General features: G+C 73.4%; 54 protein-coding genes and 3 rRNA genes (2 of these 57 only partly in view). 23 read left to right on the top strand and 34 right to left on the bottom strand.

Going from position 1 to position 56,863, the window contains the following annotated elements:
- From ACU610_RS20860 to ACU610_RS20835, 6 genes are all read right to left on the bottom strand, one after another.
- Positions 1-924: the 5' portion of a xylulokinase gene (locus ACU610_RS20860; protein WP_446769605.1), read on the bottom strand. The gene continues 753 nt to the left of window position 1, outside the view; 924 of the gene's 1,677 nt are visible here — the first part of the coding sequence; its start codon is at positions 922-924; its stop codon lies off the left edge, out of view.
- A 252-nt stretch (positions 925-1,176) separates the two neighbouring features.
- Positions 1,177-2,223: a LacI family DNA-binding transcriptional regulator gene (locus tag ACU610_RS20855; RefSeq protein WP_446769604.1), complete on the bottom strand. Its 1,047-nt coding sequence runs from the start codon at positions 2,221-2,223 to the stop codon at positions 1,177-1,179.
- Between the two features lie 99 nt (positions 2,224-2,322).
- A complete protein-coding gene (mmsB, locus tag ACU610_RS20850) occupies positions 2,323-3,588 on the bottom strand; it encodes a multiple monosaccharide ABC transporter permease (protein WP_446769603.1) in 1,266 nt (421 codons plus the stop codon).
- Positions 3,585-5,123 (bottom strand): multiple monosaccharide ABC transporter ATP-binding protein, encoded by a 1,539-nt coding sequence (gene mmsA / locus ACU610_RS20845; RefSeq protein WP_446769602.1) that lies wholly within the window; start codon positions 5,121-5,123, stop codon positions 3,585-3,587. Before mmsA ends, mmsB begins: the two co-directional genes overlap by 4 nt.
- A gap of 179 nt (positions 5,124-5,302) precedes the next feature.
- Positions 5,303-6,460: a multiple monosaccharide ABC transporter substrate-binding protein gene (gene chvE, locus ACU610_RS20840; RefSeq protein ID WP_446769601.1), complete on the bottom strand. Its 1,158-nt coding sequence runs from the start codon at positions 6,458-6,460 to the stop codon at positions 5,303-5,305.
- 323 nt (positions 6,461-6,783) lie between these two features.
- Positions 6,784-7,719, bottom strand: a complete 936-nt coding sequence (locus ACU610_RS20835) for a DUF5926 family protein (RefSeq protein WP_446769600.1) — start codon at positions 7,717-7,719, stop codon at positions 6,784-6,786.
- A 207-nt stretch (positions 7,720-7,926) separates the two neighbouring features.
- Between ACU610_RS20835 and ACU610_RS20830 the strand changes: the two genes are divergently transcribed.
- Positions 7,927-9,135 (top strand): cytochrome P450, encoded by a 1,209-nt coding sequence (locus ACU610_RS20830; protein WP_446769599.1) that lies wholly within the window; start codon positions 7,927-7,929, stop codon positions 9,133-9,135.
- A gap of 111 nt (positions 9,136-9,246) precedes the next feature.
- On the top strand, positions 9,247-10,893 hold the full coding sequence (locus ACU610_RS20825; RefSeq protein ID WP_446769598.1) for a long-chain fatty acid--CoA ligase: 1,647 nt from the start codon (positions 9,247-9,249) through the stop codon (positions 10,891-10,893).
- Between the two features lie 87 nt (positions 10,894-10,980).
- On the opposite strand, the gene ACU610_RS20820 is transcribed toward ACU610_RS20825, so the two are convergent.
- Positions 10,981-11,310 (bottom strand): rhodanese-like domain-containing protein, encoded by a 330-nt coding sequence (locus ACU610_RS20820; protein WP_446770738.1) that lies wholly within the window; start codon positions 11,308-11,310, stop codon positions 10,981-10,983.
- A 155-nt stretch (positions 11,311-11,465) separates the two neighbouring features.
- On the opposite strand from ACU610_RS20820, the gene ACU610_RS20815 reads away from it, so the two are divergent.
- Together ACU610_RS20815 and ACU610_RS20810 are read left to right on the top strand one after the other, a co-directional pair.
- Positions 11,466-11,975: a PH domain-containing protein gene (locus tag ACU610_RS20815; RefSeq protein WP_446769597.1), complete on the top strand. Its 510-nt coding sequence runs from the start codon at positions 11,466-11,468 to the stop codon at positions 11,973-11,975.
- Positions 11,976-12,028: 53 nt separating this feature from the next.
- Entirely contained in the window at positions 12,029-13,534 is a 1,506-nt protein-coding gene (locus ACU610_RS20810; protein WP_446769596.1) for a PH domain-containing protein, read from the top strand.
- A gap of 96 nt (positions 13,535-13,630) precedes the next feature.
- On the opposite strand, the gene ACU610_RS20805 is transcribed toward ACU610_RS20810, so the two are convergent.
- Complete coding sequence (locus ACU610_RS20805) at positions 13,631-14,320, bottom strand: response regulator (RefSeq protein WP_446769595.1); 690 nt, start codon at positions 14,318-14,320, stop codon at positions 13,631-13,633.
- Between the two features lie 59 nt (positions 14,321-14,379).
- Between ACU610_RS20805 and ACU610_RS20800 the strand changes: the two genes are divergently transcribed.
- The 3 genes from ACU610_RS20800 (at position 14,380) to ACU610_RS20790 (ending at position 16,585) form a co-directional block, all read left to right on the top strand.
- Positions 14,380-15,126 (top strand): sensor histidine kinase, encoded by a 747-nt coding sequence (locus ACU610_RS20800; protein ID WP_446769594.1) that lies wholly within the window; start codon positions 14,380-14,382, stop codon positions 15,124-15,126.
- Positions 15,127-15,395: 269 nt separating this feature from the next.
- Positions 15,396-16,256 (top strand): manganese catalase family protein, encoded by an 861-nt coding sequence (locus ACU610_RS20795; RefSeq protein WP_446769593.1) that lies wholly within the window; start codon positions 15,396-15,398, stop codon positions 16,254-16,256.
- Positions 16,257-16,354: 98 nt separating this feature from the next.
- Positions 16,355-16,585 (top strand): hypothetical protein, encoded by a 231-nt coding sequence (locus ACU610_RS20790; protein WP_446769592.1) that lies wholly within the window; start codon positions 16,355-16,357, stop codon positions 16,583-16,585.
- A gap of 289 nt (positions 16,586-16,874) precedes the next feature.
- On the opposite strand, the gene ACU610_RS20785 is transcribed toward ACU610_RS20790, so the two are convergent.
- A complete protein-coding gene (locus tag ACU610_RS20785; RefSeq protein ID WP_446769591.1) occupies positions 16,875-18,518 on the bottom strand; it encodes a solute symporter family protein in 1,644 nt (547 codons plus the stop codon).
- Positions 18,511-18,909, bottom strand: coding sequence for a DUF485 domain-containing protein (locus ACU610_RS20780; protein WP_446769590.1), 399 nt, complete (start codon positions 18,907-18,909; stop codon positions 18,511-18,513). The genes ACU610_RS20785 and ACU610_RS20780 overlap by 8 nt, the downstream gene beginning before the upstream one ends.
- 185 nt (positions 18,910-19,094) lie before the next feature.
- Between ACU610_RS20780 and ACU610_RS20775 the strand changes: the two genes are divergently transcribed.
- On the top strand, positions 19,095-20,420 hold the full coding sequence (locus tag ACU610_RS20775; protein ID WP_446769589.1) for a Rieske 2Fe-2S domain-containing protein: 1,326 nt from the start codon (positions 19,095-19,097) through the stop codon (positions 20,418-20,420).
- Positions 20,421-20,511: 91 nt separating this feature from the next.
- Here ACU610_RS20775 and ACU610_RS20770 read toward each other — a convergent pair whose 3' ends face one another.
- Entirely contained in the window at positions 20,512-20,667 is a 156-nt protein-coding gene (locus ACU610_RS20770) for a hypothetical protein (protein WP_446769588.1), read from the bottom strand.
- 108 nt (positions 20,668-20,775) lie between these two features.
- Between ACU610_RS20770 and ACU610_RS20765 the strand changes: the two genes are divergently transcribed.
- Positions 20,776-21,993 carry an MBL fold metallo-hydrolase gene (locus ACU610_RS20765; protein ID WP_446769587.1) on the top strand — a complete coding sequence of 406 codons (1,218 nt, stop codon included), beginning with the start codon at positions 20,776-20,778 and terminating at the stop codon, positions 21,991-21,993.
- Here ACU610_RS20765 and ACU610_RS20760 read toward each other — a convergent pair.
- Complete coding sequence (locus ACU610_RS20760; protein ID WP_446769586.1) at positions 21,990-22,640, bottom strand: HAD family hydrolase; 651 nt, start codon at positions 22,638-22,640, stop codon at positions 21,990-21,992. The genes ACU610_RS20765 and ACU610_RS20760 overlap by 4 nt on opposite strands.
- 94 nt (positions 22,641-22,734) lie before the next feature.
- Positions 22,735-23,589 (bottom strand): Fpg/Nei family DNA glycosylase, encoded by an 855-nt coding sequence (locus tag ACU610_RS20755; RefSeq protein WP_446769585.1) that lies wholly within the window; start codon positions 23,587-23,589, stop codon positions 22,735-22,737.
- Positions 23,590-23,668: 79 nt separating this feature from the next.
- Between ACU610_RS20755 and ACU610_RS20750 the strand changes: the two genes are divergently transcribed.
- Positions 23,669-23,845: a hypothetical protein gene (locus tag ACU610_RS20750; protein WP_446769584.1), complete on the top strand. Its 177-nt coding sequence runs from the start codon at positions 23,669-23,671 to the stop codon at positions 23,843-23,845.
- 18 nt (positions 23,846-23,863) lie between these two features.
- Here ACU610_RS20750 and ACU610_RS20745 read toward each other — a convergent pair whose 3' ends face one another.
- Positions 23,864-25,369: a malic enzyme-like NAD(P)-binding protein gene (locus ACU610_RS20745; protein WP_446769583.1), complete on the bottom strand. Its 1,506-nt coding sequence runs from the start codon at positions 25,367-25,369 to the stop codon at positions 23,864-23,866.
- Positions 25,370-25,475: 106 nt separating this feature from the next.
- On the opposite strand from ACU610_RS20745, the gene ACU610_RS20740 reads away from it, so the two are divergent.
- The gene (locus ACU610_RS20740; RefSeq protein WP_446769582.1) at positions 25,476-25,820 is read left to right on the top strand and encodes a PadR family transcriptional regulator; all 345 of its coding nucleotides are present in this window, start codon (positions 25,476-25,478) and stop codon (positions 25,818-25,820) included.
- A gap of 19 nt (positions 25,821-25,839) precedes the next feature.
- A complete protein-coding gene (locus ACU610_RS20735) occupies positions 25,840-26,079 on the top strand; it encodes a hypothetical protein (protein WP_446769581.1) in 240 nt (79 codons plus the stop codon).
- Positions 26,080-26,082: 3 nt separating this feature from the next.
- Here ACU610_RS20735 and ACU610_RS20730 read toward each other — a convergent pair whose 3' ends face one another.
- From ACU610_RS20730 to ACU610_RS20715, 4 genes are all read right to left on the bottom strand, one after another.
- Entirely contained in the window at positions 26,083-26,523 is a 441-nt protein-coding gene (locus ACU610_RS20730) for an SRPBCC domain-containing protein (protein WP_446769580.1), read from the bottom strand.
- Positions 26,520-27,338 carry a class I SAM-dependent methyltransferase gene (locus ACU610_RS20725; RefSeq protein ID WP_446769579.1) on the bottom strand — a complete coding sequence of 273 codons (819 nt, stop codon included), beginning with the start codon at positions 27,336-27,338 and terminating at the stop codon, positions 26,520-26,522. Before ACU610_RS20725 ends, ACU610_RS20730 begins: the two co-directional genes overlap by 4 nt.
- A gap of 199 nt (positions 27,339-27,537) precedes the next feature.
- Positions 27,538-28,323, bottom strand: a complete 786-nt coding sequence (locus tag ACU610_RS20720; RefSeq protein ID WP_446769578.1) for a hypothetical protein — start codon at positions 28,321-28,323, stop codon at positions 27,538-27,540.
- Positions 28,324-28,435: 112 nt separating this feature from the next.
- On the bottom strand, positions 28,436-28,933 hold the full coding sequence (locus ACU610_RS20715; RefSeq protein ID WP_446769577.1) for a DUF309 domain-containing protein: 498 nt from the start codon (positions 28,931-28,933) through the stop codon (positions 28,436-28,438).
- A 160-nt stretch (positions 28,934-29,093) separates the two neighbouring features.
- Between ACU610_RS20715 and egtA the strand changes: the two genes are divergently transcribed.
- The 7 genes from egtA to egtE all read left to right on the top strand — a co-directional run bounded on the left by egtA (position 29,094) and on the right by egtE (position 36,249).
- A complete protein-coding gene (gene egtA / locus ACU610_RS20710; RefSeq protein WP_446769576.1) occupies positions 29,094-30,347 on the top strand; it encodes an ergothioneine biosynthesis glutamate--cysteine ligase EgtA in 1,254 nt (417 codons plus the stop codon).
- Positions 30,344-31,660, top strand: coding sequence for an ergothioneine biosynthesis protein EgtB (gene egtB / locus ACU610_RS20705; RefSeq protein WP_446769575.1), 1,317 nt, complete (start codon positions 30,344-30,346; stop codon positions 31,658-31,660). The genes egtA and egtB overlap by 4 nt, the downstream gene beginning before the upstream one ends.
- On the top strand, positions 31,660-32,349 hold the full coding sequence (gene egtC / locus ACU610_RS20700) for an ergothioneine biosynthesis protein EgtC (protein WP_446769574.1): 690 nt from the start codon (positions 31,660-31,662) through the stop codon (positions 32,347-32,349). Before egtB ends, egtC begins: the two co-directional genes overlap by 1 nt.
- 33 nt (positions 32,350-32,382) lie before the next feature.
- On the top strand, positions 32,383-33,351 hold the full coding sequence (gene egtD / locus ACU610_RS20695) for an L-histidine N(alpha)-methyltransferase (protein ID WP_446769573.1): 969 nt from the start codon (positions 32,383-32,385) through the stop codon (positions 33,349-33,351).
- Positions 33,352-33,549: 198 nt separating this feature from the next.
- Positions 33,550-34,149: an RNA polymerase sigma factor gene (locus ACU610_RS20690; RefSeq protein ID WP_446769572.1), complete on the top strand. Its 600-nt coding sequence runs from the start codon at positions 33,550-33,552 to the stop codon at positions 34,147-34,149.
- Positions 34,130-34,888, top strand: coding sequence for an anti-sigma factor (locus ACU610_RS20685; RefSeq protein ID WP_446769571.1), 759 nt, complete (start codon positions 34,130-34,132; stop codon positions 34,886-34,888). The genes ACU610_RS20690 and ACU610_RS20685 overlap by 20 nt, the downstream gene beginning before the upstream one ends.
- Positions 34,889-35,109: 221 nt before the next feature.
- Positions 35,110-36,249 (top strand): ergothioneine biosynthesis PLP-dependent enzyme EgtE, encoded by a 1,140-nt coding sequence (gene egtE, locus ACU610_RS20680; protein WP_446769570.1) that lies wholly within the window; start codon positions 35,110-35,112, stop codon positions 36,247-36,249.
- Positions 36,250-36,301: 52 nt separating this feature from the next.
- Here egtE and ACU610_RS20675 read toward each other — a convergent pair whose 3' ends face one another.
- From ACU610_RS20675 to alc, 4 genes are read right to left on the bottom strand one after another with little or no spacing between them, the layout of a single operon-like run.
- Positions 36,302-37,675 (bottom strand): 8-oxoguanine deaminase, encoded by a 1,374-nt coding sequence (locus ACU610_RS20675; RefSeq protein ID WP_446769569.1) that lies wholly within the window; start codon positions 37,673-37,675, stop codon positions 36,302-36,304.
- A gap of 37 nt (positions 37,676-37,712) precedes the next feature.
- Positions 37,713-38,207, bottom strand: a complete 495-nt coding sequence (locus ACU610_RS20670) for a hypothetical protein (RefSeq protein WP_446769568.1) — start codon at positions 38,205-38,207, stop codon at positions 37,713-37,715.
- A 7-nt stretch (positions 38,208-38,214) separates the two neighbouring features.
- Entirely contained in the window at positions 38,215-38,508 is a 294-nt protein-coding gene (locus tag ACU610_RS20665) for a DUF4333 domain-containing protein (protein WP_446769567.1), read from the bottom strand.
- A 44-nt stretch (positions 38,509-38,552) separates the two neighbouring features.
- Entirely contained in the window at positions 38,553-39,674 is a 1,122-nt protein-coding gene (gene alc, locus ACU610_RS20660) for an allantoicase (protein ID WP_446769566.1), read from the bottom strand.
- Between the two features lie 95 nt (positions 39,675-39,769).
- On the opposite strand from alc, the gene ACU610_RS20655 reads away from it, so the two are divergent.
- A complete protein-coding gene (locus ACU610_RS20655) occupies positions 39,770-39,931 on the top strand; it encodes a hypothetical protein (protein ID WP_446769565.1) in 162 nt (53 codons plus the stop codon).
- Positions 39,932-39,985: 54 nt separating this feature from the next.
- Here the strand turns inward: ACU610_RS20655 and ACU610_RS20650 are convergent, their stop codons facing one another.
- The 7 genes from ACU610_RS20650 to ACU610_RS20620 all read right to left on the bottom strand — a co-directional run bounded on the left by ACU610_RS20650 (position 39,986) and on the right by ACU610_RS20620 (position 45,609).
- Complete coding sequence (locus tag ACU610_RS20650) at positions 39,986-40,693, bottom strand: urease accessory protein UreD (protein ID WP_446769564.1); 708 nt, start codon at positions 40,691-40,693, stop codon at positions 39,986-39,988.
- Between the two features lie 55 nt (positions 40,694-40,748).
- Positions 40,749-41,438, bottom strand: coding sequence for an urease accessory protein UreG (gene ureG / locus ACU610_RS20645; RefSeq protein WP_446769563.1), 690 nt, complete (start codon positions 41,436-41,438; stop codon positions 40,749-40,751).
- A gap of 18 nt (positions 41,439-41,456) precedes the next feature.
- Positions 41,457-42,083 (bottom strand): urease accessory protein UreF, encoded by a 627-nt coding sequence (locus ACU610_RS20640; RefSeq protein ID WP_446769562.1) that lies wholly within the window; start codon positions 42,081-42,083, stop codon positions 41,457-41,459.
- Positions 42,083-43,804: an urease subunit alpha gene (locus ACU610_RS20635; RefSeq protein ID WP_446769561.1), complete on the bottom strand. Its 1,722-nt coding sequence runs from the start codon at positions 43,802-43,804 to the stop codon at positions 42,083-42,085. Before ACU610_RS20635 ends, ACU610_RS20640 begins: the two co-directional genes overlap by 1 nt.
- Positions 43,804-44,106: an urease subunit beta gene (locus ACU610_RS20630; protein WP_446769560.1), complete on the bottom strand. Its 303-nt coding sequence runs from the start codon at positions 44,104-44,106 to the stop codon at positions 43,804-43,806. The genes ACU610_RS20635 and ACU610_RS20630 overlap by 1 nt, the downstream gene beginning before the upstream one ends.
- On the bottom strand, positions 44,103-44,405 hold the full coding sequence (locus ACU610_RS20625; protein ID WP_446769559.1) for an urease subunit gamma: 303 nt from the start codon (positions 44,403-44,405) through the stop codon (positions 44,103-44,105). Before ACU610_RS20625 ends, ACU610_RS20630 begins: the two co-directional genes overlap by 4 nt.
- A gap of 73 nt (positions 44,406-44,478) precedes the next feature.
- A complete protein-coding gene (locus tag ACU610_RS20620) occupies positions 44,479-45,609 on the bottom strand; it encodes an epoxide hydrolase family protein (RefSeq protein WP_446769558.1) in 1,131 nt (376 codons plus the stop codon).
- A gap of 112 nt (positions 45,610-45,721) precedes the next feature.
- Between ACU610_RS20620 and ACU610_RS20615 the strand changes: the two genes are divergently transcribed.
- The 3 genes from ACU610_RS20615 to ACU610_RS20605 are packed head-to-tail and all read left to right on the top strand — an operon-like array spanning position 45,722 to position 47,705.
- A complete protein-coding gene (locus ACU610_RS20615) occupies positions 45,722-46,084 on the top strand; it encodes a GntR family transcriptional regulator (protein WP_446769557.1) in 363 nt (120 codons plus the stop codon).
- Complete coding sequence (locus tag ACU610_RS20610; RefSeq protein WP_446769556.1) at positions 46,081-47,007, top strand: ABC transporter ATP-binding protein; 927 nt, start codon at positions 46,081-46,083, stop codon at positions 47,005-47,007. Before ACU610_RS20615 ends, ACU610_RS20610 begins: the two co-directional genes overlap by 4 nt.
- Positions 47,004-47,705 (top strand): hypothetical protein, encoded by a 702-nt coding sequence (locus ACU610_RS20605; protein WP_446769555.1) that lies wholly within the window; start codon positions 47,004-47,006, stop codon positions 47,703-47,705. The genes ACU610_RS20610 and ACU610_RS20605 overlap by 4 nt, the downstream gene beginning before the upstream one ends.
- 171 nt (positions 47,706-47,876) lie before the next feature.
- Here the strand turns inward: ACU610_RS20605 and rrf are convergent.
- The 5 genes from rrf to ACU610_RS20580 form a co-directional block, all read right to left on the bottom strand.
- A 5S ribosomal RNA gene (gene rrf / locus ACU610_RS20600) occupies positions 47,877-47,993 on the bottom strand.
- A gap of 111 nt (positions 47,994-48,104) precedes the next feature.
- Positions 48,105-51,239, bottom strand: a 23S ribosomal RNA gene (locus tag ACU610_RS20595).
- Positions 51,240-51,772: 533 nt separating this feature from the next.
- A 16S ribosomal RNA gene (locus ACU610_RS20590) occupies positions 51,773-53,297 on the bottom strand.
- The 16S, 23S and 5S rRNA genes sit together here, the layout of an rRNA operon.
- Positions 53,298-53,962: 665 nt before the next feature.
- On the bottom strand, positions 53,963-54,586 hold the full coding sequence (locus tag ACU610_RS20585; protein WP_446769554.1) for an alpha-ketoglutarate-dependent dioxygenase AlkB: 624 nt from the start codon (positions 54,584-54,586) through the stop codon (positions 53,963-53,965).
- Between the two features lie 275 nt (positions 54,587-54,861).
- A protein-coding gene (locus ACU610_RS20580) for a DEAD/DEAH box helicase (RefSeq protein ID WP_446769553.1) crosses the window boundary here: on the bottom strand, positions 54,862-56,863 show its 3' portion. It continues 218 nt past the right edge of the window; the window shows 2,002 of its 2,220 coding nt (coding positions 219-2,220); the start codon falls outside the window, past its right edge — the gene reads right to left on this strand; its stop codon occupies positions 54,862-54,864.

Here is a 56,863-nt window from a genome sequence, read left to right as displayed (position 1 = left end):
GCCGGCCGGCGTGGTCACGAGGTCGAGTTCGCGGTGCATCCGGGTGAGTTCGCGCTCGAGCACGACCATGGCGAAGATGCTCGTCCCGGCGGAGACGTTGCCGGTGCGCGGAGCGACCGAGTTGGTGGCGACCATCCCGGTGCCCGCATCACCCTCGGGTGGGCAGAGCGGGATGCCGGGACGCAGCCGCCCGGTCGGGTCGAGCAGCTTCGCGCCCGCCTCGGTGAGCTCGCCGGCCGACTGGCCGGCGGACGCGATCCTGGGCAGCAGGTCGGCGAGGGTCAGCTCGACCCCGGCCTCGGCGGCCAGCTGGTCGAACCGGTCGAGCATCGTGGCGGAGTAACCGCCGGTGCCGACGTCGATCGGGAACATGCCGCTGGCATCGCCGATGCCGAGGACCTTCTCGCCGGTGAGCTGCCAGTGCACGTAGCCGGCCAGGGTCGTCAGGTGATCGAGCCGACCGACGTGGTCCTCGCGATCCAGGATCGCCTGGTAGAGGTGCGCGACGCTCCACCGGTGCGGGATGTTGACGCCGAACTCCGCGCTGAGCCGCTCTGCCGATCGACCGGTGTTCGTGTTCCGCCAGGTGCGGAACGGCGTGAGCAGCTCACCGTCGACGCCGAACGCCAGGTAGCCGTGCATCATCGCCGACACGCCGAGCGCGCCGACTCCTGCCAGCTCGACCCCGTGGCGTTGCCGCACGTCGTCCGCCAGAGCCGCGAAACTCTGCTGCACCCCTGCCCAGACGGCCTCCAGCGAGTACGTCCACCGTCGCTGGACGAACTGGTTCTCCCAGTCGTGGCTGCCGACCGCGAGCGGAGCGTGGTCCGGGCCGACGAGCACCGCCTTGATCCGGGTCGAGCCCAGCTCGATCCCCAGGGCCGTGCGACCTCCGGTGATCGCTTCGCCGACGTCCGTCGTCATCTCTCGCGCCCCTCTCGCCACGGGGTGGTGGACCCGGTCCCCGGGGTCGCGGTGCGCGCAGCACCGCCGGTCGCCGTACCGCGCCTGTCGCGGACGACGACCGCCCGGCCCGGGGGCGTCCCGAGGTCGACCCCGACGACGTGGGTGTCGGCTGCTCCAGCGGTGTCCGGCATCGGTCCTCTCCTGCCCCGGCTGCGACGACGACCGGGCGGCGCGTCGCCGCGGGGATGTTAGCGCTAACAGGGACGGGCGTCACACCCGGGCGGGCGTCCTGCCGACCGGGACGGGGCCGGTGCTCGAGCGGATCAGCAGCACCGGCGGGACGGGTTCGAGGTGCAGCTCGCGGCCGGCCAGCCGGGCGAGTACGAGCTCCACCGCGCGGTGTCCGAGCTCGGCGAAGTCCTGCCGCACGGTGGTCAGCGGAGGGGTCAGGTAGGGCGCCTCCGGCAGGTCGTCGAACCCGACGACGCTGACGTCCCGCGGGGCCTCCAGCCCCTCCTCGTGCAGGGCCGCGAGCAGCCCCAGGGCCATCTGGTCGTTGGCCATGAACACCGCGGTGATCTCCTCGCCCGCGCGCCGGCGGGCAGCGAGCCCGCGACCGGCCTCGTAGCCCGAGGACGGCGTCCAGTCGCCGTGCAGGCACACCGGCGCGGGGGTGCCCGCGGCGGTCAGCTCGGCGCGCCAGCCCTCGACCCGGTCCCGGGCCTCCTTGGAGTCGGCGGGGCCGGTGACGTGGTGGACGGTGCGGTGGCCGAGGTCCAGCAGGTGGCGGGTGGCCAGCCGGGCACCGGCGACCTGGTCGACGCCGACCGCGGGCTCCTCGAGCGCCCCGCCGCTCTGCACCGTGACCAGCGGCAGCGGGGTGTGCACCTGGTGCAGCGCCTCCACGGCGTCGTCGTAGGTGGCCAACGCCAGGACGGCGTCGACCGACTGGGCCATGAAGCGGTCGAGGGCGTCGCGCATCGCCTCGGCGGTCGCCTCGTCGAGCACGGTGACGCTGAGCGAGTAGCCGGCCGCCCGCGCCGCCCGCTCCAGGCCGACGAGGGTCTGCGCCGGGCCGTACTGGTTGATGTTCACGGTGACGAACCCGATGGTCCGCGTGGAGCCGGTGACCAGTGCCCGGGCGGCGCTGTTGGGCCGGTAGCCCAGCTCGCGGATCGCCCGCTCGACCCGCTCACGGGTCTGCGGTGCGACGTTGCGGTGCCCGTTGATGACCCGGGACACCGTCTGGTGCGAGACGCCGGCGCGAGCCGCGACGTCCGACATGACCAGCGCTCGGCTCGCCCCCTCGGGCTCCACCGTCACTCCTCTCCGTCGAGGAGCCGGCCGGTTGACGGCCGCCTCGGTCGGGCCCTGCCGGGCGGCCCCGCGGAAGGTCCGCGGGGCCGCCCGAGGGCGTCAGCGGGACGCGCCGGCGCGCCGCTTGTTGTAGACGTCGAAGGCCACGGCCAGCAGCAGCACCAGGCCCTTGACCACCGACTGGATGGACTGGTCGACGCCCATGAGCTGCATGCCGTTGCTCATGACGGCCATGATCAGACCGCCCACCATGGCGCCGACCACGGTGCCGACACCACCGGTGACGGCGGCACCACCGATGAACGCCGCGGCGATCGCGTCGAGCTCGAACATGTTGCCCGCGCTGGGCTGGGCGCCGTTGGACCGCGACGAGAAGACGACACCGGCGACCGCGGCCAGGAAGCCCATGTTGACGAAGATCCAGAAGTTGACCGCCCGGACCTTCACACCCGACAGCGTGGCCGCCGCCAGGTTGCCGCCGATCGCGTACACCTGCCGGCCGAAGACGGTCCGGGTCGTGATGATGCCGTAGGTGATGATCAGCACGGCCAGGATGATCAGCACGATCGGCAGGCCGCGGGCGGTCGCCAGCTGCCAGGCGAAGGCCATGACCACCGCACCGACGAGCACGATCTTGGTGACGAACAGCGGGAACGACTCGACCGGCTGCTCGTAGCGGATGCGCGCGATCCGGCTGCGGTACTGGCTGACCGCGTACCCGGCGACCGCGATGGCGCCGATGAGGAGCGTGAACGCGTCGTAGCCCTGACCGCCGATCAGGCCGTTGAGGAAGCCGCTGGCGATCCGGCCGTACTCCTGCGGGAACGGCGACAGGGAGATGTTGTCGAGCACCTGCAGCGTCAGACCGCGGAACAGCAGCATGCCGGCGAGGGTCACGATGAACGCCGGGATGCCGACGTAGGCGACCCAGAAGCCCTGCCACGCACCGATCGCGAGGCCGACGGCCAGTGCGGCGAGCACGCCGACCCACCACGGCATGCCCTGCTGGATGACCAGGACGGCGGAGGTGGCCCCGGTGAGCGCCACCACCGACCCCACGGAGAGGTCGATGTGCCCGGCGATGATCACGATGACCATGCCGATGGCCAGGATCAGGATGTAGCTGTACTGCAGGACGATGTTGGTGACGTTGCCGGGTGACAGCGAGGTGCCCCCGGTGAGCACCGCGAACAGCGCGATGATGACCACGAACGCGACGTAGATGCCGCTCTGCCGCAGGTTGCTCGTCAGCAGGGCGCGGACGTTGCTGGTCCCGGTGTGGAGAGCCACGGCGGGCGCGACGTCCTTGGGTCCGGTGGCGGACTGGGCCTCCGGCTCGGACGAGGGGGGCACGGTCCTGGTCATGCCGCCAGCTCCTTCTCCTTGGTCATGAGCTCCATCAGGTTCTCCTGGGTCGCCTGGCCGACGGGCACCTCACCGGTGATCCGGCCCGCGGACAGGGTGTAGATGCGGTCGCAGATACCCAGCAGCTCGGGCAGCTCGGAGGAAATGACCAGCACCGCCTTACCGGCCGCGACCAGCCGGTTGATGATGGTGTAGATCTCGTACTTCGCACCCACGTCGATGCCGCGGGTGGGCTCGTCGAGGATGAGCACCTCGGGGTCGGTGTACAGCCACTTGGACAGCACGACCTTCTGCTGGTTTCCGCCCGAGAGCTTGCCGACGACCGAGGCGACGCTCGGGGCCCGGACGTTCATGCTCTTGCGGTAGCCCTCGGCGACCTTGATCTCCTCGTTGCCGTTGACGAAGCCCCTGCTGGCGAGCTTGTTCAGAGCGGCGGCCGAGACATTGCGCCGGATGTCCTCGATGAGGTTCAGGCCGTAGTGCTTCCGGTCCTCGGTGGCGTAGGCGATCCCGGCGTCGATCGCCTCGGCGACGTTCTTGGGCCGGACCTCCTTGCCGTGCACGAACATCCGGCCGGTGATGTTGCGGCCGTAGGCACGCCCGAAGACGCTCATCGCCAGCTCGGTGCGCCCGGCGCCCATGAGGCCGGCGATCCCGACGACCTCCCCGGCCCGGACGGTGAAGCTCGCCCCGTCGACGACCTTGCGCTCCTGGCTCGGGTGCCAGACGGTCCAGTCCTCGACCCGCAGCACCTCCTCGCCGGGGTGCGACTCACGCTCGGGGTAGTAGCTCTCCAGGTCGCGGCCGACCATCCCGCGGATGATCCGTTCCTGGGTGACCTCGCCGGCGTGCAGGCTGAGCGTCTCCACCGTCTTGCCGTCGCGGATGACCGTGACGTTGTCCGAGACCGCGGTGATCTCGCCGAGCTTGTGCGAGATCATGATGCAGGTGATCCCGCGCTCGCGGAGCCGGCGCATCAGGTCCAGCAGGTGCGCGGAGTCGTTGTCGTTGAGCGCGGCGGTCGGCTCGTCGAGGATCAGCAGCCGCACGTCCTTCGACAGCGCTTTGGCGATCTCCACCAGCTGCTGCTTGCCGACGCCGAGCTGGCCCACCGGGGTGACCGGGTTCTCGTGGAGCCCGACCTCGGCCAGCAGGCGGGCGGCAGCGGCGTTGGCCTTGTTCCAGTCGATGAGTCCGCCGCGGCCGCGCCGCTCGTTGCCCAGGAAGATGTTCTCCGCGATGGACAGGTAGGGCACCAGCGCGAGCTCCTGGTGGATGATCACGATGCCCACGTGCTCGCTGTCGCGGATGCCGGTGAAGCGGACCGGCTCTCCGTCGTAGACGATCTCGCCGTCGTAGCTCCCGGCCGGGTAGACACCGGAGAGCACCTTCATCAGGGTCGACTTGCCGGCGCCGTTCTCGCCGCAGATCGCGTGGATCTCGCCTCGGTTGACCGCGAGGTTGACGTCCTCCAGGGCCTTGACGCCGGGGAAGGTCTTGGTGATGCCGCGCATCTCCAGGATGTGGTCGTCCATGGGACCTCGTCGTCCTGTGTCGGCGCCTTCTCACTGGCAGAGGGCGCGCCGCGGATGGTGGGGAGAAGTGTGCGCCACCCCAGCGGGGCGGGCCAGGGCTGCGGGATGCCGGCCCCGGGTGGTGCCGGCCGGGCCCGACAGCGGTGCTGCCGGGCCCGGCCGGGCTCAGGGGTGGGCGGTCAGTCCGACTGGCCGCTGGCGACCTCGTCGGCCGTCCAGTAGCCGGAGTCGATCAGCACGGACTGGATGTCGTCCGCGAACACCGTCTCGACCGGGAGAAGGTAGGACGGGACGACCTTGACGCCGTTGTCGTAGGTCTCGGTGTCGTTGGCCTCCGGCTCGTTGCCCTGGGCGAAGGCGGAGGCGGCGGCGACGGCCTGCTCGGCCAGCAGGCGGGTGTCCTTGAAGATCGTGGAGCTCTGGACCCCGTCGTTGATCAGCTTGACCGAGGCGATCTCGGCGTCCTGACCGGTGACGACGGCCATCGGCTGCGGCTGGGCGTCCAGCGTCGGGCCGTAGCCGGCGTTCTGCAGCGCGGTGATGATGCCGCGGGAGAGGCCGTCGTACGGCGAGAGGACGCCGTCGACCCGGGAGCCGTCGTTGTAGGCGGAGGTCAGCAGGTCCTCCATGCGCCGCTGGGCGGTCTCCTGCTGCCAGCGCAGGATGGCGGCCTGCTCGATGTTGGTCTGGCCCGACTTGACGACCAGCGTGCCGTCGTCGATCAGCGGCTGCAGGACCGACATCGCGCCGTCCCAGAAGAAGAAGGCGTTGTTGTCGTCCAGCGAGCCGGCGAACAGCTCGACGTTGAACGGGCCGGTCGCGGTGCCCGGCGAGCCGTCCTCGTTCTGCAGGCCGAGACCCCGCAGCAGGGCGGTGCCCTGGGCGACCCCCACCTGGAAGTTGTCGAACGTGACGTAGAAGTCGACGTTCTCGCTGTCGCGGATGAGGCGGTCGTAGGAGACGACCGGGATGTTGTTGGCCGCCGCGTTCTCCAGCTGGCCGGAGAGGGCGGTGCCGTCGATCGCCGCGACGACGAGGATGTCGGCACCCTCGGTGATCATCTGGTCGATCTGCTGCGACTGCGTGGGGATGTCGTCGTTGGCGTACTGCAGGTCGACGGTGTAGCCCTCGCCCTCCAGCTGCTCCTTGACGTTGTTGCCGTCGGCGATCCAGCGCTCGGAGGTCTGGGTCGGCATCGAGACGCCGATGGTCAGGTCCTCCGCCTCGGCGCCTCCACCACCAGCGCCGCCGCTGCCGCCGGCGCCCTCGCCGCCACAGGCCGCCAGGGTCAGCGCCATGCCGGCGCCGAGGGCGGCGAAGCCGAGCCTCTTGCTCACGTGATCTCCTCCTCGAGACTGCTGCGCGCTCGACCCGGCGCAGGCCCGCCCGTGGCGAGCGGACAAGTGTGAGCGTTAACAACCCACTGCCGTCAACCCCTGAGCGCCATGTCGGCGTCACGGTCTCGTAACGAGGACATGGGAACCCGCCACATCGGGTGAGCTCCGTCGGCGATCGGTGAGGCTGCGGCTACGGGGCGTCGACACGCATGGCGCACGGCTCACCGGCCCCGCCGGTCCGCCGGCCCCGTCCAGCGGCTCGCCACGGCCCCGTCCCGGGTCCCACCCTGAGCTCGCGAAGGTGGGGAGGACGGGGCCCTTCCTCAGCGCAGGGTGATCTGGCGGGAGAGCAGACCGGCGCGGGCGCGGCGCTCGTCGGCGGTCAGCGGGCCGGTCGCGGCCAGCGCCTCCTCCAGGCGCGCCTGGAAGGCCGTGGCCGCGTCGGTCCAGTCGGCGGCCGGCGTGTCGGCGGGCAGGTCCCACACCGGCACGAGCAGCCCGTGCGCGCGGAAGGCGCCGGCGTACCGGGTGCCCTCTCCCAGCAGGATCTCGCCCGAGGCGCGCAGCCGGGCCAGCGCGTCGAGCAACGGCTCCTCCGGCTCGGGCCGCACCCACCGCAGGTGTGCCCGCTCGGCACCCGGCCGCACCCAGTAGGCGGCACCGAGGCCGGGGAGCAGCACGGTGGGCAGGATCGCCGCGTTCGCCTGCTCCAGCCCGGCACGGGCCGCGGCGCCGGCCTCGACGCCCTCGAGCCAGAAGCCGAAGTCCTCGTGCACGGTCACCTCGAGCGGTGCCGTGGTGTCGACCAGCTCCTGCAGCCGCGGGCCGGTCGACCCGGCACCGCCGAGCGGGCCCGGGTCGACCGGCGCACCGGCCGGCGCCTCGAGCGCGGCGGCCAGCGCCGTCCCTAGGTCGCGACTGACGTCGTCGGAGGAGCCCTGCAGCTGGACACCGAGCAGGATCTCGCCGTTGGCGCGGACCAGCGCCGGAGCGCCGCCGGGCAGCACGCTGGCGAGGGTGACCTCGCGCCCGTCGGTCGTCCGCAGCGGCGCGGTCGCCGCCGGGACCAGCTCGCGCAGCGCGACCCAGTGCTCCTCGCCGGGCAGCCCCTCGAACGGCCGGGTCACCGGCGGGGCGTAGCCCGAGCCGTGGCAGTGCTTGTACCGGCGGCCCGAGCCGCACGGACAGGGCGCCTTGGGGTTGACGCCGCCGTCGGCGGCAGGGGCAGCGGGACGCTTGCGGGTCGCGGAGCGGGCCATGGCCCGAGCCTAGGTGGCGGCCGCGTCGCGCTCCGCGAGCCGTCGGGGCGGTCGGGTGCGACCACCTTCCGTGGCGACTCACCCCCTGCCCACGGAGCGGGGCAGGGTCCGAGGTGGCGGTGCCGCACGGCCGGCTCGGGCCCGAGCTGTCGGGTCCTCCAACGAGGCGGGAGAGGGACGGGGGTCCCTTCCCTACGCTGCTCCGGCGTGACACCCGCGGGCCCGCCGATCGACCTCACCGACCCCACCGTCGTCGCCGACCCCTACCCGTCCTTCGCACGCGCCCGGGCCCAGGCACCGGTGCAGTGGCACGAGGGTCTGGCGCTGTGGCTGGCGTTCACCCACGCGGAGAGCAACGCCGTGCTGCGGGACCGCCGGCTGGGCCGCATCTGGCGCGACCGGGAGCCGGCCGAGCGCTTCGGCTCCTTCAACCTGGTCCACCGCAACGCGCTGCTGGAAATGGAGCCGCCGGACCACACCCGGCTGCGACGCCTGGTCAGCGCCGCCTTCGCCCGCGGGCACGTCGAGCGGCTCCGGCCCTGGGTGCAGCGGCTGGCCGGCGAGCTGGTCGACGGCCTGGTCGAGCGCTCCGGCGGCACCGAGCCGGTCGACGTCCTCTCGGGGATGGCCGAGGAGCTGCCGGTCGCCGTCATCGCCGAGCTGCTCGGCGTCCCGGACGCCGACCGGCCGCTGCTGCGGCCGTGGTCCAACGCCATCGTGAAGATGTACGAGTACGGCCGGACGGCGGCCGTCGAGGAGGCCGCCGAGCGTGCGGCGGACCAGTTCGTCACGTACCTGCGCGAGCTGGCCGCCGAGCGTCGCCACACCCTCGGCGGGGACCTGCTCTCGCACCTGGTCACCGTGCGGGACTCCGAGGGCGACCGGCTCACCGAGGACGAGCTGGTGACCACCTGCATCCTGCTGCTCAACGCCGGGCACGAGGCGACGGTCAACGTCAGCGGCAACGGCCTGCTCGCCCTGCTCGAGCACCCCGACCAGCTGGCTCGGCTGCGCGACGACCACGGCCTGCTGCCGACGGCGGTCGAGGAGTTCATGCGGTTCGACTCACCGCTGCAGCTGTTCGAGCGGACGGCGACCTCCGACGTGCAGGTGGGCGGGGTGACCGTGCGGGAGGGGCAGAAGGTCGCCGCGCTGCTCGGGGCCGCCAACCGGGACCCGGCGGCCTTCCCCGACCCGGACCGGTTCGACGTCGGCCGGACCGACAACCCGCACATCACCTTCGGGGCCGGCGTGCACTTCTGCATCGGCGCCCCGCTGGCCCGCGTGGAGCTGCAGGCCTCCTTCGGCGCCCTGCTGGCGCGCACCTCCCGGCTGGAGCTCGGCGGGGAGCCGGTGCGCCGTCCGGAGTTCGTCATCCGCGGCCTGGCCCACCTGCCCGTCGTCCTCGCCCGCTGACCTGTCGCGCCGTCCTCAGCCCGCGGTCACCGTCCTCGCGCCGCAGCACGAGGACGGCGACCGAACGGCGAGGTCGGGCCGGGTGACCAGGGCACGGGACCCCTGTGGATCGTGAGCGCGGTCACTGGCACGATGCCGCTCATGCGCGGCCTCATGCAGGACTACCCCCTCACCATCGACGCGATCTTCCGGCACGTCGAGCAGCACTACGGCGACGGGACGATCGCCACCGCAGGCCCCGGCGGGATCACCCGGACCACCTACGCGGAGTGGGCCGAGCGCACCCGCCGGCTCGGCGGCGTGCTCGACACCCTCGGCATCAGCGCCGACGGCCGGGTCGGCACCTTCGGCTGGAACAGCCAGCGCCACCTGGAGCTGTACTTCGCCGCTCCGAGCACCGGCCGCGTGCTGCACACGCTCAACATCCGGCTGTTCCCCGAGCAGCTGACCTACATCGCCAACCACGCCGAGGACGAGGTCGTCTTCGTCGACCGCTCGGTGCTGCCGCTGTTGTGGCCGCTGGTCGACACGATGAAGACGGTCAAGCACGTCGTGGTCATGGACGACGGCGGTGACGACGAGATCCCCGACGACCCGCGGGTGTCCGACTACGAGACCCTGCTGGCCGAGGCCTCCCCCGTCGACTTCCACGTCACGGACGAGAACTCCGCGGCCTCGATGTGCTACACGAGCGGCACCACCGGCAACCCCAAGGGCGTCGTCTACTCGCACCGCTCGACGTTCCTGCACACGATGGGCGTCATGGCGCCCAACGCCTTCGGCCTGGGCATCCAGGACGTCGCGATGCCGGTCGTGCCGATGTTCCACGCCAACGCCTGGGGCATCGCCCAGGCCGCGCCGGCCGCGGGCGCCTCGCTGGTCATGCCCGGCCCGATGATGCAGCCCCAGGCGCTCGCCGACCTGATCGTGAACGAGGGGGTCACCTTTACCGCCGGCGTCCCGACGATCTGGCAGGGCGTGCTCCCCCACCTGGCCGGCCGACCGCACAAGCTGCGGGAGATCGGCTGCGGCGGTTCCGCGGTGCCCAAGGCCCTGTCCGAGGCCTACCGCGAGCAGGTGGGTCTGGCGATCCTGCAGGCCTGGGGCATGACCGAGACCCACCCGGTGGCGTCCTCGGGCATCCTGCCCCGGCGCTACCTGGACGCCGACGACGAGACCAAGGCGAACCAGCGGGCGCGCGCCGGCATCCCCTTCCTCGGCGTCGAGGCCCGCATCGTCGACGCCGAGACCCTCGAGCCCCAGCCGTGGGACGACGAGGCGACCGGCGAGCTGCAGGTCCGCGGCCCGTGGTGCGCCAAGGACTACTACAACCCGGACGCCGGCGTGGTCCTGTCGACCGAGGACGGCTGGATGCGCACCGGCGACGTCGCCGCGATGGACGCCTACGGCTCGATCCGGATCGCCGACCGCACCAAGGACCTCATCAAGTCCGGTGGCGAGTGGATCAGCTCGGTCGACCTCGAGAACGCGATCATGAGCCACCCCAAGGTCAAGGAGGCCGCGGTCGTCGCGATCCCCCACCCGAAGTGGGACGAGCGGCCGCTGGCCTGCGTCGTCCTCAAGGACGGCGAGACGGCGACCGAGGAGGAGATCCTCGAGCACATCCGGCCCCAGGTGGCCAAGTGGTGGCTGCCCGACGCGGTGGAGTTCATCGACGAGGTGCCCAAGACCAGCGTCGGCAAGTTCTCGAAGAAGGACCTGCGCAGTCGCTTCGCGGAGTTCCCCGCGCGCGGTTGAGCGAGCCAGAGGGGTCCGTCCGCGCGAGCGGGCGGACCCCCCGTCGCGTCGCCCCCGATGCGGTGGCGGGGAGCAGGGGGTCCTCTCTCAGCGCACGAAGGGCTGCTGGCCGGTCTCGCTCACCATCGGCCGGCCGGCTGCCTCCCACTCCCCCATGCCGCCACCCACGTTGACCGCGTCGTAGCCGTTGGCGTTGAGCCACGCGGCCACCCGGGCCGAGCGGCCACCGCCGCGGCAGGTGACGTAGAGCGGGTCGCCCTCGGGCAGGTCGTCCAGCCGCGCCGGCACCTCCCCCATCGGGATGTGGATGGCGCCGTCGATGTGCCCCACGGCCCACTCGTCGTCCTCACGCACGTCGAGGACGACGGCGTCCTCGGGCACCTCGCTGGCGGGCACGGTCGGGACCTGCTGCGGCATCACGCGCCCCATGGTGCCACCGGCACGGCGGGCGGCCGCACCCCCCGCACCACGGCGGTGATCATGGGGTCGGTGCAGGCGACACGCGCGGACTCGCCACGGGAACCGGCAGGAACCCCATGATCACGGCGGGGCTCGCTGAGAGGATGGGGGCGATGACCACCGACACCACCGCGCCCGTCCGCGATCCCGCCTGGTCGCTGTCCCGCTCGGCGATCGGGCTGTGGGTGACCGAGGGCGTGATCGGCACGCTGGTGTACGGGGTGCTGGTGGCGGCGTTCGTCCTCTTCGTGCCGGACGGCGGCCCGGTGCCGGTGCTGCGCTGGCTGCTGCCGACGCTGCTGGTGGTGTACGCGGGGACGGCGATCGGCATCCGGCCGTGGGTGCGCTACCGCGTGCACCGCTGGGAGGTCACCGGCGAGGCGGTGTACACCCTCACCGGCTGGCTGACCCGCACCTGGACGCTGGTGCCCATCTCGCGCATCCAGACCGTCGACGTCACCCGCGGCGTGCTGCAGCAGCTGTTCGGCCTGGCCACGGTGGCGGTGCTGACGGCGTCCTCGCAGGGCACGGTGCGGGTGCTGCACCTGGAGGCCGACGTGGCCCAGCGGGTGGCCGACGACCTCGCCCGGCGCGCCGAACTGGTCCGCGACGAGGCGACGTGAGCGACGTGAGCGACCCCGCCGTCCCCCCGGCTCCGCCGGGCGGGAGCGGACCGGTGAGCGACCCGAGCGCGCCCGCCGTGGGCGTCGGCCGCGGTCGCGCACCCGGTGAGCGGCCCCTGCGGGCATCTCCCCGCGTGGTGCTGGTGCACACCGCCACGTTCCGGCAGGCCCGGCAGGTCGTGCCGGTGCTGATCCCGGTCGCCGCGCTGGTCGGCTTCGACGACGGGCTGCTCACCGTCGTGGTGATGGCGGCGGTCGTCACCGCCCTGTCCCTGGCCGCGGCGGTGCTGAGCTGGTGGCGGTTCGGCTACGCCGACGGGCCGACGGCGGTGGTGGTGACCCGCGGCCTGCTGGCCCGCTCGGTGCGCACCGTGCCCAACGACCGCATCCGCGGCGTGGAGGTCGAGGCCCCGCCGCTGCACCGGCTGCTCGGACTGGTGCGGGTCCGCATCGATGCCGCGGCCGGCTCGGTCGGGGCCAACGAGGAGGAGCTCGTCGTCGACGGCGTCCCCCGCGTCGAGGGCGACCGGCTGCGCGCGCGGCTGCTGGCCCGCCGTCCCGCCGGGGTGCCGGCACCGGACGGCGAGCAGGCCCCGGAGGCGCCGCTCGAGGAGGAGCTCTCCCGCTTCGACCCCCGCTGGCTGCTCTACGCGCCGCTGGTCGGCAGCTACCTCGTCGTCCCGCTGGCCGCCGTGGGCACGCTGTTCCGGCTGGTGCAGGAGCTGCCGGACGCCGTCGTCCCGGACCTCGCCGGCCCCGAGCCCTCGCCGCACCTGCTGGTCGTCGGGCTGGTCGCCGCGGTGCCGCTGCTCGCGCTGGCCGCGGTGGCCGGGGCGGCCGTCGTCAACTGGGGCTACCGGCTGGTGCGGCGCGGTGGCTCGCTGGTCGCCGTCCGCGGGTTGCTCACCCGGCGGCACACCGAGCTGGAGGTCGACCGCATCCGGGGCGGCACGCTCAGCGAGGGCCTGGGCATGCGCTGGGTGGGCGCGGCGCGGGTGAACGCGCTGGTCACGGGCCTCGGGCAGGCCCACCGGCGCGGTCAGCTGCTGCCGCTGGGACCGCGCGCCGAGGCGCTGCGGCTGCTCGGCCGGCTGGTCGACGACCCCGGCCCCCTGACCGGCCACCCGCCCGCTGCCCTGCGCCGCCGGCTGGTGCGGGCCCTGACCGCCGGGCTGCTGGTGACCGCGGCGGGGGTCTGGGCGGCGGCCGCGCTCGGGTGGTGGTGGGTGCCGGTCGTCGGCGTCGTCCTCACCGCGCTGGGCGTGCCGATGGGCATCGGCCGGTACCGCGCCCTCGGCCACGGCACCGGGCCGCGGTCGTTCAGCGTCCGCAGCGGCTGGCTGGTCCGCGAGCAGGCCGTGCTCCAGCGCCGTGCCGTCGTGGGCTGGCACGTCCGGCAGAGCCTGCTGCAGCGGCGGGCCGGACTGGCCACCGTGGTCGCCTGCGTGGGGGCGGGCAGCGGGGGCTACGCCGCGGTGGACATGGCCGCCGCGGAGGTGCCCGCCTTCACCGCGGCGGCGTCGTCGGGCACGTGGGCGGGGACGCTGGCCCCCCGCTGAGCTGTTCGCCAGCCCGTCGACCGCGGGTCGCGCGTGTCGATCACCGCTGCGGGTAGCTGGGCGGCGATGGACTCCGAGCCGGCACCGGTGCGGAACTCAGCGCTGCCTGCCGTTGCCGCCCAGGTGCACGCGTCCGGCCAGCGCCGCGGCCTCGACACGGGTGGCGACGCCGAGCGTCCGCAGCAGCGCGGCCACCAGCCGCTTCGCCGTCCGCTCGGACACGTGCAGCGTCGTGGCGATCTCCACGGTGCTCGTGCCGTCGGCCACCAGCCGCCAGAGCCGGCGCTCGTCGGCGGTGAGCCGCTCGGCGAGGCCCTGCTCCCCGGCGGGCGTGGAGTCCTCGAGGAGCCGCCGCAGCAGGTCCTCGGGGATCACCGACCAGCCGTCGAGCACGGCCAGCAGTGGGCGCACCAGCGCCTCGGGGTCGGCGGTCTTGGGCAGGTAGCCCACCGCCCCGGCGCGCAGCGCCTCCAGGACGGCGTCCTCCTCGGCCTGACCGGACAGCGCCACGACCCGCACGGTCGGGTCCGCACGGCGGATCGCCGCGATCGCCCGCGTGCCGCCCGGCGGCGGCATGTGCAGGTCCACGACGGCGACGTCGGCGTGGTGCCGACGCACCATCGCCGCAGCCGCGGAGGCGTCGTCGGTCGTCGCCACGACGCGCACCCGCCCCTCGCTCACCCCCGGAAGCAGCAGGGCCAGGCCCCGGCTGAACAACGGGTGGTCGTCGACGAGCACGACGTCGACGTGCGAACGGTGCTGGGCACCGGTGTCGCTCGGCTCCATCTCTCCCCAGACCGACGGCTGCGCCGGCGCGGCTGACCGGACACACCACGGAGGTGCCCATGACCCTGGCCGCGAACACCCCGACGTCCCCCGGGTCATGCCGCGCGCTGCCGGCCCTGCGCCGCCTGCTGCAGCGCCGGGCGCCGGCGCGACCGGACGGCGGGCAGGCGCCGGAACCCAGTGAGGCACTGGTGCGGGCGCTGTGCCACGACATGCGCTCGCCGCTGGCCTCGCTCGAGGCGCTGCTCAGCGCGCTGGAGCGGCCGGCCGGGCCGTCGGCAGACGCGGCGCCGGACCCCGGCGAGGTGCTGGAGCTGGCCCGCGCCCAGACCGCTCACCTGGCCTCGATGCTCCGGACGGCGGCGGCCACGGGCGGGGCGGCGCCGCTGGGTCGGGGAACGCGTCGGCTCGGGGACGTCGTCCGCGCGTCGGTGGCCGCCTCCGGGCTGCCCGACGACCAGCTGACCGTGCAGCTCGGCCCCGACGCGGAGGACGTCGCCGTCGCCGACGCCCGGGTGCAGCGGGTCCTCACCAACCTGCTGGAGAACGCACACCGGCACGGCGACGGCGCCCCGGTCCGGCTGGCCGTCCGATGTCGGCCCGGCTGGGTCGACCTGGCGCTGACGCAGGCCGTCGGCCGCCCGGAGCGGTTGCTGGGGCACCTGCGCACCGACTCGCCGCCGCCGGACCTCACCGGCCTGGGGCTGTGGTCGGTGCGGCGGCAGACCGGCGAGCTCGGCGGCCGCATCGTGTGGGCCGAGGACGGCCACTCCCTGACCCTGACCGTGCAGCTCCCCGATCGCTGACGTCGTCGGCCTACCGGCCTCGGTGCCATCGGTCCGAGGAGGTGGGGCCGGAGGCCTCGGCGAGGAGGGCCGGGGTGGGCTCGGCGCGACAGGGGGCGGCACGTGGTCGCGTGTCGGCCGGTAGGCCGACGGAGGACGGTGGCGGCCGGCAGGCCGGCGGAGAACATGGCACCACTGGGCCAGCGCTCGGCACGGGCGGGCCACCGGGCGGGGGCAGATCCCTGGTGTCACCGCATCGGCGGTGGTCGCGACGACGCAAGGGAGAGCCCGTGTTCACCCACACCCACGCCCTGCAGTACGAGGCCAAGCCCGACGGTCCCGACCCGGACTTCGCCCGCAAGATGCAGGAGATCCTCGGCGGCCAGTGGGGCGAGATGACGGTCGCCACGCAGTACCTGCTGCAGGGCTGGAACTGCCGGCTGCCCGGCAAGTACAAGGACCTCCTCCTCTCCATCGGCACCGAGGAGCTGGCCCACGTCGAGATGATCATCACGATGATCGACCGGCTGCTCGACCACGCGCCGCTCAAGCCGGACTCGGCCGACCGCACCAAGGAGGCCGCCGCCGGTTACGGGCAGCACAACCCGCAGCACCTGATCCAGAACGGCCAGGGTGCCTCCTACATGGACAGCATGGGCAACCCGTGGAGCGGCGCGTACGTCACCGCCAGCGGCAACCTCATGGCCGACTTCATGTACAACGCCACCGCCGAGATGCAGGGCCGGCTGCAGGTGGCCCGGCTCTACAACATGACCGACGACCCCGGCGTCAAGGACATGCTGCGGTTCCTCATCACCCGCGACCACTACCACCAGCAGCAGTGGCTGGCCGCGACCGAGGAGCTCAAGGCCGACGGCATCGAGGGCATCCCGGTGCCCGAGGCGTTCCCGCTGGAGGAAGAGGTCGGCGACCTCGGCTACACCTTCGTCGACGCCTCCGACGGCCCCGAGGCCTCGGCCGGTCGGTGGGCGTCGGGCCCGTCGGTCGACGGACGCTCGGAGTTCCGCGCCCGCCCGATCGAGGCGACGGCGGACGCGCCGATCCTCCCGCCCGGCGACCCGCGGCTGTTCTCCACCCCGCAGATGCCCGGGCAGTCGCTGCTGCAGAAGGCCAAGGACATGCTCAAGTAGCCGACCCGTCCCACCCTGTGCCGTCGCCGCGCCGGTGGCCGGGTCTCGCGAGATCCGGCCACCGGCCGGCGGGCCCACCGCTGCTGGAGGAGAGCACCGTGCACCTGTCCGTCCCCGCCGTCCTGCTGACGGCGGTCTACGCGGCGGCCCTCGCCGTCGCGGTCGCCGCGCCCGGCCAGCACCTGGTCGCCGGGCTCGTCGTCCTCACCGGCCTGGTCACCCGCTGGGCCGTCCGCCACCGCCGCGCCCACGCCGCCGTCCCGGCCCCGATCACGTCCACCGACGCCGTCCTCGCCCCCGAGTCCGCCCCCGCCCGGGCCGTCGCCTGAGGGTCTCCTGCCCTCGGTGATCAGCTCAGCTGGTCGTTCGGGTTCCTGGCTCAGCACCGGGTGTGAGCCCGGAAGGGGGACGACCAGCTCAGCTGATCGTCGCGGGGGACGAGGCCCTGGAACGCGCGAGGCGCGCGCCCCCGCGAACGGGGACGCGCGCCTCGGCGGTCGAGCGGCCCCCTGCAGGGTCCCTCCACGGTGGGGGCAGGGGGTCCTTCTGGTGCTGGATCGGCCACCCTTCAGGGTCCCGCGCCGAGCGGAGCGAGGCGTGGGGGAAGGGGGTCCTTCCTCAGTGCTGGACGGCCTTCTCCGCGCCGATCCCGGTGAGCGCCCGGACCTCCAGCTCGGCCCACTTGGGCTCGTCCGGCTTCTCCTTGGAGAGCACGGTGCCCAGCCAGCCGAGGAAGAACGACAGCGGGATCGACACCAGGCCCGGGTTGTTGAGCGGGAACCAGGAGAAGTCGACGTCCTGGAGCAGCGAGGTGCTCTTGCCGGTCGTCGGGTTGACCGGACCGCCCGAGACCACCGGCGAGAAGATGATCAGGACGATGCAGGCGATCAGCCCGCCGTACATCGACCACAGCGCGCCCCGGGTGGTGAACCGCTTCCAGAACAGCGTGTAGAGGATGGTCGGCAGGTTCGCCGAGGCCGCCACGGCGAACGCCAGCGCCACCAGGAAGGCGATGTTCAGCCCGGCCTGCAGCGCCAGGATGCCCAGGCCGATGGAGATGGCGCCGATGACGATGGCGGTGATGCGGGCGACCTTCACCTCCCCGTTCGGCGACACGTGGCCCTTCTTGATGACCGACGCGTAGACGTCGTGTGCGAAGGACGCCGAGGCCGTGATCGTCAGGCCGGCGACCACGGCGAGGATCGTCGCGAACGCGACACCGGCGATGATGCCGAGCAGCACGGTGCCCCCGAGCTCGAAGGCCAGCAGCGGCGCCGCGGCGTTGACCGCCCCGGGTGCGCCGAGGATGGTCTCCGGTCCGACCAGCGCCCCGGCGCCGTAGCCGATGACGAGGCTGAACAGGTAGAAGATGCCGATCAGCCAGATCGCCCAGACCACCGAGCGACGGGCGTCCTTCGCCGTCGGCACGGTGTAGAAGCGCATCAGCACGTGTGGCAGCCCCGCCGTCCCCAGCACCAGGGCCAGGCCGAGCGAGACGAAGTCCAGCTTCGTGGTGCTGGACGTGCCGTACTGCGCCCCGGGCGCGAGCACGTCCCGGCCTGCCACGGCGTTCTCCACCGAGCCGCCGAGCAGCGCCGACAGGTTGAAGCCGTACAGGCCGAGCACCCACACCGTCATCACCAGGGCGCCGACGATGAGCAGCGAGGCCTTGATGATCTGCACGTACGTGGTGCCGCGCATGCCGCCGACCAGCACGTAGATGATCATCAGCGCGCCGACGAGGACGACGACGAGCGCCTGGGCCGCCTCACCGGTGACGCCGAGCAGCAGGGTCACCAGGCCACCGGCGCCGGCCATCTGCGCCAGCAGGTAGAACAGCGACACCGCGAGCGTCGAGATCGCCGCAGCGGTGCGCACCGGCCCCTGCCGCATCCGGAAGGCCAGGACGTCGGCCATGGTGAAGCGCGCGGTGTTGCGCATCAGCTCGGCCACGAGCAGCAGCGCGACCAGCCAGGCGACGAGGAAGCCGATCGAGTAGAGGAACCCGTCGTAGCCGTAGACGGCGATGGCGCCGGCGATGCCCAGGAAGGAGGCCGCCGAGAGGTAGTCGCCGGCGATGGCCAGGCCGTTCTGCGTGCCGCTGATGTTGCGGCCGGCCGCGTAGTAGTCCGCGGCGCTCTTGTTGGTGCGGCTGGCCCGGAACGTGATGACCAGGGTGACTGCCACGAAGGCGGAGAAGATCGCGATGTTGATCGCCGGGTTGCCGATGGTGGCGCTCTCGGCGGAGAGGACCTCACGCACGCGAGGCACCCCCGGTCACCGACGTGCCGTCGTCGCCGCGGGTCCGGCCGGCGTACTCGTGGTGCTCCAGCCGGTTGCGCATCTCGTCGGCGATGGGGTCGGTGCGCTTGTTGGCGTGCGCCACGTAGAGGTGGGTGATCACGAACGTCGTCACGAACTGGGCCAGCCCGAGCAGGATGCCGAGGTTGACGTTGCCGAACACCGGTGTGGCCATGAAGTCCGGCGCGTAGGTCGAGAGGAGGACGTAGAGCAGGTACCAGGCCAGGAAGGCCACGGTCATCGGGAACGCGAAACGGCGGAAGCGCCGCTTCAGCTCGATGAACTCCGGTGAGGCCTGCGCCTGGGCGTACTCCTCCGGAGTCAGCAGCCTGCGTTCTTCGGGTGGTGTCACGGTGCCTCTCCCTGTCGTCCTGGTCACCTCGTGCCGGTGACCGCGGTCACTCTAGAGACAAGTCTGTCCGTAATGGACGGTCAGTGACCTTTTCGTTGTGCGCAATGCGCCGTCGACGCCCAACTGTCGGACGGCCGTAACCGGGTGGGAACGCAGCGGCGCTGCAATGGGTCATGGGCTCTTCCGTGGGGACGTCGACGGGCTGGTACCCGGTGGCGCGCGCCGCCGAGGTCGGGACGAAGCCGCTGCCGGTGGGTGCCGGCGGGCGGGCCTACGTGCTGGTCAGGCTGCGTCCGGGAGCGGAGGTGAGCGCCTTCCCCGCCCGGTGCCCGCACCGGTTGGTCCCGCTGAGCGCCGCCACGGTGGTCGACGGACGGCTCACCTGCCCGTACCACGGGTGGCAGTACGACGGTGAGGGCCGCTGCGTCTCCCTCCCCTCCCTGGGCCCCGACGGGACGGCGCCGCCGCGGGCCGACCTGCCGGTGCCGTGGGCGGTCGAGGAGCGGCACGGCTGGGTCTGGCTGGCCCCGGAGCGCACCGCCGTCCCGGCGCCGCCACGGCCTGCTGCCGACACGGCACCCGAGCCGCTCCCGGCGCCGCCGGCGCCGGACGGGCCGGTGCTGGGCAACCTCGACCCGGCGCTGGAGTCGGCGTGGCACCCGGTGGCCCTGTCCGGCGAGCTGCGTCCCGGCGGCTGGCTGCAGGTACGGCTGCTCGGGCGGACCTGGACGCTGCGCCGCACCGACCGGCTGGAGGTCGACCCGCCCGCGTTCGGCGTCCGCGAGCGGCTCGGCGTGGTGTGGCTGGCCCCGGCCGAGCCCCGGGACGTGCCGCTGGAGTTCCCCGAGGACGGCGACCGGCGCTTCGTGACCGGCTGGCTGCCGCCGCTGCGCTCGGCGGGGACGGCGGGCGTGCTGGCCGACGTCCTCCTCGACGTCGCCCACGGCCCGTTCCTGCACGCGAGGACCTCCGGCGCGGCCGACCACCCGGAGGTGCCCGCCTACGACGTCGAGCCCGAGGCCGGCGGGTTCCGCAGCGTGCACGAGCAGTGGTTCGACGCGGTCACCGACCCCGGGGTGGCCACCGGCGAGCGGCCGCTGCGGCAGCGCCGGCGGGCGACGCACGTGTACCGGGCGCCGTTCCAGCTGCTGCTGCGCCTGGAGTCGCTCGACTCGGGCGCGGTCACGGTGGTCCAGTCCCTGCTCCAGCCGGAGGACGCCGACTCCACGCGGGTCTACACCCGGCTGCTGCTGTCCTCCGGCCCGGGCCACCCGCTGCCCGCCCCGGCCGACGTCGAGCGCGAGGTGGCCTTCCGGCAGCGGGTGCTCGAGGAGGACCTCGCCCTCGTCGAGCACGTGGCCGGCCTGGGACTGCCGCTGGGAGTGCGCGACGAGCTGCACGTGCGTGCCGACCGGCTCGGCGTGGCGCTGCGCCGGGTGCTGTGCGACGTCCTCGTCTCGGCCCCGCGATGGGATCGGGGAGCTGCCTGGAGGACCCCGTCCTCCTCGTGAAGGACCCCCTTGCCCCCCGCCACTCGCAGGCTCGCGGCGGGACCCTGCAGGGGGGCCGTCAGGGGCTCGCGGCGAGCCTCGGGACGGGCCGCTAGGAGTCCGCGGGGAGCAGCTCCCCGCAGGCGGCGCAGCGGACCGGTGGGTCGACGTCGGCGAGTCGCCCGCACGCCGGGCACACCCGCCGCAGCCAGCACGCCGGGTCGCCGCCGTCCTGGTCCGGCTCGGCGGGTCGTGCGTCGTCGGTCACGGAGCCATGCTCGGACGCCGCACCCTCCCGGGCAACCGCCGCCGGCCGGGGTGCGTCACCCTTCTGGCGGACGCCGCCTCCCCGTCCTGGGCTGGGATGCTGGCGGTCGTGCCGTCCTCCGCCGCCCGCCGCACCACGCTGGCCCTCGCCGCCACCCTCGCCGGCCCCGTCGTGTGGGTCGCCCGCGCCGCCTGGGGGCTGCCCACCGCCCTGGGCGCCAGCCGGCGTGAGATCCAGGCCTACGCCGCCGGCTCGCCACAGTTCGCCGACGGTCGCTTCCACAACCGGCTGCGCACCCCGGCGCGACCGCCGGCCAACGCGCAGCGCGGCCTGCTGCGGCAGATGCACGAGGAGCGGGACACCGGCCTGCCGGCGCGCTCCGTGCCGGTGACCCGCCCGCAGCTCCCCGTGGAGGCGGGCGAGCTCGCGGTGACCTGGTTCGGCCACTCCAGCGCGCTGCTCGAGGTCGACGGCCGGCGGGTGCTGGTCGACCCGGTGTGGGCCGCGCGGGTGTCGCCGTCCCCGCTGATCGGCCCGACCCGGCTGCACCCGGCACCCCTGCGGCTGGAGGAGCTGCCGCAGGTCGACGCCGTCCTCGTCTCGCACGACCACTACGACCACCTCGACCTGCCCACGGTGCGCGGGCTGCTGCGCACCCAGACCGCGCCGTTCGTCGTCCCGCTGGGACTGGGTGCGCACCTGCGCGGCTGGGGGGTGCCGGAGGAGCGGGTCGTCGAGCTGGACTGGGACGGCGCGGTGGAGATCGCCGGTCTCACGCTCACCTGCACCGAGGCGCGGCACTTCTCCGGCCGGTTCCTCACCCGGGACACGACGCTGTGGGCGTCCTGGGTGGTCGCGGGGCCGCGGCACCGGGTCTTCTTCGGCGGCGACACCGGCTACACCCCGGCGTTCGCCCAGATCGGTGCGCTGCTGGGTCCCTTCGACCTGACGCTGCTGCCGATCGGCGCCTACAACGACGCCTGGGCCCTCATCCACATGACGCCGGAGGAGGCCGTCCGGGCGCACGGCGACCTCGGCGGCGGGCTGCTGGTCCCGGTGCACTGGGCGACGTTCAACCTGGCCTTCCACCGCTGGGCCGAGCCGGTGCAGCGGCTGTGCGCCGCGGCGGAGCGCTCGGAGGTGCGGGTGGCGGTGCCGCGACCGGGCCAGCGGGTCGAGGTCCTGGCGCCGCCGGCGCTGACCGACTGGTGGTCGGAGGTCGGCTCGCTCGTCGACGAGCCGACCGAGACCGGGGACGGCGGGGCCGGCAGCTCCGTCGTGGCGCGGGCCGCGTCCTGGCTCACCGCCCGCCGAGCGACCGACTAGCCCAGGAGCCGGGCGACCTCGAGGAGGTCGCCGGCCTCCCGCCGCGGTGTCCCGCCCTCGGGGTCCAGCCGGTGGCCGGGCCGACGCAGCCGGACCACGTCGATGCCGGCCGCCAGGGCGCCCCGGACGTCGCGCGCCGACGTCGCCACGTGCACCAGCCGGCCGCCGGCGCGCTCCCGGGCCCGGAGGTAGATCTCCGGGGCCGGCTTGTAGGCCCGCAGCCGCTCGGAGGTGAGGACGTCCGCGTCGTCCACCAGCGGTGCGACGCGCGTGCGGGCGAAGACGGCGTCGTCCACGTTGGACAGGACGCCGACCCGGGCGCGGGCCGCGAGCGCCGGCAGCCCCTCCGCGACGTCCGGCCACAGCGGCCAGTCGCCGACCGAGTCGAGCAGCGCTCCGACGTCGGTGTCCGGGTCGCGGGCGACGCCCAGCTCGGCGTAGGCGGCGGCCAGCGCGCGGCGGCAGTGCTCGGCGAAGGGCACCCAGGTCCCGAGGTCTCGCTGCGAGGCCTTGTTCGCCGCGTCCCAGGCGTCGTACAGCCGCTCCCCCGGGGTGCCCGTGATCCGCTGCAGCGCGGCCGAGCCGCCGGCGCGCGAGTCGATCAGGGCGCTGAACAGGTCGAGGGTGACCAGCGGGGGGAGTGCCACGGCGCGCATTCTGCGCCCCGACGGCCCCGCCCCGAGCCTGCGAGGGGTGGCGAGGACGGGGTCCTGCTCCGGATGGGGCAGCGGAGCCCTCCGTTCAGCGCAGCAGCTTGGACATGCGCCGGTCGGCCAGGGGCTTGCCGCCGGTCTGGCAGGTCGGGCAGTACTGCAGCGAGGTGTCGGCGAAGCTCACCTCGCGCACGGTGTCGCCGCACACCGGGCACGGCAGGCCGGTACGGGCGTGCACCTGCAGCCCCGAGCGCTTCTCGCCCTTCATCGTGGCCGCCTTCTGCCCGACCTGGCGCTCGAGCGCCTCGGTGAGGGTCGCCCGCACGGCGTCGTAGAGGCGCAGGGCCTCCTCGTCGGTGAGCTTGTCGGCCATCTTGAACGGCGAGAGCCGCGCGGCGTGCAGGATCTCGTCGGAGTAGGCGTTCCCGATGCCGGCGATCAGGGTCTGGTCGGTGAGCGCGCCCTTGAGCTGGCCGCTGCGCCCGGCCATGAGTGCCACGAACGCGTCCCGGTCGACCTCCAGCGCGTCGGGCCCGAGCCGGGCGACGCCCGGCACCTCGGCCGGCGAGCGGACGACGTGGACCGCCAGCCCCTTGCGGGTGCCCTGCTCGGTGAGGTCGAAGCCGTTCCCGTCCTCCAGGTGCACCCGCAACGCCAGCGGGCCCTTGCCCGGCTTGGGCGGGGCGGTGGGCAGCCCGGTGCGCCAGTGCAGCCAGCCGGCCCGCGCCAGGTGGACGACGAGGTGCAGGCCGGAGACGTCGAGGTCGAGGAACTTGCCGTGCCGGGCGACGCCGGTGAGCTCCAGCCCGCCCAGCGCCGACAGCGGCGGGTCGAAGGTCTTGATCGCCTGGACGGCGGCCAGGTCGACGCGGGTCACCACGGAGCCGACCGCGTTCTCGCGCAGGAACGCGGTCAGCGCCTCCACCTCGGGCAACTCGGGCACCGGGCCACTATGCCGCGCAGGACCGACTCCCGCCGTCCCCGATCGAGTGGTACCGACGAGCGGGGGTACCGACGAGGACATGACCGAGAGTGCGCAGGGCCGGCCGCCGGTGGACGAGACCCGTCCGTCGGCGCCGGATCAGGACCGCGAGGCGGGGACCACGGTCCCGGCCGACACCGGCGTGGGCATGGGCCGCGGCGAGGCCGACACGTTCGAGCCGGAGGAGTCGCAACCGGCCGACGAGGACGCCGGCTGACGGTCGGCCGACCCCCTGCTACTGGGTGGTCAGGCTCTCCAGGTCGCTCACCGGGGCGGTCGCGCCGGGCTCGTGTCGGGCCTGCTCGGCCACCGCCGCGGCCACGGCCGACGTCACGGCGGGGTCGAAGACGCTCGGGATGATGTAGTTGGCGTTGAGCTGGTCGTCCTTGACGACCCCGGCGATCGCGTCCGCCGCCGCTAGCAGCATCCCGTCGCTGATCTCCCGCGCCCGCGCGTCGAGCAGCCCGCGGAACACGCCGGGGAACGCCAGCACGTTGTTGATCTGGTTCGGCAGGTCCGAGCGACCCGAGGCGACGACGGCGGCGTGCTGGCGGGCCCGCACCGGGTCGACCTCGGGCGTCGGGTTGGCCATCGGGAAGACGACGCCGTCCGGTGCCATGCGCGGCAGCGCCTCGACCGGCAGGACGTTGCCGGCGCTGACGCCGATGAACACGTCGGCGCCGTCGAGCGCGTCGGGCAGCTCGCCGCGCACGCCCTCGGGGTTGGTGCGCTCGGCCAAGGCCCGCTTGGCCGGTGAGAGCCGCTCGTCGTCCGGCGAGAGGATGCCCTCGCGGTCCCACACCAGCACGTGCCGGGCACCCGCCTTCAGCATCAGGTGCACGATCGCCGTCCCGGCGGCCCCGGCGCCGGCGACCACGATCTTCACGTCCTCCAGCTGCTTGTGCACGACGCGCAGCGCGTTGCGCAGCGCGGCCAGCGCGACGATCGCCGTCCCGTGCTGGTCGTCGTGGAAGACCGGGATGTCGAGCTTCTCCCGCAGCCGGGCCTCGATCTCGAAGCAGCGGGGCGCGGCGATGTCCTCGAGGTTGATGCCACCGAAGCCGGGGGCGATCAGCTCGACGGTGCGGACGATCTCGTCGACGTCCTGGGTGTCCAGGCAGATCGGCCAGGCGTCGATGTCGGCGAACCGCTTGAACAGGACGGCCTTGCCCTCCATGACCGGCATCGCGGCGCCGGGGCCGATGTCGCCCAGCCCGAGGACGGCCGAGCCGTCGGTGACCACGGCGACGGTGTTGCCCTTGATGGTCAACCGGCGGACGTCGTCGGGGTTGTCGGCCAGCGCCAGGCAGACCCGCGCGACCCCGGGGGTGTAGGCCATCGACAGGTCGTCCCGGGTCTTCAGCGGGACCCGGGAGGCGACCTCGAGCTTGCCGCCCAGGTGCAGCAGGAAGGTGCGGTCGCTGACCTTGCGGACCTTCACCCCCGGGACGGCGCGCAGCGCGTCGACCATCTCCTCGGAGTGGGCCGCGTCCGCGGCGGAACAGGTGACGTCGACGGTCAGCCCGTCGGAGCGGGAGTCGACGACGTCGATAGCGGTCACCGCACCGCCGGCGGAGCCGACCGCGGTCGCGATCCGGCCGATCGAGGCCGGGTCGCCGTCGGCGGTGAGCCGGACGGTGATCGAGTACGACGCCGACGTGACCGGCCCGCGGGGCGGCGTGGCCGGCTCGCCGAGGGCGGTGTCGTCGGTGCTGGGCGTGGCAGCGGTCTCGGTGCTCATGGCGTCCCCCATCGTGGCACCGAACGATACGCGGGGTGGTTTCGGTCACAGTGGTCACGACCCACTCTAGGTCGCCTCGCTGACTAGTCAGCTTTATCGTCTAGTCATGTCGCTCGAACCCTGGCCCGCCGAGTGGATGCGCGCGGTGTTGCCGTTGTCCGTGCTGGCGGTCGTCGCCGAGGAGGAGTCCTACGGCTACGCCATCGCCCAGCGGCTGCAGGCGGCCGGTCTCGGCGCGGTCAAGGGCGGCACGCTCTACCCGGTGCTCAACCGGCTCGAACAGGACGGGCTGGTCACGTCGTCCTGGCGCGAGGGTGCGGGCGGCCCGGGGCGCAAGTTCTTCACCGTCACGCCGCACGGCCGCGCACACCTGACCGAGCGGGCCGCCGCCTGGCACACGTTCACCGAGCGGGCCGCCGGCCTGCTCCCGTCCGTGGGGAGCCCCCGATGACTACCTCGCCGCGGAGCGGGTGTTCGGCCTGGTCCGCGACGAGCCGGCGCTGGGGATGCCGGCCGGGGTAGCCCTCACCGCCGGGGCGGTGCTGTGGATCCCGGCGCTGGTGTCGCAGCTGCGCCGCAACCTCCCCGTGCGCGACCCCCGCGACGGTCGGCCCATCACCCCCGGCCCGGCCGCGGTCGCCGTCGGCACGAGCGCGTTCCTCGCCGTCCTCGCCGTGGCGTGCTGGGGCCTCGCCGTCCTGACGAGCTGACGGTCAGCCGGTGGGTCGGGAGGTGCGCCCCTCGGCGCGGGCCTTGAGCCCCTGGCAGAACTGGCGGAACGAGGGGTTGAGGTCCGGTGTCGAGCGAGCGAGCAGCGCGGCCAGCGGCCCGGTGTGGTCCTCGCGGACGGTGAGCGCCGTGCCGCCGTCCTCCTGCGCGTCGAGGCGGTACGTGCGCTCGATGACCGCCAGTCCCAGCGGCAGCCCCGCGCGCCAGCGCATGGCCTCGCGCGGGCGGATCTCGGTGACCGTCACCGTGAAGGGCCGGTTGCGGATCATCGTGGCGTAGAGCGTCAGCTTCTCGCCGAGCGCGACGCGGCCGTCCACCCGGTCGACGCCGGAGTCCCAGTCCCGCCAGCTGCCCACGTCGACCAGCAGCGCCCACACATCCTCCGGGCTCGCGTCGATCCGTGCCGACGCCTCGAAGCTCCTCACGGCCCCTCCCGTTCCCAGGCCCGCACGGCCGTCGTCTGCAGGTAGGTGTTGGGTACCACGATGCCCGGACCACCGCCCCGGGTCGAGCTGCCCCACAGGTCGGCGAAGTCGGCCTCGAGCGCGGCCCGCCCGGCGGGGTCGAGCCGCTGCCAGGCCACGTGCACCGGCGCGAACCAGTCGCGGTAGCGCTGCCACTGCGCGGCCAGGGACGGCGCGGTCATGTCGACGGTCCGCTCGGCGTGCCACACCCGGCGCACCTCGCCCCGGCCGAGCAGCTCCTCCACGCCCTCCGGCGTCCCCCAGCGCAGCGGGTCCCCCGTCGCGCCGGCCGGGTCGTGCCGGGCGAGCAGCGCCAGCAGCCGGCCGCCGGGCGCGTCCGGCCGCCAGGCCGTGAGCCCCAGCCGGCCCCCGGGGCGCAGCACCCGGAGCAGCTCCCGGGCGGCCCGCTCCGGCTCGGCGGCGAAGACGACGCCGAAGGTGGAGACGACGACGTCGAAGGACGCGTCGGGGAAGGGCAGGGCGCAGGCGTCGGCGACCTCGACGGCGATCGACAGCCCCTCCACCTCGGCCCGGCGCCGGGCGAGGGCCAGCAGCTCCGGGACGACGTCGCTGCACACGACGGCGCCGTCGCGCCGGGCCGCGGCCAGCGCGGCGTTACCCGTCCCGCCGGCCACGTCGAGCACCCGGTCCCCCGGGCGGACGGCGAGGTCGGCGACGAGCTGTTCGGCAGCCGGTACCAACCGGACGCCCACCCGCTGGTAGTCGCCGGCGGCCCACATCTCGCGGATGCGGTCGACAGCCCGGGGGGCGCTCATGCCCCGGCAGTGTGCTCCGGGCCACTCTCCGGGGGAAGCGACGCGGGCGGCCCCCTGCAGGTGCAGGACCCCGTCCCCCTCACCGTGGAAGGACCCCGCCCTCCCCGCCCTTCGCAGGCTCAGGGCGGTGCCCTGGACGGGGCCGCGGCGAGCCGCTGGACGCGGCCGGCGGTGCCCTGGACGGGGCCGGGGTCCTCTCTCAGCCGACCAGCAGCGCGCCACGCTCCCGCCCTCCGGCCACCCGCACCACCAGGGCCGCGGTCACGACGACGGCGGCGCCCACGGCAGCGACGGTCACCACGCCCGGCCCACCGTCGACGGCGACCGCGACCAGACCCCACACCACGGCCAGGGCCACGGGCCCGGCTGCCACCCGCGCGATCCGCACGAGCGCCACCCCGAGGGCCGCGACCGCCCCGAGAGCGACGACCGCCCACACCTGCGCCGCCGTCCCCTGGGCCGGTGCCCCGAGCGCGACGCCGGCGCTGGCGACCTGCACCGCAGCGGCGAGCGTCACCCAGCCCAGCAGGAGACCGGTGACCGCTGCCGGGAGCAGCCGTGGCAGCCCGGTGAGCGGCATGGCCTGCAGCCGCGCCCAGGCCGTCGCGGCTGCGGCGACGATCGCGAGGAGCAGCACCGCGGGGAGGACCGGGAGGCGGTCACCCACCAGCGGGAACACCAGCTCCCAGACGGCGTTCCCGGCGAAGGCCGCGGCCAGTGGCCAGCCGGTCGCCCGGTGCACCGGGCGGTGCCGCTGCCCGGGGAGTGCCTGGTAGACCGCCCAGGCCAGCGCCCCGGCGAAGACCGGGCCCCAGATCGAGAAGGCGTAGCCCGCCGGGGTGATCAGTGCGCGGGTCGCGTCGCTGACCTGGCCCACGCTGCGGCCGGCGAGCGCCGCGCCGAGCGGGCTGCCGACGATCTGGGCGATCGCCGCGAGCAGTACCGCTCCCGCCCGCAGGCCATCCGCCGGTCGTCCGTGCGTCATCCGGGATCCCTACCCGGCCGCGGTGGCCCCAGCACGCGGACGAAGCTGCACCCCGACGTCCGCACGCTGCACCTCCCAGGTCCCGATCGTGGGCCCTCGACCAGGTCGAGGGTCAACCCGCCGACCCGACGGGAGGTCGACCGGCTCGCAGGCGGGGCGCGAGCACGGCGGCGTCGCGGGACGACGGTGGCGCGGTGGCCAGTGCCCGGCCCCAGGCGACCAGGCCTGCGACGTCGATGCCGTGCGGCGGGGCGTCGGCGTAGGCGGCGACGTTGCCCGCACCGCGCTCGAGCAGCCGCTCGGCGCCGCGGTCGTTGCCCCGCGCCACGTGGGTCAGCCCGACGGCGAGCTGGGCCAGCCCGCGCCACAGCTGCCGCTCCGGGTCGGGCGCGGACTTCCACGCGTCCTCCAGCACCTCGTGGGCGTGGAAGGGCCGCCCGGCGTCCAGCAGCTGCTGCGCCTCGGTGAGCGCCTGGTCCGGCGTCCGCAGCACGCCCTCCGGCGCCCGCTCCTCCCCCACAGCGCCGCGCGGCAGGGGGCGCCCCAGCGCGTCGCGCGGCCGGGCGTTGCGCGCCCGGCCCGCAGGATCCCGGTCCCGGTCGGCGTCCACCCGACGATCCTGGCGCGAACAGCCCTCCCGGTGCCCGCGACGGGTGTTCCTGTCGGTGGTCGCGTGCAGGATGGGACCAGAGGACGGCCGCTCGACGGGCCGCCCCCGCACCGACCCGCGGTCGATCCCGACCGGTCCGGACCTGGAGGGGGTGGGGCCCGTGGCCCCGGTCACCGAGGAGCGCACGGCCGTCCTCGACCTGGAGGCCGCCGTCGCGCACGTCGCCGGTGCGGCGCTGCGCCCGGGCCCGGTGGGCTCGGTGGGCCTGGAGCTCGAGGCCCACCTGGTCGACCTCGACGCACCCGCGGCGCGCGTGCCCTGGCAGCGGATCCGCGACCTGGTCGACGCGCTGCCCGCGCTGCCCGGGGGCAGCCGGGTCACCCTCGAGCCCGGCGGCCAGGTGGAGCTGTCCGGTCCGCCCCACCCGGACGTCGCCGCTGCGGTGGCGGCGCTGCGGGCCGACCGCGACGTGCTCGCCGCGGCGCTCGCCACCGAGCGGCTGACCGTGGCCCCGGTGGGCGCAGACCCGCTGCGGCCCCCGGCCCGGGTCTGCCCGGCGCCCCGCTACGCCGCGATGGAGGAGCACTTCGCCGCCGTCGGCTGCGCCGAGGCCGGGACGGCGATGATGAGCGGCACGGCCGCGCTGCAGGTCAACCTGGACGCCGGGCCCGGCGCCGGCTGGAGCGAACGGGTGTCCCTGGCCCACCAGCTGGGACCCACCCTGGTCGCCGTCGCGGCCTGCTCCCCGCTCGCCCTCGGCCGCCCGACCGGCTGGGTCTCGCACCGGCAGCGGGTGTGGGGCGACCTCGACCAGGCCCGCTGCGGGCCGCTGCTGGGCGGCGCGGACCCGTGCGGGGAGTGGGCCGAGTACGCGCTGGCCGCGCCGGTGATGCTGGTGCGCGACCCGGACGGCGGCGCGACGCCGGTGCGCGAACGGGTCCGGTTCGCCGAGTGGGTGACCGGCACCGTCCCCCTGGGCGGCCGGGCACCCACCGCCGCCGACCTGGACTACCACCTGACCACCCTGTTCCCACCGGTGCGGCCGCGCGGCTACCTGGAGATCCGCTACCTCGACGCCGCGCCCGAGCCGTGGTGGCCGGCGCTGGCGGCGGTGACCGCGGTGCTGCTCGACGACCCGGTCGCGGCCGGGCACGCCACGGCGGCCACCGCGCCGGTCGCCGGCGCCTGGGACCGCGCCGCGCGCGTGGGCCTGGCTGACCCAGCGCTGCACGCCGCCGCCCGCGCCTGCCTCGCCGCCGCCTGCGCCGCGGTCCCCGCCGCCCTGCGGCCGGAGGTCGAGGCGCTCGCCGACCTCGTCGCCCGGGGCCGCTGCCCCGGCGACACGGTGCTCCACACCGCCCGGACCGGTGGTGCCACCGCCGCCCTCCTCTCCGCCACGGGAGCCCTCCAGTGACCGACCTGACCGAGATCCTCGCCCGCGACCTGGCGGCTGCCCGGCGGCGCACGCTGCGGCTCACCGACCACGACGAGCCCGAGCTGCTGCGCCAGCACACCCCCCTGCTCAGCCCGCTGGTCTGGGACCTCGCGCACATCGGCCAGCAGGAGGACCTCTGGCTGCTGCGCCGCGGCGACGCCCGGCGCCAGGGGCTGCTGCCGGCCGACGTCGAGGCGCTCTACGACGCGTTCACCCACCCGCGCGCCGTCCGCTCCCGGTTGCCGTTGCTGCCGCCGGTGGAGGCGCGGTCCTTCTGCGGCGAGGTGCGCGGCCGGGTGCTCGACCGGCTGGAGCGGTTGGGCGGCGACGACGACCCGTTCGACTTCGCGATGGTCGTCAGCCACGAGCAGCAGCACGACGAGACCATGCTGCAGGCGCTCAACCTGCGCCCCGGGCCGCCGCTGCTGGGCGCCGGGACGCCGCTGCCGCCCGGCCGGCCCGGGGTGGCCGGCACGTCGGTGCTCGTGCCCGGCGGGCAGTTCGTCCTGGGCGTGGACGCCTCCGACGAGCCGTTCTCCCTGGACAACGAGCGACCGGCGCACGGAGTCGACGTCCCGTCGTTCCGCATCGGCCGGGTGCCGGTGACCAACGGCGAGTACGCCGCCTTCGTCGCCGACGACGGGTACGGCGACCGGCGCTGGTGGTCCGACCGCGGCTGGGCGCACCGGGTCGAGGCCGGGTTGGAGCGCCCGCGGTTCTGGGGCGCCGACGGCACCCGCACCCGCTTCGGGATCACCGAGACGCTCCCGGCCGACGAGCCGGTCCAGCACGTCACCTTCTTCGAGGCCGAGGCGTACGCGGCCTGGGCCGGAGCGACCGGCGCGGCCCCGGCCGGCGCGCGGCTGCCCACCGAGGTGGAGTGGGAGAAGGCCGCCGTCTGGGACCCGGCCACGCAGCGGCGCCGCCGCTTCCCGTGGGGCTCGGCCGAGCCGTCGCCCGCCCTGGCCAACCTCGGCGGCGACGCGCTGCGCCCGGCCCCGGCGGGCGCCTACCCCGCCGGCGCCTCCGCCTACGGCGCCGAGCAGCTCATGGGAGACGTCTGGGAGTGGACCTCCTCGGACTTCACCCCGTGGCCCGGCTTCCGGCCGATGCTCTACGCCGACTACTCCGCACCGTTCTTCGGCGGCGACTACAAGGTGCTGCGCGGCGGGTCGTGGGCGGTCGACGCGTCGATCCTGCGGCCCAGCTTCCGCAACTGGGACCACCCGATCCGCCGACAGGTCTTCAGCGGCTTCCGGCTGGCCTGGTCGGTCGATGAGGTGTCCGCCTGATGTGCCGCCACCTCGGCTGGCTCGGCCGGCCGCGGACGCTGGCCGAGCTGGTGCTCGAGCCGCCGTCCTCGCTGCTCGTGCAGTCCTACGCGCCGCGCCGCCAGCGGTACGGCACGGTCAACGCCGACGGCTGGGGCGTGGGCTTCTTCTCCCCCGGCCGAGCACAGCCGGCGCGCTGGCGGTCGGCCCGGCCGCTGTGGGGCGACCCGTCGTTCGCCTCGGTCGCGCCGGTGCTCTCCTCCGGGTGCGTGGTGGCCGCCGTCCGCTCGGCCACCGTCGGGATGCCCCTGGAAGAGAGCGCGGTGGCGCCGTTCACCGACGGGCGGTGGCTGCTGTCGCACAACGGCCGGGTGGACCGCGCGGTGCTGCCGCCGGTGCGGGACGCCGAGTCCACCGTCGACAGCGCGCTGCTGGCCGCGCTGGTGTTCGACCGGGGCCTCGACGCGCTGGCCGACACGGTGCGCGAGGTGGGTGCCGCGGACCCCGGCGCCCGGCTGAACCTGCTCGCCGCCGACGGCACCCGCCTGCTGGCCACCACCTGGGGCGACACGCTCTCCACGCTGGTCACCGGCGAGGGAACCGCCCTGGCCAGCGAGCCGTGGGACGACGACCCGCGGTGGACCGACGTCCCCGACCGGTCGCTGGTCGAGGTCACCCCCGACGGCCTGACCACCACGCCGCTGTCCTGAGCCACCCTGCCCACCGACGAGCACTGGAGCACCGTGTCCATCCCGCTCACCAACCACCTCGCGCCCGAGGACGCCGCGGACGCGCTGCGCGCCGACGCCCGCGCCGGCCTGACCGCCACGCCGAAGTCGCTGCCGCCGCGGTGGTTCTACGACGAGCGGGGCAGCGAGCTGTTCGACGAGATCACCCGGCTGCCGGAGTACTACCCGACCCGCGCCGAGCGGGCGGTCCTCACCGAGCACGCCGCGGACGTCGCCGCCGCCTCCGGTGCCGACGTCCTGGTCGAGCTCGGCAGCGGGACGTCGGAGAAGACCCGGCTGCTGCTGGACGCGCTGCGCGACGCCGGCACGCTGCGCCGGTTCGTGCCCTGCGACGTCGACCCGTCGGTGCTGCAGGCGGCCGGGGCGGCGATCACGGCCGAGTACCCGGACGTGGAGGTGGAGGCGGTCGTCGGCGACTTCACCCGGCACCTGGGCGAGCTGCCCCGTTCCGGACGCCGGCTGGTGGCCTTCCTCGGCTCGACCATCGGCAACCTCGAGCCGGAGCCGCGAGCGGCGTTCCTCGCCGACCTGGCCGGCACGCTGCAGCCCGGGGACTCCTTCCTGCTCGGCACCGACCTGGTCAAGGACCCCGACCGGCTGGTGCGCGCCTACGACGACGCGGCCGGGGTCACCGCGGAGTTCAACCGCAACGTGCTGCGCGTGCTGGACCGCGAGCTGGGCGCCGACTTCGACCCCGCGGCCTTCGAACACGTCGCCCTCTGGGACGCCGAGCAGGAGTGGATCGAGATGCGGCTGCGCTCGCTGACCGACCAGGTGGTGCACGTCCCCGCACTGGGCCTCGACGTCCGGTTCGCCGTCGGTGAGGAGATGCGCACCGAGGTCTCGGCGAAGTTCCGCCCCGAGCGGGTCGAGGCCGAGCTGGCGGCGGCGGGCCTGCGGATGACGCAGTGGTGGACCGACCCCGACGGCGACTTCGGCGTCTCGCTCTCCGTGCCCGCCTGAAGGAGGACCCCTCGGTCCCCACCACCTCGGGGAAGGACCCTCTCCTGAAGCCGCCGCCCGAGGTGCATCCGAGGCTGACGGGCATCCCCGAGGAGCGGCGTCGGGCGCGGGGAGGACCCGTGGTCAGGACTCGCACCGCGCGGCGGGGGCGCCGCCGTGACCGGGCTGCTGGAGCCCCGCACCGCTAGGGTCGGGGAGGTGCCCCCGGACGTCGTACCGCTGCGGGACGGCGTTCCCGAGCCGGACGACGCCGAGGTCGGCCGCCGGTTCGCCGCAGGTGACGAGCAGGCGCTGGCCCGGGCCTACGAGCGCTTCGCCGGGCAGGTCCACGGCATGGCGGTGCGCGCCTTCGGCCCCGGCCCGGACGCCGAGGACGTCACCCAGCAGGTCTTCGTCTCCGCCTGGACCGGCCGCGCCGGCTACCGCCCCGAGCAGGGCCCGCTCCCGGCCTGGCTGGTCGGCATCTGCCGGCACAAGATCGCCGACACCTGGGCCCGGCGCGACCGGCAGCGCCGTGCCGCCGAGGCCGCGGTCACCGAGGCCCGCTCGGCGACGGAGGCCACCGGCCCGCAGGTGGACACCGCCGTCGCCGACCGGGTGCTGCTGCTCGGCGAGCTGGAGCAACTGGGCCAGCCGCAGCGGGGCATCATCGAGCTGGCCTTCTTCGAGGACCTCACGCACACCCAGATCGCCGACCGCACGGGGCTGCCGCTCGGCACGGTGAAGTCCCACATCCGGCGCACCCTCGAACGCCTGAGGTCACGGTTGGAGGTGGACGGTGCGGCACTGCACGCCTGAGCAGCTGGCGCTCGCGGCGCTGCGCGAGCCCCTGCCCACCGACGACGCTCCCCACCTCGACTCCTGCGCGCAGTGCCAGGAGGAGGTGGCCTCGCTGCGCCGTGTGGTGGACGCGCTCGCCGTCCCCGAGCTGGCCGCACCGGGTGCCGCCGTCCCGCCGCCGCGGGGTGTGTGGGCGGGGATCGCCGCCGCGACCGGGGTCGCCACCGCCCCGCGTCCGGACGTGCTCGCCGCCGTCGGACCTCCTCCGCGGACCGACCGGGTCGAGCCGTCCCCACCACCGGCGCCCGTCGTCCCGCTGCGGACCCGCCGCTCGCGGCTGCTGCTCGCCGCCGCGGCCTCCCTGGTCGTCGGCGTCGGCATCGGTGCAGGTGCGGTCGCCCTCGGCACCGGGGACGACGACGGCCTGACCGTGGCCGCCGCCGCGCTGGACCCACTCGCTGACAGCGGCGCCACCGGGGAGGCCCGCGTGCTGCAGCGCGACGACGGGACCCGCGTGCTCCAGGTCGACCTCACCGCCGCGGCACTGGAGGACGGCTTCTACGAGGTGTGGCTGATCGACGAGTCGGTCGAGGACATGTACTCCCTGGGCGTGGTCCCGAGCGGAGGCGAGGTCACCCTCGAGGTGCCCGCCGGCGTCGACCTCACCGAGTACCCGGTGGTCGACGTCTCGGTCGAGCCACTGGACGGCGACCCGGCCCACTCCGGGGCCTCCGTCGCCCGCGGCCTGCTGGCTTGACGGCCCTCCGGCAGCAGGAGGACCCCGTCCTCCTCTCGGAGGACCCCCTTTCCCCCCGCCACTCGCACGCTCGCGCCAGGCCCGTCCGGAGGCTCGCCGCGAGCGTGCGAGTGGCGAGGAGGACGGGGTCCTTCCACCTGCAAGCGGACCGTCAGAGCTCGGGGCCGAGCCTCGGGACGGAGCCGCGGACGGCAGGAGGGTCCTCCTCCTAACGTGGGAGCGTGACAGCGCTCGACACCTCCCTGGTCCACGAGGACCTCGGCGCCGCCTGGCGCTCGGCCCGGCCGCGTCCGGCGGGCCGGCACCTGGACACCGCCGCCTGCAGCCGGCAGAGCCACCGAGTGCTCGAGGCCGTCGCCCACCACGCCCGGCACGAGGCCGAGCTCGGGGGCTACGTGGCCGAGGCGACCGCCGAGGACCTGCTCCAGCAGGGCCGGTCGGTCCTCGGCGGGCTGGTCGGGATGGCCGCCGCGGACGTCGTCTTCGTCGAGTCCGCGCAGGCCGCGCTGGCCACGCTGCTCGCCGGGTGGCGGCTGCCGGCCGGTGCGCGGGTGGCGTGCCTGCCGGGCGAGTACGCGCCCAACGCGGCGCAGCTGCGCGCCGCGGGGCTGTCCGTGGAGCACCTGCCGGTCGACGACCTCGGGCGCGCCGACCTCGACGGCGTGGCCCGGCTGCTGGCAGGTGACCCGCCGCGGGTGGTGCACCTGACGCACGTCGCCAGCCACCGCGGCGTCGTCCAGCCGGCCGCCGAGGTCGCCGCACTGTGCCGCGAGGCCGGGGTGCCGCTGGTCCTGGACGCGGCCCAGTCGCTGGGGCACGTCGACACCGACCTGGGCGCCGACGTCGTCTACTCGACCTCGCGCAAGTGGCTGGCCGGGCCGCGCGGGGTGGGCGTGCTGTGCGTGCGGCCGACGGTCGCACGCGAGCTGACCCCGCTGCTGACCCCGCCGGACGACGTCCCGCCGCTGCGGGCCTTCGAGTCCGGGGAGGCGCACGTCGCCGGCCGGGTCGGGTTGGTCCTGGCCGTGGGCGAGCACCTGGCCGCGGGGCCGGTCCGGGTGCGCGAGCGGCTGACCGCGCTCGGCCGGGCTACCCGCGAGGTGCTCGAGGGCGCCGCCGGCTGGCGGGTGGTCGAGCCGCGCGACGAGCCGACCGCCACCACGACGTTGCGCCCGCCGGACGGCGTCGACGTCGTCACCACGCGGGCCCGGCTGCTCGCCGAGCACGGCATCGTCACCACCGCGATCGGTCCCCAGCGGGCGCCGGACGAGATGACCGGGCCGGTGCTGCGCGTCTCGCCGCACCTGGACGGCACGGTCGACGACCTCGAGGCCCTCGCCGCCGCCCTCCTCGAGGCATAGGAACCACTGCCCACGTCCCGGCACCCCGGGACGTGGGCAGTGGTTCCTGTGCCTACGCGGCAGCCGCCTGGATCCGCGCGGCCACCCGGCGGTGGACGGCGAGCTGTTCCTCCAGGCCGGGGTGCACCGGGACGCCGTCCTCGACGACGAACCGCCCGGCGACGACGGTGTACCGCGCGGCGACCGGGCCGCAGCGCAGCCACGCCTCGACGGGGTCCGACAGCGCGCCGGCGAACGCAGGACCCGCCAGCGGCCACACCACCAGGTCCCCGCAGGCACCGACCGACAGCTCGCCGACCTCGCCTTCCCGGCCCAGGCACGCCGCGCCGCCGCGGGTGGCCATCTCCAGCGCGTCACGGGCCCTCATCGCGCCCGCGCCGTGCCGCAGCTTGCCCTGCAGCATCGCCGTCCGCGCCTCCAGCCACAGTGACGCGGAGTCCGCCGACGAGGACCCGTCCACGCCCAGCCCGACCGGCACCCCGGCGGCGCGCAGCTCGGCCACCGGCGCCAGCCCGCTGCCCAGGACCATGTTGGACGACGGGCAGTGGGCCGCACCGACCCGCGCCGCGCCCAGCCGGGCCACCTCGCCGGCATCCGGCCACACCACGTGGGCCAGCCACGTCCGGTCGGTCAGCCAGCCGACGTCGGCGAGGTGGTCGACCGGACGGCGGCCGAACGTGGCCAGGCAGAAGGCGTCCTCGTCCTGCGTCTCGCACAGGTGGGTGTGCAGCCGGACGTCGAGGGCCTCGGCGAGCTCGGCCGTCCGCCGCATCAGGGCCGGCGAGACGCTGAAGGGTGAGCACGGCGCCAGGGCGATGCGGGTCATCGCGTGTGGCGAGGGGTCGTGGTGGGCGGCCACCAGACGCTCCGAGTCGGCGAGGATCTCGTCGTCGTCCTGGACGACGGAGACCGGTGGCAGGCCGCCGTCCTCGACCGACAGCGACATCGAGCCGCGGGTGGGGTGGAAGCGCACGCCGAGCTCGCGGGCGGCCGCCACCTCGGCCGAGATGAGGTCCCCACCGCCGTGCGGGTGCACGTAGAGGTGGTCGGTCGAGGTGGTGCAGCCCGACAGCGCCAGCTCGGTGAGGCCGATGTACGCGCTCACGTGCGCGGCCTCCTCGTCCAGCCGCGCCCACAGCGGGTACAGCGTGATCAGCCACTCGAACAGCCCGCCGGTCAGCGCGGGCGCGAACGCCCGGGTGAGGTTCTGGTACAGGTGGTGGTGGGTGTTCACCAACCCGGGGGTGACCAGGCAGCCGCGAGCGTCGACCCGCCGGACCGCGGCCGGCGCCGGGTCGGCCGGGCCCCCGATGCCGGTCACCACCCCACCGGTGACGGCCACCCAGCCGCCGGGGATCTCGCGGTGGGCGTCGTCCACGGTGGCCAGCAGCTCGGCGTCGTGCACCAGCAGGTCGGCGGTCTCCACGTGCCGCATCCTGCCCGCCCGGTGTTCCGGAGACGTGTCAGCGCAGGATCTCGACCAGCAGCACCCACGCGTTGAACACGGCGCCCGCGAAGCCGGCCAGCAGCGCGGGCACCGTCCAGTACAGCCCGCCGCCGGCGCCGGCCAGCAGGCTCGCGCCCGCCGCCACCAGGGGCACACCGGTGCACGCCACGATCACCGCGGGGACGACGATGCTGCGTGCCGGGGCGCCTGGGGGTCGGCCGCGTCGGACGCGCAGCACCCCGTCGGAGACCATCAGGAGGAGGCCGGTGCCGATCAGCTCCAGCCCCAGCGCCGTCGGGGACTGGCCCGGGACGAGCACGAAGACGGCCGTCGCGAGCAGCACCACCAGCACCCCGAGCGTCTCCCCCGCCCGCAGCGGCAGCCAGGCGATCCCCAGCACCTGCTCGAGGTTGATCGACACCGCGACGAACAGCAGACCGAGCAGCGCCGCGGCGGCGCCCGCGATGGCGACGTAGAGCTCCGACCACGGCTCGGCCGTGTAGGCGGTCACCCGGCCGCTATCCGACCGGTGCGATGTCGAAGTTGGCCGTGCCCCCGTCCACCGAGGTGACGGTGATCCGCAGCCCGACCTCCTCACCGGTGCCCCGATCGGTGGCGGTGCACTCGGTGGTGGTGTCCACCTCGGCGTCGATGTCGCCGGGGCAGGAGACGTCGGCGGCGACGCCGAACTGGGTCTCGAGGGTGCTGGCGACCTGTTTCTCCAGCTCGTCCTGCTCGATCGACGAGCCGCAGGCGGTCAGGCCCATCCCGAGGACGGTCGCGGCGGCGAGCAGCAGGAGGCGGCGCGGCACGGGCAGACCCTAGCGGCGTCCTCCGGGGCGCCGGACCGGTTCCCTCAGCGGCCCGGACCGAGGACCAGCCGCGCCACCCCTGGGGGCAGGTCCGCGCCCAGCGGACGGCCGCCGACCAGCCGGCCGGCCTCGGCCGGCGCCACCCCGGCCGACTGCAGGACCTCCAGCGCCTGGACGTCGGGCAGCGCGTCGAACCAGCGCCGTCCCAGCGCCTCGCGCCCGGCTGCGGTCGGCCGGCCCCACAACCGCAGCCGGGCCATGCCGCCGTCGGGGAAGACGTCCAGCCGTACCCGGTCGACCGCCGGGCCGCCCTCGAGCACGAAACGGTGCCGGGTGTCGGGCTGCAGCCGGGTCCGCGGCAGGACGACGACCTCGCTGGCCGGGCCGCTCCCGGTGAGGGACGCCGACCCGGGCGCGTTGGCCAGGAACCACGTGGTGTCCAGCTCGGCGAGGGTGACCACGCCCTCGCAGGCCAGCGACAGCTCCACCCAGTCGTTGCCCCCGCCGCGCCGCCGGCGGGTCTCCCAGCCCTCGCCCATCGACCGGGCGAGCCCCGGCGACACGAGCTGCACCGGGAGGCCGTAGTAAGCGTCGCTCACCCCGGTCACGAGGGCGCCGTTCTCCAGCGCGGCCAGGTCGACCGGGCCGGCGTCCAGCGGGCGCGGGTCGGGGACGGCGGTGCCGTGCACCCGCAGCCGGGCCACACCGCCGTCGGGCGCGATGGTCAACCGCACGTGGGTGACCCGCCGGCCCGAGTCGACCGGGAAGGTGTTGGCGGTGTCGCCGGCGAGGTCCGACAGCGGCAGCAGCGGCTGCCAGTCGGCGCGCTCGAGCTCGGCGACGGTGGGGTGGCCCTCGACCGCTGCGCCCTCGACCGACGCCTGCGGCGGGTAGTTGCCGGTGAAGTGCGCGGTGTCGACCACGACCGCCGACACGACACCCGGCACGCCCAGCCGGACGATCGCCCAGTCCGACCCCGGGGAACGCCGGCGCCGGGTCTCCCAGCCGTCGTACTCCTTGCCGCGGTGCCCGAAGCCGGGCAGCGCCTGTGCCGGGTGCGGCAGCACCAGGTTCTCCTTGGCGGCGAAGGACTCGTCGTTGGCCGCGAGCACCGCTCCGCCCAGCGCGCGGCTGGCCAGGTCGGGCAGGCGGGTGGGGTCGCTCATCGGGCTCCTCACCGGGTCGATGGGTGGCGCGGGGGTCACTGTGGCACGGGGCGGGTAGGGGAACCGTGTCCGATCAGTCGTTCCGAGGAGGACCCGTGTCCGAACCCACCGACGACCTGCGCGAGCGCGCCCGCGAGCACGTCCAGCAGCTGCCCGCCGAGACCGCCCTGGGCAACGCCGACCCCGCGGGTGGCGTCCAGGACGACCCGCAGGTGCTCGACCAGGCCGCCCGCGAGGAGGGTGAGCAGCAGGGCTGAGGTCCGGCCACGGTCCCCGGGCCGCTCCGCCCATCGGTCAGCTCGCGAGCTCGCTCACGCGGTCTCCCGCTCGGGCGCGGTCAGGGCGGCCAGCGCGCCGGTGACGCGGTGCAGCTCGCTGCCCCAGGCGGTCGCCGTCCACCCGCCGGGCAGCGGCAGCCGGACGGCGTCCTCGCCGGTCGCGACCGGCGGCTCGCCATCGCCCAGCCGCACGGTGGATGCGTACGCCCGGGGGGCCACCGGCGGCAACCAGGCCGGAGCGCCCGGCCCGAGGTCGACCGTCGTGTGCAGCAGCGGCCGGTCCGCGCGGACCACCCGCGTGGTACCGGTCCAGCGGCCGGGTTCCTCACCGCGCCGTCCGAGCAGCACCTGCTCCGCGGCGGTGAGCACGCCGCCCGGCCCCAGCTCCGCCTCCAGCTCGGCGACGTGCCGGGCACCCGCGGCGACGACGGTCGGCTCCGGCGTCAGGTCCAGCTCGCCGTCCACGGTGACCTGGATGCGCTGCACCGACGGCTGGGCGGCGCCACGGGAGGGCAGCGCGACGGCGGCGGCGACCGAGCGCACGCACAGCCGGACACCCTCCTCGACGACCAGCCGGATGGCCACGTCGTCCCCACCGAGCGGGCCGAAGGCGGTGGCGACGAGGTGCACCGTCCCCGGGCCGGTCCGGCGGACGGCGTACTGCCCACCCGCGCGCACCACCGGGAGCACGGTGCGCCCGCCGGGGCCGCGGCGGGCGACGACCTCGACGGAGGTCCTCATCGTCCGGCTCTCCTCCCCAGCCGCTCCGCTCCTCGTTCGGTGCTCGCTGCGGTGCTCACCCCTGCGTCGTGCTCGCGCCCGCGGCCACGCGGACCCTGACCTGCTCGCGCACCCACTCCGCCACCGTCGCTGCCGTCGGGTCCTCGCGCAGCGAGATGAGCAGCGTCGGCCTGCCGCCGCGCACCGCGTCGGCGTCCCGCCGCATGACCCCGAGGTCGGCGCCGACCAGCGGGGCGAGGTCGGTCTTGTTGACCACCAGCAGGTCGGCGGCCGTGACCCCGGGCCCGCCCTTGCGCGGCACCTTGTCCCCGCCGGCCACGTCGACGACGAACACCTGCACGTCGACCAGCCCGTAGCTGAACGACGCCGTCAGGTTGTCCCCTCCGGACTCGACGAGCACCAGCTCCAGTCCCGGGTGCCGGGCCTCGAGCAGCTCGACGGCGTCGAGGTTGGCGGTGATGTCGTCGCGGATCGCGGTGTGCGGGCAGCAGCCGGTCTGCACCGCCTCGATCCGGTCGTCGGGGAGGACGGCGTTGCGGCGGAGGAAGTCGGCGTCCTCGGTCGTGTAGATGTCGTTGGTGACGACGGCGAGGTCGTACTCGGTGCCCAGGGTCCGGCACAGTGCCGCGGCCAGCGCCGTCTTGCCCGAGCCGACCGGACCGCCGAGGCCGATCCGCAGCGGGCCGCCGTGCCGGTGCGGCGCGGGCGCGTCGACGTAGTCGTCCAGGTTGTGGTCAGGCGGCATGTGCGCTCCCGGTGGGGCTCATGAGGCGAAGAACCGGTCCTTCCGTGCGGCGTGCACCTCGGCGAGGAGGTCGAGCAGGGGGTCCGCCGCCGCCGGGACGCCGTCCACCGCGGCGACCTCGTCGATCTCCGGGGCCAGGCGGGCGGTGAGGGCGGCGACGGCGAGCGGGTCCATGGCCAGCAGCCGCTGGGCGGCGGTCGCCGGACCGCTGACCGACAGGTACGCGGCGGCCGCGGCGGCGTCGCGCGGCGTCAGCCCGGCGGCCGCGGCGGCGACGCCCAGGGCGAGCGGGGAGTGGGGCCGCTCGGGCAGCGCGTCCCAGGCCGGCGACAGCCAGGCGCGCCGTCCGACGCGGACCAGCCCGCGCCCCTGCTGCCGGGACGCCGCACGCAGCGCCGGGCTCGGGGTGCGCGCATCGGCCTCGAGGTCGAGCGAGGCGAGCGCCGCCACGTCGGCCCCGCACGCGGCGGCGGCCAGACCCGCCGCCACGGCACCCGACGTGTGCAGGCGCCGGCGCAGGAACGCGGTCAGGGTCGGCGGGTCGTGCACCACCCCGGCCGTGATCGCCTGTTCCACGCCGCCGGAGTGCGTGTGCCCGCCGGCCGGCAGCCGGGAGTCGGCCAGGGTCAGGAGTGCCGCCGTCATCAGAAGAGGAAGTACCGCTGGGCCATCGGCAGCTCGCGCACCGGCTCGGGCTCCCACACCTCGCCGTCCACCGAGACCGTGAAGGTGTGGGGGTCGACGCGGATGTCGGGCAGCGCGGTGTTCTCGGGCATGTCGGCCTTGGTCAGCCGCGTGGTGTCGGTGACGGCGACCAGTCGCCGGTCGACGGCGAGCCGGTCGGCCAGCCCCGCCTCCACCGCCGCGGGTGCGACGAAGTGCAGCGACGTCCGCGCCGGCACCCGGCCGTACGCACCGAACATCGGCCGCGGCAGCTGTGGCTGCGGAGTGGGGATGGAGGCGTTGGCGTCGCCCATCTGCGCCCAGGCGATGACGCCGCCCTTGAGCACAGCGTGCGGCCGGACGCCGAAGAACCGTGGGTCCCACAGCACCAGGTCGGCGAGCTTGCCGGGCTCGACCGAGCCGACCTCGCCGTCGATCCCGTGCGCCACGGCCGGGCAGATCGTGTACTTGGCGACGTAGCGGCGCGCCCGCAGGTTGTCCGCCGCGCCGTCCCCCGCCAGCGCCCCGCGCTCGCGCTTGACGACGTGCGCGGTCTGCCAGGTCCGCAGCACCACCTCACCGACCCGGCCCATCGCCTGCGCGTCCGAGCCGATCATGGAGATGGCCCCGAGGTCGTGCAGCAGGTCCTCGGCGGCGATCGTCGTCGGCCTGATCCGGCTCTCGGCGAACGCGAGGTCCTCGGGCACGGAGCTGTCCAGGTGGTGGCAGACCATGAGCATGTCGAGGTGCTCGTCGAGGGTGTTGACCGTGTGCGGGCGGGTCGGGTTGGTGCTGCTCGGCAGCACGTTGGGATGCCCGGCGACGGTGATGATGTCGGGCGCGTGCCCGCCTCCCGCACCCTCGGTGTGGTACGCGTGGATGGTCCGCCCGGCGATGGCGGCCAGGGTGTCCTCGACGAACCCGGCCTCGTTGAGGGTGTCCGAGTGCAGCGCCACGGGGACGCCGTGGCGCCCGGCCACCGTGAGGCAGGCGTCGATCGCCGCCGGCGTGGAGCCCCAGTCCTCGTGCAGCTTGAAGCCACTGGCCCCGCCGCGGAGCTGCTCCTCCATCGACTCGTGCGAGACGGTGTTGCCCTTGCCCAGCAGCGCGACGTTGACCGGCCACGGGTCCATCGCCTCGAGCATCCGGGCCAGGTACCAGTCGCCCGGGGTGATGGTCGTGGCCTTCGAGCCCTCGGCCGGCCCGGTGCCACCTCCGATCAGCGTCGTCACGCCCGAGCCGAGCGCCGTCGGGACGATCTGCGGGCAGATGAAGTGCACGTGGCAGTCGATGCCGCCTGCGGTGAGGATCCGGCCGTTGCCGGCGAGCACCTCGGTGCCCGGCCCGATCACCAGGTCGGGGTGGACGCCGTCCATCGTGTCGGGGTTGCCCGCCTTGCCGAGCGCCACGACCCGGCCGTCCCGGACGCCGACGTCGGCCTTGACGATCCCCCAGTGGTCGAGGACCACGGCGCCGGTGACCACCAGGTCCGGCGCGCCTTCGGCGCGGGTGGCCCGGCCCTGGCCCATCGACTCGCGGATCACCTTCCCGCCGCCGAAGACCGCCTCCTCGCCGGCGCGGCCGGGGCCACCGCAGCGGTCCTCCTCCACCTCGATCATCAGATCGGTGTCGGCGAGCCGGATCCGGTCGCCGGTCGTGGGACCGTACAGCTGGGCATAACGCTCCCGGGCCAGCTGCACCATCAGCCGAGCCCTCCCTCACCGGTCAGGCCGGGTACGACGCGCGCACCGGCGAGCGGCGCCAGCGTCACGGTCCGCGTGATGCCCGGTTCGAAGCGGACGGCGGTGCCCGCGGCGACGTCGAGCCGGTGACCGGAGGCGGCCCTGCGGTCGAACTCCAGCGCCCGGTTGGCCTGCGCGAAGTGGAAGTGCGACCCCACCTGCACCGGCCGGTCGCCGGCGTTGGTCACCTCGACCTCGATCCGCGGCACGCCCGGCAGCGTCTCGATCACGCCCTCGGCCGGGATGACCTCGCCGGGGATCACGGGATGGGGTGGTGGACGGTCACGAGCTTGGTCCCGTCCGGGAAGGTCGCCTCCACCTGCACCTCCTCCAGCAGTTCCGGCACGCCGTCCATCACGTCGTCCCGGGTGAGCACCGTGCGGCCGGACTGCATCAGCTCGGCCACCAGCGCGCCGTCGCGGGCGCCCTCGAGGACGTGGTCGGTGACGATTGCCGTCGCCTCCGGGAGGTTGAGCCGCAGCCCCCGGGACCGACGACGGCGAGCCAGCTCGGCGGCGTAGGAGAGCAGCAGCCGTTCCTGCTCGTGCGGGGACAGGTGCACGCGGGGAGACCTCCGGACGTCGGCGGAGCCCGGACGCTAACCGCCAGATGTGTCGCGGCCGTTACCTGGCACCTCAGCGCAGGGGCCGGAACAGGTCCCGGACGTCGGCCACCAGCTCGCCAGGCCGCTCCATCGCCGCGAAGTGGCCGCCGCTGTCGTGCTCGCGCCAGGAGCGGATGTCGGTCAGCTGCCGCTCCGCCCACGCGCGCGGAGGCACGAAGACCTCCTCCGGGAACATCGAGACGCCGGTGGGCACGTCCACCCGCGGGACCCGCTCCTGCGGCGCCCGGGCCATCTCCCAGTACATCCGCGCCGACGACGTTGCCGTCCCGGTGAACCAGTACACCGAGACGTCGTCGAGGAGACGGTCGACGCCGAGGGTCCCGACCGGGTCGCCGCCGCTGTCGGTCCAGGCGTGGAACTTCTCGAGGTCCCACGCGCACTGCCCGGCGGGGGAGTCCGTGAGGCCGTAGCCGAGCGTCTGCGGCCGGGTGCGGTGCTGGTGGCTGTACGCCGAGCCGTCGTCGCGGAAGCTCCTCAGCCGGTCCAGTGCCCGCTGCTCCCGGGCGTCGAACTCCGTCTGCCCCTCCGGCGGGACGGTGACCACCATGTTGAGGTGCACCCCGACCACCCGGTCGGGGTGCCGCGCCCCCAGGTTGGCCGACACGAACGACCCGATGTCCCCACCCTGCGCACCGAAGCGCTCGTGCCCGAGCCGGCGCATGAGCTCCGCCCACGCGTCCGCGGTCCGTGCCGGCCCCCAGCCGGGTGCGCTCGGCCTGCCGCTCCACCCGTAGCCGGGCAGCGACGGGACGACGACGCTGAAGGCGTCCCGCGGATCCTCCGGATCGGTGAGCGGGCCGATGACCTCCAGGAACTCGACGACCGAGCCGGGCCATCCGTGGGTGAGGACCAGCGGGAGGGCGCCCTCGTGCGGCGACCGGACGTGCAGTGCGTGCACCGCCAGCCCGTCGATCTCGGTGACGACCTGGGGGATGGCGTTGATCCGCGCTTGGCGGGCCGGCCAGTCGTACTCGTCGGCCCAGTACCGGCAGACCTCCTGCAGCACGCCGGGCGGGACGCTCTGCGACCAGTCGTCCACCGTCGGGGGATCCGGCCAGCGGGTGGCATGCAGCCGGCGGCGCAGGTCCTCGACCGCGGCCGGCGGCACGTCGACGGAGAAGGGCCTCACGACGTCGTCCACGGCATGACCGTATCGGCGCTTGACGTCCGGGCCGAGCGGGTTCTACGGTTCATTACATGAGTAATGAACCCAGGGACCGCGAGGCTCCTGGTCGGCACACCGGGACCGCGCCGTGAACGAGGACGCGGGACCGATCTTCCGGCAGGTCGCCGCGCTGATCGAGAACGCGATCGTCGACGGCTCGCTCGCCGAGGAGAGCCAGGCGCCCTCGTCCAACGAGCTGGCCGCCTTCCACCGCATCAACCCCGCCACCGCCGCGAAGGGGCTCAACCAGCTGGTGGCCGACGGGGTCCTCTACAAGAGACGAGGAGTCGGGATGTTCGTCGCCACCGGCGCCCGCGAACAGCTGCTCAAGCGCCGGCGCAGCGAGTTCGCCGACCAGTACGTCAGTCCCCTGATGGCCGAGGCCCGCAAGCTCGGCATCTCCGTCCACGAGCTCACCGCCATGATCGGCAGCTGGGAGGAGCAGCGATGACCCCGCCCACGACCGCGGCGGCCACCGTCCGCGACGTCACCATGCGCTTCCGGGGGGACACCGCTCTCGACGGCGTCAGCACGGTGATCGAACGTGACAGCATCACCGGGCTGCTCGGCCGCAACGGCGCCGGCAAGACCACGCTGATGCAGCTGCTCACCGGCCACCGCCTGCCGACCAGCGGATCGGTGGAGGTCCTCGGCGGCGCCCCCTACGAGAACGAGGGCGTCCTCCCCAGGATCTGCTTCGTCAAGGAGGGGCAGCGCTACCCCGACCACTTCCGGGTCCGCGACGCCCTGGACGCGGCGGCCCTGGTCTACCCGGACTGGGACGCCGACCTCGCCGCCGACCTGCTGCGTGACTTCGCCCTGCCGGTCAAGCGGCCGGTCAAGAAGCTCTCCCGCGGCATGACCTCCGCTGTCGGCATCGTCATCGGCCTCGCCTCCCGGGCACCGATCACCCTGTTCGACGAGCCCTACCTGGGTCTGGACGCCGTCGCGCGGCAGCTGTTCTACGACCGGCTGCTCACCGACTACGCCGAGAACCCGCGCACGGTCGTGCTCTCCACCCACCTGATCGAGGAGATCGCGGCCCTGCTCGAGCGGGTGCTGCTCATCGACCGCGGCCGGGTGCTGCTCGACGCGGACGCCGAGTCGCTGCGCGGCAGTGCGGTCACCGTGACCGACCCGAGCGACCGGGTGGCGGCCTTCGCTCGGCAGCACGAGCTGCTGCACACCGAGTCCCTCGCCGGCCAGAGCCGGTCCGTCGTCCGGCTCGCGGACGGCTCCGACGCAGACGAGGCCGCCGACGCGGGACTGTCCTGGGAACCCGCCACGCTCCAGCAGCTCGTCGTGGCGATGAGCCTGCAGACGACCCCACCCGCCTCCTCCGCCCGTACCGACCTCGAGGAGGTCTCACGGTGAACCGCGTCCTGGCGGCGGCCCGCCTGCAGCTGGTGCACCCGTTGGTCATCCTGGGCGTGCCCTGGCTGGTCGGGACCCTCAGCTTCGCCATCAACTGGGCCATCTGGCGGATCGTCGACATCCGCTCCCTCGAGGGGGACGACGGCTTCACCGGCGGGGTCTCCGCCCTCTACATCACCGTCCTCGTGGTCTTCGTCCAGGCGGTGACGCAGCTGATGCCGTTCGCGATGGGCATCAGCCTCAGCCGGCGCAGCTACTTCCTGGGCACCTGCCTCGTCGGCGTCGGCATGGCCCTCGGTTTCGGTGTCGTCCTGGCCCTCCTGGGCGCCGTCGAGTCGGCTACCGGGGGTTGGGGAGTCGGTCTGCAGTTCTGGACGCCGGCACCGTTGGACGTCGACGGCTTCTTCGCCCAGGTCGCGGTCTCCGGCGCTCCCATGCTGGCCCTCATCGCCGCGGGCGTGGGCATGGGTGTCGTGACCAAGCGCTGGGGTCCCAACGGCGTCTGGGGCCTGATCATCGGCAGCGTGGTCGTCCTCGGCGGCGGCGCGGTGCTCATCACGTGGATGCGTGCCTGGCTCGACCTCGGCCGCTGGCTCGCCGACCAGCCACTGATGACTCTGGCCGTCGGCCTGCCGCTCGCTCTGGCCGCTCTCCTGGGCGCACTGGCCTTCGCCGGCATCCGCCGCGTCGTCCCCTGACGCGAGTCCCTCCATTGCGAGAGCGAGCCCCGGTTCCGTTCCCGCGGAACCGCGGGTTCCCTGCCGCGGGCGGCACGACGCCGCACACGACGTCGAAGCGCCGCTCGTTCTCCTGCGTGGGATGCATGAAGGGCCCTCACCGCGACGGTGAGGGCCCTTCATGGAATGGTTGTCCGGCGGTGTCCTACTCTCCCACCCCGTTCCCGGGGCAGTACCATCGGCGCTGAGAGGCTTAGCTTCCGGGTTCGGAATGGGACCGGGCGTTTCCCTCTCGCCATGACCGCCGAAACACTGTGAACGTGTACCAGCCCGCCGGGGGTTGGTGCGTTCAGAACCGCACAGTGGACGCGTACACGCTTTGTCTTGCCACCGCCCCCGGGTGGAGGGTGGTGTGGTCGTGTGGTCAAGCCCTCGGCCTGTTAGTACCGGTCAGCTCCAACACCTCGCGGTGCTTCCACCTCCGGCCTATCAACCCGCTGGTCTGGGCGGGGGCCTTACCCGGTTGCTCCCGGTGAGAGACCTCATCTTGAAGCGAGCTTCCCGCTTAGATGCTTTCAGCGGTTATCCCTGCCGAACGTAGCCAACCAGCCGTGCACCTGGCGGTACAACTGGCACACCAGAGGTTCGTCCGTCCCGGTCCTCTCGTACTAGGGACAGCTCTTCGCAAGTCTCTTACGCGCACGGCGGATAGGGACCGAACTGTCTCACGACGTTCTAAACCCAGCTCGCGTACCGCTTTAATGGGCGAACAGCCCAACCCTTGGGACCTACTCCAGCCCCAGGATGCGACGAGCCGACATCGAGGTGCCAAACCATCCCGTCGATATGGACTCTTGGGGAAGATCAGCCTGTTATCCCCGGGGTACCTTTTATCCGTTGAGCGACACCGCTTCCACATGCCGGTGCCGGGTCACTAGTCCCAGCTTTCGCTCCTGCTCGACCCGTCGGTCTCACAGTCAAGCTCCCTTGTGCACTTGCACTCGCCACCTGATTGCCAACCAGGCTGAGGGAACCTTTGGGCGCCTCCGTTACCCTTTGGGAGGCAACCGCCCCAGTTAAACTACCCACCTGACACTGTTCCTGATCCGGATCACGGACCCAGGTTAGACATCCAATTCGACCAGAGTGGTATTTCAACGGCGACTCCACGGACACTGGCGTGCCCGCTTCACGGTCTCCCACCTATCCTACACAAGCCGAACCGAACACCAATATCAAGCTGTAGTGAAGGTCCCGGGGTCTTTCCGTCCTGCCGCGCGTAACGAGCATCTTTACTCGTAGTGCAATTTCGCCGAGCCTGTGGTTGAGACAGCTGAGAAGTCGTTACGCCATTCGTGCAGGTCGGAACTTACCCGACAAGGAATTTCGCTACCTTAGGATGGTTATAGTTACCACCGCCGTTTACTGGCGCTTGAGTTCTGAGCTTCGCCCCGAAGAGCTAACCCGTCCCCTTAACGTTCCAGCACCGGGCAGGCGTCAGTCCGTATACCTCGTCTTACGACTTCGCACGGACCTGTGTTTTTAGTAAACAGTCGCTTCTCACTGGTCTCTGCGGCCCCCCACCGCTGCCCCGCGCGAGGCGGTTCACAGCAGAGGGCCCCCCTTCTCCCGAAGTTACGGGGGCATTTTGCCGAGTTCCTTAACCACAGTTCGCTCGATCGCCTCGGTATTCTCTACCCGACCACCTGAGTTGGTTTGGGGTACGGGCCGCTCGGAACTCGCTAGAGGCTTTTCTCGGCAGCATAGGATCATCCCATTCACCGCAATCGGCTATGCGTCAGGCCTCACCCTGTCTGCGCCACGGATTTGCCTATGGCGCGGGCCACACCCTTGCACCGGTACCACCACTCACCGGTAGGACTACCTTCCTGCGTCACCCCATCGCTTGCCTACTACCAGGTCGGATCCCGCGCTCGACCGCGTTGGTCACAAGTGACCGCGGCGGCGTCGGGCGGTTAGCATCGCTGGGTTCGGCATGGGCGCTCCTTCGCGGGTACGGGAATATCAACCCGTTGTCCATCGACTACGCCTGTCGGCCTCGCCTTAGGTCCCGACTCACCCTGGGCGGATTAGCCTGGCCCAGGAACCCTTGGTCTTCCGGCGGGGGAGGTTCTCACTCCCCTCTCGCTACTCATGCCTGCATTCTCACTCGCGTGGCGTCCACGGCTGGATTCCTCCGCCGCTTCGCCCGCCACACGACGCTCCCCTACCCACCTCCACCCCTGGCCGGCGCCCCGAAAGGCGACGACGGGGATACGTGGAAGTGCCACGGCTTCGGCGGTGTGCTTGAGCCCCGCTACATTGTCGGCGCGGAACCACTTGACCAGTGAGCTATTACGCACTCTTTCAAGGATGGCTGCTTCTAAGCCAACCTCCTGGTTGTCTCTGCGATCCCACATCCTTTTCCACTTAGCACACGCTTAGGGGCCTTAGCCGATGATCTGGGCTGTTTCCCTCTCGACTACGAACCTTATCGCCCGCAGTCTCACTGCCGCGCTCTCACTTACCGGCATTCGGAGTTTGGTTGACGTCAGTAACCTTGTGGGGCCCATCGGCCATCCAGTGCTCTACCTCCGGCAAGAAACACGCGACGCTGCACCTAAATGCATTTCGGGGAGAACCAGCTATCACCGAGTTTGATTGGCCTTTCACCCCTACCCACAGCTCATCCCCCAGGTTTTCAACCCTGGTGGGTTCGGTCCTCCACGCGGTCTTACCCGCGCTTCAACCTGGCCATGGGTAGATCACTCGGCTTCGGGTCTAGAGCACGCGACTGCACCGCCCTGTTCGGACTCGCTTTCGCTACGGCTACCCCTCACGGGTTAACCTCGCCACGCACCGCTAACTCGCAGGCTCATTCTTCAAAAGGCACGCAATCACCGCCGCACCCCAAGGATGCGCTTCACGGCTCTCACGGCTTGTAGGCACACGGTTTCAGGTACTATTTCACTCCCCTCCCGGGGTACTTTTCACCTTTCCCTCACGGTACTCGTCCGCTATCGGTCACCAGGGAGTATTCAGGCTTAGCGGGTGGTCCCGCCGGATTCACACCGAATTCCACGGGCTCGGTGCTACTTGGGAAACACGTCCGGGAGGTGCGGCGTTTTCGTGTACGGGGCTCTCACCCTCTGCGGCGACCCCTTCCAGAGGCCTTCCACTAACGACCACACTTGCTCACTCCCTCGTCAGCCGGCAGACTGACGCGGACGGTCCCACGACCCCGCTTCCACAACCCCTGCCGGGTCTCACATGGAAACGGTTTAGCCTCCTCCGCTTTCGCTCGCCACTACTCACGGAATCACGGTTGTTTTCTTCTCCTGTGGGTACTGAGATGTTTCACTTCCCCACGTTCCCTCCACACGCCCTATGTGTTCAGGCGCGGGTCACACCACATGACTGGTGCGGGGTTCCCCCATTCGGACATCCTCGGATCAACGCTCGGTTGGCAGCTCCCCGAGGCTTATCGCAGCCTCCTACGTCCTTCATCGGCTCCTGGTGCCCAGGCATCCACCGTGTGCCCTTAACAACTTGGCCACACAACAACAACACACCCCACCCACACCCACCGGCACCGACCGGCCCTCCCACGGGAGGACACCATCGACACCGAACCGGGTCTGCGCGGGCCTGCAATCAAAGATGCTCGCGTCCACTGTGCAGTTCTCAACGACCAACCGGCCACCATCCGGACACCGCCCCGCCGAACCCCACCCCCGGCGCCAACGCGCACGGACGATGAGTGGTACGAGGACCCGAACGGCCCCGACCGAGACAACCCACCCCCACCCCGACCCGAGCGCACGGCGCCCGACCCGACCCAGGGGTCCGCTCCCTCAGGACCCAACAGCGTGCCTACGACCGGCCCTCCCGCGGTCCGCCCCGTTCCACACGGCCCCTCCAGGGGGAACCGCCGTACTGGGAGCAGCCACCGGCTGCCGGCCGAACTGGTCAGCGTTCCACCCTCGAGCACTGCCCCGAACACCCGCGGCCCTCCGGAAGCGGAGAACCATCACGGTCCGAGCACAGCTCTGCACCACCACGCGCACGTGGCGGCCGGTGCTCCTTAGAAAGGAGGTGATCCAGCCGCACCTTCCGGTACGGCTACCTTGTTACGACTTCGTCCCAATCGCCGATCCCGCCTTCGACGGCTCCCTCCCACACGGGGTTGGGCCACCGGCTTCGGGCGTTACCGACTTTCGTGACGTGACGGGCGGTGTGTACAAGGCCCGGGAACGTATTCACCGCAGCGTTGCTGATCTGCGATTACTAGCGACTCCAACTTCATGGGGTCGAGTTGCAGACCCCAATCCGAACTGAGACCGGCTTTTTGGGATTCGCTCCACCTCGCGGTATCGCAGCCCTTTGTACCGGCCATTGTAGCATGTTTGCAGCCCTAGACATAAGGGGCATGATGATTTGACGTCATCCCCACCTTCCTCCGAGTTGACCCCGGCAGTCTCCCATGAGTCCCCACCATCACGTGCTGGCAACATGGAACGAGGGTTGCGCTCGTTGCGGGACTTAACCCAACATCTCACGACACGAGCTGACGACAACCATGCACCACCTGTGCACGACCCCGAAGGACACGACATCTCTGCCGCTTTTCCGTGCATGTCAAGCCTAGGTAAGGTTCTTCGCGTTGCATCGAATTAAGCAACATGCTCCGCCGCTTGTGCGGGCCCCCGTCAATTCCTTTGAGTTTTAGCCTTGCGGCCGTACTCCCCAGGCGGGGCGCTTAATGCGTTAGCTGCGGCACGGAGACCGTGGAATGGCCCCCACACCTAGCGCCCAACGTTTACGGCGTGGACTACCAGGGTATCTAATCCTGTTCGCTCCCCACGCTTTCGCTCCTCAGCGTCAGTTGGTGCCCAGAGACCCGCCTTCGCCACCGGTGTTCCTCCTGATATCTGCGCATTTCACCGCTACACCAGGAATTCCAGTCTCCCCTGCACCACTCGAGTCGGCCCGTATCGACTGCAGGCCCGGAGTTGAGCTCCGGGTTTTCACAGCCGACGCGACCAACCGCCTACGAGCTCTTTACGCCCAATAATTCCGGACAACGCTTGCACCCTACGTATTACCGCGGCTGCTGGCACGTAGTTGGCCGGTGCTTCTTCTGCAGGTACCGTCACCGTGAGGCTTCGTCCCTGCTGAAAGAGGTTTACAACCCGAAGGCCGTCATCCCCCACGCGGCGTCGCTGCGTCAGGCTTCCGCCCATTGCGCAATATTCCCCACTGCTGCCTCCCGTAGGAGTCTGGGCCGTGTCTCAGTCCCAGTGTGGCCGGTCACCCTCTCAGGCCGGCTACCCGTCGTCGCCTTGGTAGGCCACTACCCCACCAACAAGCTGATAGGCCGCGGGCCCATCCTCGGCCGGAAACCCTTTTCACCACCGACCATGCGGCCAGCGGTGCCCATCCGGTATTAGCCCCAATTTCTTGGAGTTATCCCAGAGCCGAGGGCAGGTTGCCCACGTGTTACTCACCCGTTCGCCACTGAACCCACCACCGAAGCGATGAGCCCCGTTCGACTTGCATGTGTTAAGCACGCCGCCAGCGTTCGTCCTGAGCCAGGATCAAACTCTCCGTAGATGCCTGAAACCCGGCCGAGAACCGAGAACCGGACGCTCTCGATCAATCTCAACCCAAAGAAACCCACAAAGGGGTTGATACTATGGCACTGACTTTCGGCACGCTGTTGAGTTCTCAAGGAGCGGACGCGCTCGCACTCCAGCCTTTTCGGCCTTCGTCCGAGGCGGTATCTCCACTGTACACCGCGCTCCGCAGCGGTCAAACCTCGGGGGTTTGTCCGGCGGTTTCCCAGGCTTGCGGCCCGGTCCGTTCTCGCTCGGTGCAGGAGGAACAGTACACCACCCGCGGGGCCCCCTGCAGGGGGGTCCGCGGAGGGGCTGCCCTCCCGGTCGGTGACCCTGCGCCCAGGGGCACCTGTGTCCGTCGGACCGGCTGAGGGGCCGTGCCTCAGGACGTCCGGGTCAACGTCGTCCGCCACGCTCTGCTTCCGCATCCGGCCGCACCCTGCGTCACAGGGCGGGTGGTGGGGGCGCGCGGTGGTCTCGCGACCCGGTGCCGGTGACGACGCCGCGAGCCCTCGTCTGCTTCCCGCCGCATCCGGGCTCCTCGTCATGGAGCCGGGGGCTGGAAACCGGACGGTGTGGGCTGCGGTGTCCCGGCGTGCGGGTGCAACGCGGCCTCCCTGCGATCACTTCCTTCCGTGTCCGTGGCCTGCGTCACACCGCTCAGGCGACGCCCCGGGGACGGAACTGGACGCTGACCCGCGGCCCGACGGGCTTGGTGGTCTTTGGGATGCAGTGCTCCCACGTCCGCTGGCAGGAGCCGCCCATGACGACCAGGTCCCCGTGGCCCAGGGGGAACCGGAGGCTCTCCCCGCCGCCGACCGGGCGGAGCAGCAGCGGTCGCGGCGACCCGAACGACACGATCGCGACCATCGTGTCGGCACTCCGCCCGCGACCGATCCGGTCGCCGTGCCAGGCCACGCTGTCGCGACCGTCGCGGTAGAGGCACATGCCGGCGCTGACGAACGGCTCGCCGAGCTCCGGGCCGTAGTGCGCGTCGAGTGCATCCCGCGCCTCGGTCAGCAACGGGTGCGGCATCGGCTCGTCGCCGCCGTACCACCGCAGCAGGCGGGGGACGGCGACCTCGCGCTCGTACATCTGCCGACGGTCCGCCCGCCAGCCGATGTCCCCGAGCAGCACCTCGAGCACCTCGTCGGACCCCTGGACCCAGCCGGGCAGGTGATCGACCCAGGCGGCGCGGCCGAGGTGGTGCCGCGTGACCGCGAGCGGCCCGAGCGTGGCCTCCTCGGCGAGGTCCCACATCGACGGCTGGTGTGCGATCGACATGGGCGGAGGCTACGCCGGATCGAACGCGTGTACGAGTGGAAGACGCCAACGACTCGGCCAGGAGATGGCCCGCCCCGGGTCCGCCGCGACCCTGCGAGTGGCGGGGGCAGAGGCGGCCCCGTCCCGGGTCCCGCCCTGAGCCTGCGAAGGGTGGGGAGGACGGGCGGCCCCTCTGCAGGGTCCCGCCGCGAGCCTGCGAGTGGCGGGGGCAGAGGCGGCCCCGTCCCGGGTCCCGCCCTGAGCCTGCGAAGGGTGGGGAGGACGGGGTCCTTCCTTCAGGCGGTGAGGGCGAGGGCGAAGGGCAGGACGCGGGAGGCGCCGGCCAGCCGCAGCTCGCGGCCGGCGACGGTCATGGTCCAGCGTGAGTCGGCGAGGTCGTCGACCAGCAGCAGCGGCACCGGGCCCAGGTGGGCCAGCCGCTCGCGCAGCTCCGGACCGACGACGAGCCGCTGCCACACCCCCGCCAGCCGGAAGGCGCTGTTGCCGCCGGCCTGCCCGGTCGGCCCGCCGTGCGCGAGGGAGAGCTCCCCGAGGTAGGGCAGCCGGCCCAGCCCCGCCAATCCCTGCGCCAGCCCGGTGACCAGCCCGGGACGGCGGCGGGAGGGCACGGCGACCACCGCGGCGGGGCGCTCGGCCCAGTCCCAGGCGGCCAGCACCCGCGCGCAGGCCCGCAGCAGCTCCTCGTCCGGCGGGACGTCGGAGGGCGTCCGCCGCACCGGCACGTCGAAGGCGGCGTCCGGGTCCTCCTCCAGCCCCGGTGCCTCGAGGTCGACCACGCCGCCGACGCCGTCGTCCCCCAGCAGGGTGCGCAGCCGCTGCCCCCAGCCCAGGTCGGTGAGCCGGGCGACGGCCCGGCCCGGGTCGAGCTGCTCACCCTGCGCGATCTTCCCCTTGACCTCGACGCCGAGGCGGTCGGCGCCGGTGGGCCACTGGGCGCGCGGCGCCAGCTCGACGCCGGGCCGGTCGAGGGCGGCAGAGGCGGCCTGGGCCGCCCCCTCGGGGACCTCGGTCGAGTACCAGGGGCCGGCGCAGACGTCGCAGCGACCGCAGGGTGCGGCGGTGGGGTCGTCGAGAGCCTCCTGCAGGTAGGCCATCCGGCACCGCGCCTCGTCGACCGGCTTCGCGTACGCGATCATCGCCCGCTGCTCGGCCTCGCGGGTGCGGGTCACCCGGGCGTAGCGGTCGGCGTCATAGACCCACGGCCGGCCGGTGGACCGCCAGCCGCCCTGCACCCGCTCGACCGCGCCGTCCACCGCGAGCACCTTGAGCAGCAGCTCGAGCCGGGAGCGGCGGACGTCGGCCACCGTCTCCAGCCGGGCCACCGACCACGCCCTGCCGTCGGCCATCGCGGCGAGCACCGCGGCGGCGTGGTCCTCCCGCGGCATGGAGGAGGTGGCGAACCACTGCCAGATCGCGATGTCCTCGGGGCCGGGCAGCAGCAGCACGTCGGCGTGCTCGACGGCGCGTCCGGCGCGGCCCACCTGCTGGTAGTAGCTGACCGGCGACGACGGCGCCCCCAGGTGGACGACGAAGCCGAGGTCGGGCTTGTCGAAGCCCATGCCGAGCGCCGAGGTGGCGACCAGCGCCTTGACCCGGTTCTCCCGCAGCGCCTCCTCCGCGTCGCGCCGGTCGGCGTCGTCCAGCCGGCCGGTGTAGGCGCGCACCTCGTGGCCGGCGTCGCGCAGCAGCGCGGCGGTCTCCTCGGCCGCGGCCACGGTGAGCGTGTAGACGATGCCGCTGCCCGGCAGGTCGCCGAGGTGGGCGGCCAGCCAGGCCAGGCGCGCCCGGTCGGTGGGCAGCCGGAGCACGCCGAGGCGCAGCGAGTCGCGTGCCAGGGGGCCGCGCACCGTCGTCACCCCCACGCCGCCGGCGCCGAGCTGCTCGGCGACGTCGGCGACGACCCGCTCGTTGGCCGTCGCGGTGGTCGCGAGCACCGGTGTCCCGGCGGGGAGCGTGCCGAGCAGGTCGCGGATGCGGCGGTAGTCGGGCCGGAAGTCGTGGCCCCAGTCGGAGACGCAGTGCGCCTCGTCGACGACGAGCAGGCCGCAGCGGGCCACCAGCCCGGGCAGCTGCTCCTCGCGGAAGCGCGGGTTGGTCAGCCGCTCCGGGGAGACCAGCAGGACGTCGACCTCGTCGGCGGCCAGGGCGGCGGCGACGTCGTCCCACTCGGTGGCGTTCGCGCTGGAGATCTCGACGGCGCGGATGCCGGCGCGGGCCGCGGCCGCGACCTGGTCGCGCATCAGCGCGAGCAGCGGGCTGACCAGCAGGGTGGGCCCG

It is taken from the genome of Geodermatophilus sp. URMC 61 (assembly GCF_052931555.1).
This window is presented reverse-complemented; position numbering and strand designations above follow the sequence as displayed.

Excerpts from the sequence above, each read along its gene's own strand:
- mmsB (WP_446769603.1), bottom strand. The coding sequence starts at position 3,588 with ATGACCAGGACCGTGCCCCCCTCGTCCGAGCCGGAGGCCCAGTCCGCC.
- mmsA (WP_446769602.1), bottom strand. The coding sequence starts at position 5,123 with ATGGACGACCACATCCTGGAGATGCGCGGCATCACCAAGACCTTCCCC.
- ACU610_RS20835 (WP_446769600.1), bottom strand. The coding sequence starts at position 7,719 with ATGGCCCGCTCCGCGACCCGCAAGCGTCCCGCTGCCCCTGCCGCCGAC.
- ACU610_RS20820 (WP_446770738.1), bottom strand. The coding sequence starts at position 11,310 with ATGCCGCAGCAGGTCCCGACCGTGCCCGCCAGCGAGGTGCCCGAGGAC.
- ACU610_RS20815 (WP_446769597.1), top strand. The coding sequence starts at position 11,466 with ATGACCACCGACACCACCGCGCCCGTCCGCGATCCCGCCTGGTCGCTG.
- ACU610_RS20805 (WP_446769595.1), bottom strand. The coding sequence starts at position 14,320 with ATGGAGCCGAGCGACACCGGTGCCCAGCACCGTTCGCACGTCGACGTC.
- ACU610_RS20800 (WP_446769594.1), top strand. The coding sequence starts at position 14,380 with ATGACCCTGGCCGCGAACACCCCGACGTCCCCCGGGTCATGCCGCGCG.
- ACU610_RS20750 (WP_446769584.1), top strand. The coding sequence starts at position 23,669 with ATGACCGAGAGTGCGCAGGGCCGGCCGCCGGTGGACGAGACCCGTCCG.
- ACU610_RS20745 (WP_446769583.1), bottom strand. The coding sequence starts at position 25,369 with ATGAGCACCGAGACCGCTGCCACGCCCAGCACCGACGACACCGCCCTC.
- ACU610_RS20740 (WP_446769582.1), top strand. The coding sequence starts at position 25,476 with ATGTCGCTCGAACCCTGGCCCGCCGAGTGGATGCGCGCGGTGTTGCCG.
- ACU610_RS20725 (WP_446769579.1), bottom strand. The coding sequence starts at position 27,338 with ATGAGCGCCCCCCGGGCTGTCGACCGCATCCGCGAGATGTGGGCCGCC.
- ACU610_RS20720 (WP_446769578.1), bottom strand. The coding sequence starts at position 28,323 with ATGACGCACGGACGACCGGCGGATGGCCTGCGGGCGGGAGCGGTACTG.
- egtC (WP_446769574.1), top strand. The coding sequence starts at position 31,660 with ATGTGCCGCCACCTCGGCTGGCTCGGCCGGCCGCGGACGCTGGCCGAG.
- alc (WP_446769566.1), bottom strand. The coding sequence starts at position 39,674 with ATGAGCGACCCCACCCGCCTGCCCGACCTGGCCAGCCGCGCGCTGGGC.
- ACU610_RS20650 (WP_446769564.1), bottom strand. The coding sequence starts at position 40,693 with ATGAGGACCTCCGTCGAGGTCGTCGCCCGCCGCGGCCCCGGCGGGCGC.
- ureG (WP_446769563.1), bottom strand. The coding sequence starts at position 41,438 with ATGCCGCCTGACCACAACCTGGACGACTACGTCGACGCGCCCGCGCCG.
- ACU610_RS20640 (WP_446769562.1), bottom strand. The coding sequence starts at position 42,083 with ATGACGGCGGCACTCCTGACCCTGGCCGACTCCCGGCTGCCGGCCGGC.
- ACU610_RS20635 (WP_446769561.1), bottom strand. The coding sequence starts at position 43,804 with ATGGTGCAGCTGGCCCGGGAGCGTTATGCCCAGCTGTACGGTCCCACG.
- ACU610_RS20610 (WP_446769556.1), top strand. The coding sequence starts at position 46,081 with ATGACCCCGCCCACGACCGCGGCGGCCACCGTCCGCGACGTCACCATG.
- ACU610_RS20585 (WP_446769554.1), bottom strand. The coding sequence starts at position 54,586 with ATGTCGATCGCACACCAGCCGTCGATGTGGGACCTCGCCGAGGAGGCC.